The organism is Streptomyces sp. XY431 (genome assembly GCF_001279805.1).
GTDB lineage: Bacteria > Actinomycetota > Actinomycetes > Streptomycetales > Streptomycetaceae > Kitasatospora > Kitasatospora purpeofusca.
The window spans coordinates 1-54,395 of sequence record NZ_LGDO01000488.1; the positions used below are offsets into that span (position 1 = coordinate 1).

The following is a 54,395-nucleotide window of genomic DNA, read 5'->3' on the forward strand; positions in this document are numbered from 1 at the left end:
CGCCCACCCCGGCGCCCCCGGCACCCTCACCACGGCGCCCCGCTCCCCACCCCCCACCCGAAGGCCACCCTCCGATGCCCACCAGACGCGTCGGCCCCGCCCCCACCCCGGGCGGCCGTTGATGCTCCGTTATCTGACCAAGCGGTTCGCCTACTACGCCGTCCTGCTGGTCGCCGCCGTCTTCCTGGCGTACGCGCTGGCCGGCGCCGCGCTGCAGCCGCGCGTCTACTTCGAGGCGAAGGTGCCGCGCCCGGCCGCCGCCTCGGTCGAACGCCAGCTCACCGACCTCAATCTGAACGACCGCACCCCGGTCGTCGAACGGTTCGGGCACTGGGCGGGCGACCTGCTGCTGCACGGCGACCTCGGCCGCACCATCCACGACACCCCGGTGATGGACGACTTCCGCCGCCGGGTCTGGGTGTCGCTGCGGCTGCTGCTGATCGGCAGCCTGCTCGGCATGGTGCTCGGTGTCGCCGCCGGAGCGTGGAGCGCCGTGCGCCAGTACCGGATCTCCGACCGGCTGCTGACCGTGCTTTCCTTCGTCCTGCTCTCCACCCCGGTGTTCCTGGTCGCCCTCTTCCTCAAGAACGGCGCCATCGCCGCCAAGGACGCCGTCGGCCACGAGGTCGTCCCGTTCACCGGGTACGAGACCCCCGGCCTCAGCGGCGGCATCGGCGCCCACCTCGCCGACTGGGCGCTGCACCTGCTGCTGCCCACCCTCTCGCTGGCGCTCGGCGGCCTCGCCACCTACAGCCGCTACCAGCGCGGCACCATGCTCGACGTGCTCGGCTCCGACTACCTGCGCACCGCCGAGGCCAAGGGCCTCACCCGGGGCCGCGCCCTGGTCAAGCACGGGCTGCGGACGGCGGTGATCCCGATGTCGACGATGTTCGCGTACAGCTTCCTCGGCATCTTCACCGGCGCCGCGTTCACCGAGACCATCTTCGGCTGGCACGGCATGGGCGAATGGTTCATCCAGTCCGTCAACGAGCAGGACGTCAACGCGGTCGTCGCGGTCAACCTGTTCGCGGCGGTCGTGGTGCTCGCCTCCGGCTTCCTCGCCGACACCCTGCACGCCGCCCTCGATCCGCGCGTGCGGTCCTGAACCGAGGAGAGCCCCCTTGACCGCCGTCATCGCGGAGTCCGCCGGCCCCGCCGAGCCCACCGGACCCGGTTCCCCCGCCGCACCCCCAGCTCCCGGTCCGACCGGCCGGGGGCGGATCGTCCTCGCCCGGCTGCTCGCCGCCCGCTGGGCGGTGGTCGGCGTGGTCATCGTCCTGCTGCTGTTCCTGCTCGCCTTCGGCGGCGGGTTCCTCACGCCCTGGGACTACGCCACCCCCGACTACGGCGCGCTGCGCCAACCGCCCTCGGGCACCCACTGGTTCGGCACCAACGGGGTCGGCCAGGACGTCTTCGCGCAGACGATCCGCGGACTGCAGAAGTCGCTGGTCATCGGCCTGCTGGTGGCGCTCTTCTCGACCGTGCTGGCCTCCCTGGTGGGCGCCTGCGCCGGCTACTTCGGCGGCTGGACGGACCGGCTGCTGATGTTCCTGGTCGACCTCATGCTCGTCTTCCCGAGCTTCCTGGTCATCACGATCGTCTCGCCCCGGCTGAAGGGCGCCGGCTGGCTCGCCTTCGTGCTGCTGCTCGCCCTGTTCAACTGGATGATCACCGCCCGGGTGGTCCGCTCGATGACCATCTCGCTGCGGGAGCGGGAGTTCGTGCGCGCCGCGCAGTTCATGGGCGTCCGTCCGCTGCGGATCATCGCCCGGCACATCCTGCCGAACGTCGCCTCCTTCCTCATCATCGATGCCACGATCGCGGTCGGCGGCGCCGTGATGAGCGAGACCGCACTCTCCTACTTCGGCTTCGGCGTCAAGGCGCCGGACGTCTCGCTCGGGACCCTGCTCGCCGCCGGCACCAGCGAGGCCCCGGTCTTCCCCTGGCTGTTCTACTTCGCCGCCGGGCTGCTGGTGCTCTTCGTCCTGTCGGTCAACCTGATCGGCGACGGGCTGCGGGACGCGCTCGACCCCACCTCGGACGCCGCCCGGCGGCCCCGCCGGTCCCGCCGGTCCCGTGTCCGCGTCCGTGCCACGACGAAGAGGACCAGCGCGTGACCACCACCGCCACGACCACCACCACCGGGACCCCGCTGCTGCGCGTCCGCGACCTGCGGGTCGACTTCACCGGCCCGCGCGGCTCCGCCCCCGTCCCCGCCGTGCGCGGCGTCGACCTCACCCTGAACCGGGGCGAGACCCTCGGCATCGTCGGCGAGTCCGGCTCCGGAAAGTCCGTCACCGCGCTGGCCGTGCTCGGCCTGCTGCCCGGCACCGCCCGGGTCCGGGGCTCGGTCCGACTGGACGACCGCGAGCTGATCGGCCTGCCCGGACGCGAGCTGGCCGCCGTCCGCGGCCGCCGGATCGCCATGGTGTTCCAGGACCCGCTCTCCGCCTTCACCCCCGTCTACCGGATCGGCGACCAGCTCGTCGAGGCGCTGCGGATCCACCGGCCCGGCCTCGACCGCGCCGCCGCCCGCAAGCGGGCCGCCGAACTGCTCGACCTGGTCGGCATCCCGGCCCCCGACCGCGCCCTCGACAGCTTCCCGCACGAGTTCTCCGGCGGCATGCGGCAGCGCGCCATGATCGCCATGGCCGTCGCCAACGACCCCGACGTGCTGCTCGCCGACGAACCCACCACCGCCCTGGACGTCACCATCCAGGCCCAGGTGCTCGACGTGCTGCGCACCGCCCGCCGCGAGACCGGCGCCGCGCTCGTCCTGGTCAGCCACGACCTCGGGGTGATCGCCGGGATGGCCGACCGGGTCGCGGTGATGTACGCGGGCCGGGTGGTCGAGACCGCGGGCGTGGACGAGCTGTTCGCCGCGCCGCGCCACCCGTACACCCTGGGCCTGGTCGGGGCCGTCCCCCGGCTGGACGGGAGGCGCGGACCGCTGGTGCCGATACCCGGCACGCCCGCGCCGATGGCCGAGCTGCCGCCGGGCTGCCCGTTCGCCGCCCGCTGCCCGCTGGTCGAGGACCGCTGCCGCACGGCCGAACCGCCGCTGACCGGCGACGGGACGGCGGCCGCAGAAGCCGGTACGACCGCGGACGCCGACGGCCCGACCGGCCACCTGGCGGCCTGCGTCCGGGCCGGCGAGCTGGCCGCACGGCGGCCCGCGCCCACCGAGGTCTACCCCGTGCCCGAACTCCCCGCCGCGTCGGCCGCCGCACCCGTCCCCCGGGAGCAGCGCCCGCCGGTCCTGGAGGTCGAGGGGCTCACCAAGACCTTCCCGCTGCTCAAGGGCACCGTGTTCAAGCGCCGGATCGGCTCGGTCCACGCGGTGGACGGCGTCGAGCTGTCGATCCGGGAGGGCGAGACCCTCGGCCTGGTCGGCGAGTCCGGCTCCGGCAAGTCCACCACCCTGTTCGAGCTGCTGCGCCTGGCCGCCCCCGAGTCCGGACGGATCGAGCTGCTCGGCCGGGACACCGCCGCGCTCTCCCGCGCCGAGGCCCACCGGATGCGGTCCGATCTGCAGATCGTCTTCCAGGACCCGATGGCCAGCCTCGATCCCCGGATGCCGGTCGGCGACATCGTCGCCGAACCGCTGCGCGCCCAGCGGGCCGCGAAGGACGAGATCGCCCGCCGGGTGCCCGAGCTGCTCCGCCAGGTCGGCCTCGACCCGGCCCACGCCGTCCGCTACCCGCACCAGTTCTCCGGCGGGCAGCGGCAGCGGATCTCGATCGCCCGCGCGCTGGCGGTCCGGCCCCGGCTGCTGGTCCTGGACGAGCCGGTCTCCGCACTGGACGTCTCGATCCAGGCCGGGGTGCTCAACCTGCTCCAGTCCCTCAAGGCGGAGCTGGGCCTCTCCTATCTCTTCGTCTCGCACGACCTCTCGGTGATCCGGCACCTCGCCGACCGGGTGAGCGTGATGTACCTGGGGCGGACGGTCGAACAGGGCGAGGTGTCCGCCGTCTTCGACCGCCCGCGGCACCCCTACACCCGGGCGCTGCTCTCGGCCGTCCCGCTGCCGGACCCGGCCGCCGAACGGACCCGGACCCGGATCCTGCTGGCCGGCGACCCGCCCTCCCCCACCGTCCGGCACACCGGCTGCCCGTTCCGCGCCCGCTGCCCGGTGTACGCGGGACTCGACGCGGGGTCACGCGGCCGGTGCGAGACGGAGGCGCCGCCGCTCACCGACGCGGGCCCGCTGCCGGAGGCCGCGGGTACGCCGGCCCCCGACCACCGGGCCGCCTGCCACTTCCCGGAGGGGTGACGGGGCGTCCGCCGTTCACCTCCGAACGGCGGACGCCCGCCTGGCGGAGCCCCGGGAGCCGTGCGACAACTGCTGCTATGACCTGGTCCAACCTGACGATCCTGTTCGGCAGCCTCGCCGTCGTCGCCCTGGGCCTCCGTCTGCTCCCCCGTCACCCCCTCCACAAGGCGCGGCCGCCCAGCAACGAGGTGGCCGCCGCGATCTTCGCCATGGTCGGGGTGCTCTACGCGGTCCTGCTGGCCTTCGTGGTGATCGTGGTCTGGGAGGCCGCCGACGAGGCCCGCGCCACCACCTTCCGCGAGGCCGACCACCTGGCGGGCCTGTACTGGAACGCCCGCCAGTTCCCCAGCGCCGAGGGCGCCGAACTGACCGCCCTGACACTGCGGTACGCGCACAGCGTCATCGACGAGGAGTGGCCGATGATGAGGGACGGTCACGCGAGCGCCCTCCGGACCACCGAACTGGTCTACCGGATCCGCGACACCACCAACGCCCTCGCACCGGTGGGCCCGGGCCAGCAGGTCCAGTTCGAACACGCCGTCGCCCACGTCGAGGGGCTGGCCACCGAGCGGCGGGCCAGGCTCAACCGGATCGAGGACGCCGTCCCGCCGCTGCTCTGGGCCCCGCTGGTCCTCGGTGCGGTGCTGTCGATCTCCTTCACCTTCCTGTTCAGCGTCGCGAGCGTGCGGCTGCACACCACGATGACGCTGATCATGACCGCGATGATCTGTGTGGCCCTCATCGTGGTGAAGGAGCTGAACTACCCGTTCGACGGGCTGAGCGCCGTGTACCCCGATGCCTTCGAGATCTTCCTCGCCCGCCTGCCGGCCACCCACTGACGGCAGCCGGCCATCGACCGCGGCTGTTCACCGACCGCGGCCGTCGCCACGGTGGGTGACCGTCCTGTCGCGATTCGGCGGATCAGCCCGATTGCGTGTAATGTCTTCCAGGTCAGCAGGCGCCGCTAGCTCAGTTGGTTAGAGCAGCTGACTCTTAATCAGCGGGTCCGGGGTTCGAGTCCCTGGCGGCGCACCGACGGTCGAAGGCCCCGCACCGACGGTCGAAGGCCCCCTCGCAGCAGCGAGGGGGCCTTCGGCGTTCCCGCACCCTCCCGATCGTTCCTCCCCGTTCCCCGGAAGGCCCGGAAACGGCGGCGGTCGGCCGATAGCGTGGGTGTCCGTCCTCGCACCGGAGGTACTGTCGCCGTGGCTTCCCTCGGTCCACCCGATCCGCCCGCCGCCTTCGACCGCCCCCCGCTCGCGCTCGCGGAGGAACTGGTCCTGCTCTGCACCGACCCGGACAGTGGCGCCCTGCGGGTCTCCCGGAACGGCTTCCAGCGGGCGATCGCGGCCGCCGTGCTCACCGAGCTGCTGCTGACCGGCGGCATCACGGTCGAGGACCGGCGGATCACCGGGTTCCGTCCGGTCGGGGCGGGCGACGAGGTCACCGCCGAGGTGCTCGCCCGGCTGGAGCGGACCCCCAAGGGGCGCCGGCCCGGGCTGGACGCGGCCCTGCGCCGGGTGCCGCGGGCGCCGGCGGTGCGGGTCTTCCGGGAACGGCTGGTCGCGAGCGGGCACCTGACCCTCGAACGCCGCCGGATCCTGCTGGTGCCGTACCGCGCCTGGCTGCCGGTGCGCGCCACCGCCGGCGCCGAGATCGCCGAGCGGATCGCCGCCACCCTGCGGGGTGCTTCCGGTCCGCAGGGTGCCTCCCCCTCGGCCGAGCGGGACCTGCACCTGGCCGGGATGCTCTGGGCCGCGCAACTGGACCGGCGGCTCTTCCCCGGTCGGGAGCACTCCGGGCTGCGGAAGTCCTTCCGGACGGTCGCCCGGGAGCAGCCGATCGCCCAGGCCCTGCGCCGGGTGGTCGGGGCGGACAACGCCAGCGGCGGCTGAGCGGCCCGGCCCGGCGGGGTCAGCCCGGCCCGCGGGAGGTGTCCAGGACCGCCGAGGCCACCGCGTCCGGCCGGTCGAACATCAGCAGGTGCCCGGCCGGGGCGGTGCGCCGGTAGTCCGCGCCGAGGAGTTCGGCGAGACCCCGCTGGGCGGCCAGCCACTCCTCGGTCCGGGGGCCGCTCAGACCGTCGTCGGCGGCGAGCACGGTCACCGGCAGGCCCGCCGGCAGCGGCGCGGTACGGCGCAGCACGGCCAGTTCGGCGGCCATGTCCAGGTAGTGGGTGTTCTCCCGGAGCAGCGCCCGCAGCGACCGTCCGGTGCGGTAGCAGCGCCGGACCAGCGGCGCCGGGGCGAGGTCCTCGTGCCGCACCGTGGTGGCCCGGGCGACCGTCCGGCGCACGGCGGGCCCGAGCAGGTAGGGCACGGCGACGGCGGTGCCGGCGGCCGCCGTGGCGCGCGCCGCGAGGTCCCGCAGGCCGGGCGCCGGGCGCGGCCGGGGGTCCGGTTCGACGCTGCCGTCCAGCAGGACCAGCCCGGCCGTCCGCTCGGGGTACAGCCGCGCGAACGCCTCGACGTGGAAGCCGGCCAGCGAGTGCCCGGCCACCGTGCAGCGTCCGGGCAGGCCGAGCGCATCGAGGACGGCCCGGATCCGGTGCGCCTCCCCGGCGGCGGTCGGGGCCGGCCGGTCGGCCGGTTCGGAGGCGCTCAGGCCGTAGCCGGGCCGGTCGAAGCGGACGACGGTGCGGTACGGGGTGAGGAAGGGGACCACGAGGTCCCAGTCGAACCAGCTGCTGCCGAGCCCGCCGGTGAGCAGGCAGACCGGCCCCCGGCCCTCGACCCGGACGTGCAGCGGGGTGCCGTCGATCCGCACGAAGGCGGCCGGCACCGGGCCGGACCGGGAGGCGGGCGGGCCCGCGTGATCCTCGGTGCCGTCGGTGCCGTCGCGATCGTCCGGGCCGCCTGGGCCGTTCGGGTCGCCGGGGCCTCCGGCGCCGTTCGCGCTCGGGCCGCGGTCGCCGGTCATACCGGATCCCGCCGTTCGGTCCGGGACGGCGCGGCGGCGTCCCGGGCATTGCGCCCGACGCCCTCGGCGGCCGCCCCGGCGGAAGGGCCGGTCCGGCTCGGCAGGCCGACGCCCGCCGCGAGCAGCGCGAGCCAGAGGGCGACCAGCAGCACCTGGAGCCGCTGGCCGGCGCCCAGTGCCCAGGTGCCGTGGCCCGCCTCGAAGGCGGCGATCGCGCCCAGGCTCCAGCCGGTGGCGAGCACCTCGGCCCCCAGCAGCCACGGCCCGTACCGGCGCACCGGCGGCCACCGGTGGTAGCGCCGGGCGGCGACGGTGAGCGCGGTCAGCCCGCCGAGCGCGCCGAGCACGGCCAGGCTGCTGGTCACGGCGTGGGCGGTGTGGGTGGCGGGGACGAGGCCGGCGGTCTCCCGGGCGGCGCACATCTCGTCGCTGGTGGGCGCACAGCTCAGCGGCAGCCGGGAGTCGGCGGCGGTGGCCGCGCCGAACAGGGCGAGCGCGGCCCAGCCGCCCGCCGCCCAGGGCCGCCGGCCCGGGCTCGCCCCGGGCTCCCGGGGTACCGGGCGACGGAGGTGGAAGGCGGACAGGGCGAGCAGGGCGGCCGCCAGCACCGCGAGTCCGGCGACCAGGTCGGTGGCCCGGAAGAGGCCGCCCAGCGGCTGGTCCTCGGCGGCGAGCTCGCTGATGTAGGCCTGGACCGGGTCGAGCCCGGTGCTGAGCACCACCTCCAGGACCCACGCCGTGTACGCCACCGCGCTGAGCAGCAGCAGCGCGGCGACGGCCCTGGCGGCGGCCACCGGCCGGGCCGGGGCGGACGTCGGGGCGGACGTCGGGGCGGACATCGGGGCGGGCGTGCGCCGAGCGTTCCGGCGACCGGGGTGGGAGCTGGGCACAAATCCACCCTAGCCGTCGACAAACTCCACCCCAACCGGGCGGAAACGGACAGGCTGCTCCCGGTGACGCCCAGGTGGTTCGAGGCACCCTTCGGAAGCGTGTATTGTTTTCCCCGTCAGCAGGCGCCGCTAGCTCAGTTGGTTAGAGCAGCTGACTCTTAATCAGCGGGTCCGGGGTTCGAGTCCCTGGCGGCGCACAGACAACCGGGGAGCCTCTCGTTCACGCGAGGGGCTCTCCGGCTTTTCGCTGCCCATTGACGTCCGATTTGTGTGTGATGTCGGTCTCGCTTCCCGTTGCGGTGGAGCCAACCGGTACCTTCGGCGCGTTCTGGGCTGTACACCGGAAAAGGGGCAAAGGCCCCCGACCGCCGACGGTCCTGTCCGCGCGGGCCGGCCCGGCCGTACGTGCCGCCGCCCCGCCCGTGCACATCCTCCCCGTCGTTCGCCCGCAGGAAAGGCCGCCGCTTTGTCCCGTAACGCCCCGAGCGGCGCGCCGCGCACCCGGAAGACCAAGGTCCGACGGCCCCGGCGCACCGGCTGGCGCCGGCTGATACCGACCTGGCGGATGACCCTGGTGGGCCTGGTGGCCTCGGTACTGCTCGGGGTCGGCCTGTTCGCCCTCGGCATCGCCCTGGTGAAGGTGCCGGACGCGCACGCGGCCGCGACCACTCAGAGCAACACCTGGCTCTACCAGGACGGCTCGGTGCTCGCCCGGACCGGCCAGACCAACCGCCAGAACGTCCCGCTGGACAAGGTCTCCCCCGCCGCGCAGCACGCGACCCTGGCCGCCGAGGACCGCAACTTCTACCACGAGGGCGCCGTCAACGTGGCCGGCATGGTCCGCGCCGCCGTCAACACCGCCAAGGGCGAGGGCACCCAGGGCGGCTCCACCATCACCCAGCAGTACGTGAAGAACACCTACCTGAACCAGCAGCAGTCGGTCAGCCGCAAGGTGAAGGAACTCTTCATAGCGATCAAGGTGGACGCCACCGAGACCAAGGACGAGATCCTCTCCAGCTACCTCAACACCTCCTACTACGGGCGCGGCGCGTACGGCGTCCAGGCCGCCGCCCAGCAGTACTTCGGCGTCGACGCCGCCCAGCTCGACGCCGCCCAGGGCGCCTACCTGGCCACCCTGCTGAACGCCCCCAGCGCGTACGACGTCGCCACCGCCACCCCGGCGGGCAAGCAGAACGCCGTCAACCGCTGGAACTACGTGCTCGACGGCATGGTGAAGGAGGGCTGGCTGTCCGCCGAGGAGCGGGCCGCCACCGCCTTCCCCGAGGTCAAGGACCCGCAGGCGCAGCTCGGACTGTCCGGCCAGGCCGGCTACCTGGTCAACGCCGCGACCGAGTACCTCACCACCAACCAGGTCATCGGCGAGTCGGAGCTGGCCAAGGGCGGGTACACGATCAAGCTGACCGTCGACCCGACCCGCCAGCAGGCCCTGGAGGACTCCGTCCAGGCCCAGCTGCACGACACCCTCAACCCGGACAAGCGGAAGAAGGACGCCGCCGTCCAGGCCGGCGCCGCCTCCGTGGACCCGAAGACCGGGGCCGTGGTCGCCCTGTACGGCGGGGTCGACTACACCAAGCACTACATCGACAACGCGACCCGGCGGGACTACCAGTCGGGCTCGACCTTCAAGGCGATCGCACTGGCGGCGGCGCTGGAGAACAACGCCAAGACCCAGTCCGGCCAGACCGTCACCCCGCGCACCGTCTACGACGGCACCAGCGAGCGCAAGGTCCGCGGCGGGAAGGGCACCCCGTACGCGCCGCCGAACGAGGGCGACAAGAGCTACGGCCAGATCACCCTCCAGCAGGCCACCGACTGGTCGGTGAACTCGGCCTTCGCCCAGCTCGCCCAGGACACCGGGCTGGCGAAGGTGCGGGACACCGCGATCGCGCTCGGCCTGCCCAGCAACACCCCGTCCCTGGACGCGGTGGGCTCCATCCCGCTGGGCACCTCGACCCCCAGCGTGCTCGACATGGCCGGCGTGTACGCCACGCTGGACAACGGCGGCAAGCAGATCACCCCGTGGCTGGTGCAGTCGGTGGACCGCGAGGGCGAGCCGCTCGCGCTGCCCGCCCACAAGACCACCCAGGCGGTCGGCGAGCAGACCGCGCGCCAGGTCACCTCGATGCTCCAGGGCGTGGTGGCCGACCAGGGCGGCACCGGCTGGCGGGCCAAGGCACTGGGCCGGCCGGCGGCGGGCAAGACCGGCACCACGGACGAGCACAAGGCGGTCTGGTTCGTCGGGTACACCCCGGAGCTGGTCACCTCGGTCGCGCTGTTCGGCCAGGACCCGGGCACCGGTGCGCAGGTCAGCCTGAGCGGCACCGGCGGGCTGGACGGCGCGGCGGGCGGCCAGTACCCCGCGCAGATCTGGACCGCCTACATGAAGGCGGCGCTCAAGGGCCAGCCGGTCTCCGACTTCCCCGCGCCCGCGGGCGCCGACGACTCGGGGCGCGGCGGCTGGGGCTCCTCCGGGGCCGGCGCCTCGCCCAGCCCCTCGGGCGGCGCGAGCTCCGCGCCGGCCACCCCGGACGGGTCGGCGACGCCCTCCGGCGAGCCGTCGCCGCCGGCCGGCCAGGGCGGAACGGGCGGCTCCGGCGGGTCGGGCGGATCGGGCGCCGGTTCGGAGCCCACCACCACACCGTCGGGCGGACCGACCACGGCACCGCAGCCGACCGGGGGCACCGGCGGCTCCGGCACCGGCGGGGCGACCACCGCCCCGACCCAGCCGACGACGCCGCAGCCGACCAGCAGGCCGACCAGGACCCCGGCGCCGACGACCGCGCCGACCACCGGGCCCACCACGGCACCGCAGCCGACCGGGGGCACCGGCGGCTCGGGCACGGGGTCCGGCGGCGGCACCGGGACGGACGCGGGCACCGGGACCGGCTCCGGCCAGTAGTTGCCGGCCGGTGGCTCCGGCCGGTGGCTCCGGCTGGTGGCTCCGGCTGGTGGCGGGGGCTCACCCCCGGGTGATGTGCAGGACCGAATAGCAAAATGACCCCTTACCAAAATTGCGGTCCTACTGTCACAATTCGTCGGTGCACAGCTCGAAGCCCCCGCTCGGCCGTTCCTCCGGCCGGACCCTCGGTCTCACCCTCGCCCTCGTCTCCGCGGTCGCCTTCGGCGGCTCCGGCACCGCGGCCAAGCCACTGATCGAGGCCGGGCTGTCGCCCCTGCACGTGGTCTGGCTACGGGTGACCGGCGCCGCCGTCGTCCTGCTGCCGCTGGCCTACCGCCACCGCGAGGCCGTGCTGCGGCGGCCCGGCCTGCTGATCGGCTTCGGCCTGCTGGCCGTCGCGGGCGTGCAGGCCTGCTACTTCGCCGCCATCTCGCGGATCCCGGTCGGCGTCGCGCTCCTGATCGAGTACCTCGGCCCGCCGCTGCTCATCGGCTACGTCCGGTTCGTCCAGCGCCGGCCGATCAGCCGGGGTGCGGCGATCGGCGCCGGCGTCGCGGTCGCCGGACTCGCCTGCGTGGTCGAGGTGTGGAACGGGCTGAGCTTCGACCTGCTCGGCGTGCTGTTCGCCCTGGGCGCCGCCTGCTGCCAGGTCGGCTACTTCGTGCTCGCCGACGCCGGGAGCCGGGGCGACCGCCCCGTCGACCCGATCGCCGTCAGCGCGTACGGCCTGCTGATCGGCTCGGTCGTGCTCACCGCCTTCACCCGCCCCTGGCAGGCGGACTGGGGCAAGCTCGGCGGGGACGTGGTGATGAACGGGCACACCCTGCCCGCGCTGCTCCCGGCCGCCTGGATGGTCCTGGTCGCGACCGTGCTCGCCTATCTGACCGGCGTCGTCGCCGTCCGCCACCTGTCGCCGCCGGTCGCCGGTGTGGTGGCCAATCTGGAGGCGGTCGTGGCGACCGTGCTGGCCTGGGTCCTGCTCGGCGAGCACCTCGGCCTGCCGCAGGTGACCGGCGGTCTGCTGGTGCTGGCCGGCGCCTTCGCGGCCCAGGCGAGCAAGCCCGCCGCCGTGGAGGCGTCCGGGAAGGGCGGGGAGAGCGGGGAGGCCGGGCTGGACGCGGGCCTCGCAGCGGTTCCGGCGGGCGCGACCGCGCTCGGCGAACGGCTCGCGCGGGCCGCCGGGGCCGGTGACGCCCAGGAGAAGGAACGCGGCCGGGAACGGTAGCCCGCCGGCCGCCGACGCGGCGCCGCGACCGGTCGGATCAGCGGCCGACCCAGCCGAACCAGTCGAGGTGGCCGAGCGGCCACACCACGGCCGACACCGGACCGACCACGTTGTCCACCGGCACGGCGCCCCCGCCCGGGCCCCGCTGGTGGTACCGGGAGTCGGCGGAGTCACTGCGGTGGTCGCCCTCGACCCAGACGTGGCCCTGCGGCACCGTCACCGGGCCGAAGTCCAGACCGGCGCAGGAGTCGTCCCCGGGGTGGAGGTAGGGCTCGTCGACCTTGGCGCCGTCGACGGTCAGCGTGCTGCCCGAGCACTGCACGGTCTGCCCGCCCGTCGCGATCACCCGCTTGACCAGGTAATTGTCGTCCTTCGGCGGCACCAGGCCGACGAAGGAGAGCGCCGAGCCCAGCGCGTCGGTCAGCGGATTCCCGTCGGTCGCCTGCGGCGGCAGCCAGCCACCCGGGTCCTTGAACACCACCGGCTGGCCCGGCTCGGGCTTCCAGCCGGTCAGCGGGGCGAACTTGTTGACGCCGACCCGGTCGCCGATCCGCAGGGTGTTCTCCATCGAACCGGAGGGGATGGTGAACACCTGGAACAGACAGGTCTTGATCAGCAGCGCGACCACCAGGCCCACCGCCGCCATGGCCGGGATCTCGATCCACCACGGCCGCGGCCGGCGCCCCGGCCGCCCGTTCTTCGGCGACCTGCTCCGGCGCCCCTCGGCGGCCCGCCGCGCCCGCCGGGCCTCGGCCCGGCCCCCGACCGGGGCACCGGGGGCGGCGGTCCCGGCCCCGGCATCGCCGCCGTGCGTATCCGGCAGGTTCACCGCCATCGTCGCTGCTCCACTCTCCGGCTGCGGGGGAACCAGCACGCTACGCCAATCGGGGATCCAGGCGAAATCGGACGTTTACCCGTGCCCGACATCCCCCGGGCGTCCCCCGGGCCCGCGGCGACGGCGGCTCCGGCCCCCGACGCGGGCCGCGCGGGCCGTCAGCCCGCGTCGTTCCCGCCGGTCACGGCGTCGCTCGCGATGGCCTCGTGGTGGCGGATGACCTCGGCGATGATGAAGGTCAGGAACTTCTCCGCGAACACCGGGTCCAGGTGCGCGCCGGCCGCCAGCTCGCGCAGGCGCTTGATCTGGGCGCGCTCACGGGCCGGATCGGCCGGGGGGAGCCTGTGCTCGGCCTTGAGCCGGCCGACCCGCTGGGTCGCCTTGAAGCGCTCGGCCAGCATGTGGACCACCGCGGCGTCGATGTTGTCGATACTCTCGCGCAGGCTGGTCAGCTCGGCCCGCACGGCGTCGGCGACCCCCTCGGGCAGTCCGGCGTCGGGGGTCGTGGGGTGGTCCGTCATCGGGAAGGCTCCGCGGCTCTCTCGCGTCTTGCGCCCGACCGTCCGGCGGCCGGGCCCGGGCGCGCGCAAATCTAACAGGACGCCCGACGCGGGCCCGCACCATTTGGCCGATCGGTCCACGATATGGACGGCACACGGACCGACCGCCGGACGGTGCTCCGAGCTGCCCCGGCCCGCCCTCCGGGAGCCGCCTTCACCCGGACGGCCGAGGGATTTTCGGACTCGGCAGACCGATGCGCTACTTGTGGCTGGCCCCGGAGCTGCACGTAGGCTGGGGCGCGGCAGGACCGGACGTGACGAACCAGCAGTTCCTGATTCGATGGAGGTACCGATCGTGGCAACCACTCGCACCGCCCGCACCGCTTGGGAAGGCAACCTGGTCGACGGCAAGGGCCAGGTGGCGTTCGCGTCGTCCGGCATCGGCGAGTTCCCGGTGTCCTGGCCGGCCCGCGCCGAGGCGCCGAACGGGCTGACCAGCCCGGAGGAGCTCATCGCCGCCGCGCACTCCGCCTGCTTCTCGATGGCCCTCTCGCACGGTCTGACCGGCGCGGGCACCCCGCCCACCAAGCTCGACACCCAGGCCGACGTGACCTTCCAGCCGGGCACCGGCATCACCGGCATCCACCTCACCGTCACCGGTGAGGTGCCCGGCCTGGACGAGGCCGGTTTCGTGGCCGCCGCCGAGGACGCCAAGGCGAACTGCCCGGTGAGCCAGGCCCTGACCGGCACCACCATCACCCTCACGGCCTCGCTGGCCGGCTGACCGTCCGGTCCTCCCGCTCCTCCTGCTCCTCGGCCCCGGTGGGGCGCGTGTTCGGCGCTCCGCCGGGGCCCGAGGGCGCACTCCTGGAGCACGCGCCCTCGGTGCACATCATGTGATGTGTACCGGGGGCGTCCGCATGTATCGCCGCACTTGCTCCCAAAGCCGACGAATCACCCTGGCGGCGGTCACCGCGCGTTGCCGTCGCGTCCTATGATCGGCCGCAGCACCCTGTTCCTCACGGTTCCTCAGGCGGGCTTCGGCCCGGCCCGCTCCGTCCCGAGCGTTCCGCCACGCCGCCCGCCCGCAGGAGCCCCGGCAGGGTGCGGAGCCGGCCGCCGCAGTCGGGTGACCGGCCGGACCAGCGTCAAGCGTCAGCAGCGGACGGGAGCATGCCGTGCCGGGCCAGAACGAGGGGGCCGACGCTCACCACCCCGGCGTACGGCGCGAGGAGCCACGGGCGCACCACCACCTCCCGCCACCCGCCCCCCACCCCGTCGGCGGCACGAACGGCACCGGCCCCGGGGCCACCGTCGGCACCACCCAGGCCGTCCTGGACGGCGTGTCCGGCGGCGCCCTGCTCTGCCCGACCTGCTCGCGGCCGCTCTCCGACGAGGCCCACCGGGCGGTGGACGACAGCCCCGGCACCGGGACCCACGCGCCGGAACCGGCCGCCACCGAGGGCGGCGACCGGCTGCTGGCCGCCCTGCGGGTGAGCGAGGCCCGGCTGCGGGCCGCCTTCTGGGACGCCGGCATCGGCATGGCCCTGATCGACCCCGAGGACCGGATCATCGAGGTCAACCCCGCCTTCGCCACGCTCACCGGCCGCACCGTCGGCGAACTGGTGCAGACCCACATCTACGAGATCGTCGACCCCGAGGGCATGCCGCACCGGCTCTTCCCGGCCCTCGTCAACGGCGAGCGCGACCGGCTCCGGGTCGAGAAGCAGCTCAAGCACCGCGAGGGGCGGACGGTCTGGAGCAAGGTGACCGTCTCGCTGATCCGGGACGCCGCGGGCGGGCCGCTCTACACGCTCGCCCTGGTCGAGGACATCACCGAGCAGCGCCGGCTCGGCGACCGGCTGGAGTACCAGGCCCTGCACGACCCGCTGACCCGCCTGCCCAACCGGACGTACTTCTTCGAACGCCTCGACGCCGCCTGCCTCACCGCCGACCGGTCGACGGCGCCCCAGCCGGCGCCCGCGCCCCCGCGCCCGGCCACCGGGGCCGAGGACGACGGCCCCCGGGTCGGCGTCTGCTACCTGGACCTCGACGGGTTCGCCGCGATCAACGAGACGCTCGGCCACCACATCGGCGACCAACTGCTGATCGCCGTGGCCACCCGGCTCCGGCGCGGCTTCACCGCGCACGGCACCCAGCTGGTGGCGCGGATGGGCGGTGACGAGTTCGCCGTCCTGGTGACCGACAGCCGGGGCAGCGGGCAGCTGACCGATCTGGCCGCCCGGATCCTCGAAGCCCTGGAACGCCCCTTCGACGTGGCCGGCCACCGCCTGGTGGTCACCGCCAGCGTCGGCGTCGTCGAGCGCTCCGTGCAGGAGACCACCCCCACCGACCTGGTCAAGGACGCCGACGCCACCCTGTACTGGTCCAAGGCCGACGGCCGGGCCCGGTGGACCCTCTACGACCCCGACCGGGGCGCCCACCAGCTGACCCGCCAGCTGCTCGCGACCGCGCTGCGGCCGGCGCTGGAGCGCGGCGAGTTCACCATCGAGTACCAGCCGCTGGTCGGCCTCGCCGACGGCGCCGTGCACGGCGCCGAGGCCCTGGTCAGATGGCGCCACCCCCGCTACGGGACGCTCTCGCCGGACCGCTTCATCCCGCTCGCCGAGGAGTCCGGGGCGATCGTGCCGCTCGGCAAGTGGGTACTGGAGGAGTCCTGCCGTCAGGCACGGCGCTGGCTCACCGAGTTCCCCGAGACCGAGACCTTCGTCAGCGTCAATCTCGCCGCCCGGCAGATCTGGGACTCCGACGTGGTCGCCGATGTCGCCCAGGCCCTCGAACGCACCGGGCTGCCGGCCCGGCTTTTGCAGCTGGAGATCACCGAGAGCGCGCTGCTCGGCCCCGGCGGGCGCCCGCTCCAGGCGCTCCAGGCGCTCGCCGACATGGGCGTCCGGATCGCGATCGACGACTTCGGGACGGGCTACTCGAACCTCGCCTACCTCTCCCGGCTCCCGGTGCACGTACTGAAGCTGGACGGCACCTTCATCGAGGGCTTCCGCGACCCCTCCCCGAGCGGCTCCCGGGCGGAGCTCCCCGAGTTCGGCGCACGGCGGAGCGACGCGGACGAGCAGATCGTGGGCGCGATGGTGCAGCTCGCCCACACCCTCGGCCTGACCGTGACCGCCGAGGGCATCGAGAGCGCCGCCCAGGCCGAACGGCTGCGGCTCACCGGCTGCGACACGGCCCAGGGCTGGTACTTCGCCCGCCCCGGCGAGGCGGAACTGGTCGCGGCGATACTCCGCGACAACCGGGACAGCCGCGGCAACCGGGAGGTCCTGGAGAGCCGGGAGGGCCTGGAGAGCCGCGACGGCCGGGGCGGGCGCGAGGACCGGGGCTGACGCCGGTCAGCCGGCCGAGGCCCGGGCCCCGGTCAGGCCGTACGCCTCGGCGATCAGCCCGTAGGAACGCAGCCGCGCCTCGTGGCCGTGGATGTGCGAGGTCACCATCAGCTCCTCCACCCCGGTCCGCTTGCGCAGCGCCTCCAGCCCGTCGGCCACCTCGCCCGGCGAGCCCAGCACGACATTGCCCAGCCACTCGTCGATGAAGTCCGCCTCCGCCGGGCTGTACGGGTAGGACTCGGCCTCCTCGGGCGTGGGGATGGGGCCCGGGTTGCCGCGGCGCAGCCGGAGCATGCCGAGGGCCGCGGAGCGGGCCAGGCGGCGGGCGGCGTCCCGGTCGTCGGCCGCGACCGCGCCCACCCCGATCAGCGCGTACGGCTCGTCGAGGACGGCGGAGGGGCGGAACTCCGAGCGGTAGAGGTCGAGGGCCGGGAGGGTGTTGACGCTGCTGAAGTGGTGCGCGAAGGCGAACGGCAGCCCGAGGCGGCCGGCCAGCTGGGCGCTGAAGCCGGAGGAGCCGAGCAGCCAGACCGGCGGCCGCCCCTCGCCCTTCGGGACGGCGGTCAGCCGGGCGTAGGCGTGCTCGGCCGGGAAGCTGCCGTCGAGGAAGTGGGTCAGCTCCGCGAGCTGGCGGGGGAAGTCGTCGGCGCCCTCGCCGAGGCCCCGGCGCAGCGCCCGGGCGGTGGCGGCATCGGTGCCGGGGGCCCGTCCGAGGCCGAGGTCGATCCGGCCCGGGTGGAGGGCTTCGAGCAGGCCGAACTGCTCGGCGATCGCCAGCGGGGCGTGGTTGGGCAGCATCACGCCGCCCGAGCCGAGCCGCAGAGTGGTGGTGTGGGCACCGAGGTGGGCCAGCAGGACGGCCGGGGTGGAGCTGGCGACACCGGGCATGCCGTGGTGCTCGGCCACCCAGAAGCGGTGGTAGCCCCATTCCTCGGCGCTGCGGGCGAGGGTGGTGGTCGCGGCGAGTGCCTGCGCGGGTGTGTGGCCGACCCCGACGGTGGCCAGGTCGAGAATCGACAGCGGGGCGGGCGCCGTTCCCCGGGCCGTGCCCCGGATCGCGTCCGCGGCGGGTGCCGTGCTCCCGCCGTCCCGCTGCTGCGCCCGCCTGTCCTCGGTCGTCATACCGTCCGTCCTCCTGGCCGTGGTCGTTCCGTCCGCCGGTGCGGTGCACCGGTGCCGGCCACCGGGTCGGCCGGTGCCGCCGCCGGTGCCGACAGTGGTCAACCCCGGCCGCGGTCCCCCTTGTTCCCCGCCCCGGGCCCGGCCGCGCCCCGGCCGACCCGTTCGCGAACGCCCGTCCCGTCCGTCGCCGGAGGTCCCCGGGGACCCGGCTCCCGGTTGACGCAGAGCCAGCGGACGAACACCCGTGGCGACTTCACGCCAGCGCGGGAAGTCGCCAGCCGGAGGGCTCGCGGGCGGTGTCCGGCGTCCGGCAGGCTTGGTTCCCGGCGGATCACCCAACCGGATCCGCACTCACCAGCAAGATCGTCGGGCTGGACCAGCGCCGACCGATCCCCGCGAGCCCCTGGAGCGGCACCCCGCCCCGGGGGCTCGTGCCATTCCGGGCCCGCCCCGTCCCGGTCACGCACCGTTCCGGACCGGTGAGGCCCGGTGAGGCCCGGTGAGGCCCGGCACCTGTGAGCCGGCGCACAGCCGGGGTGCTTCATGGCATGAAAAGTCGAGGCGCTAGCGTTGTCCCTTGCAACCACTGCTCCTCCGGGCAGCCTGGAGGGAGGAAGCACATGGACATCGCGACACTGGCCGGATCCTCGTGGATCTGCGCCCTGGCACTCTGCGCCGTCCTCGGCGACGCCTTCCTCCCCTTCATCCCGAGCGGGACGATCGTCATACTCGCCGTGCTCAAGACGGCACAGATAGACGGCGCGCCCGTACTGCTCGGGCTGGGCGTGGCCACCGCCTCCTTCCTCGGCGATCTGCTGCTGCTCCAGCTGGCCCGTCGCGGCGCGCCCATGGTCAACCGGCGACTCGAACACCGCCCGAAACTCGCGGCGAGCGTGGCGCGGGTGCAGCAGGCGCTGGACGAACGCACCACGCGGGCGGCGGCCGCCATGGTCGTGGTCGCCCGTTTCGTCCCGGCCGGGCGGACCGTCCTCGATCTGGCCATCGGCCACTCCCCCGCGCACCCCCACCGCTTCCTGCGGTGGTCGGCACTGGCCGCGATGATCTGGGCGGCCTACATCGTGACCCTGGGCTGGCTCAACAGCCACTGGTTCGACACCGCCTGGCTGAGCCTCGCGGTCTCCTGCACCGCGGCCACCGCGGTGAGCACCGCCATCGCGCGGATCGTGCGCCGCAACCGCCGGCTCTCGCTCGGCTGACGCCTCGACGGCACGCCCCGAATCGGGCGAAGCGTCACAGGACGGCAACAGAAGACATTTCTTCGCATCCCGTACAGGCGTGCCGAGCGTGTTCATGGTCGGCGGCCCCCGGTTCCTTGGTGACCCGTGCGTCCGCATGCAATCCTAACGACGGATAATCACTCAATTGTCCGAATTGAGTGATGCGGGCAGGGCCACGGCCGTACCCGGTCCGGACGACCCCAGGGGAGACGATGGGCAGCATCTCGCGCAGGACCGTGCTCACAGCCACCGCCGCGACCGCGGCCCTCGGAGCGGTGACCGCCTGCTCCGGGGGCGGCTCGGGACCGGCCGCCGCCTCCGGCTCCAGCTCGGGCCCCGCCCCCGCCCCCACCACCGGCGGGCCGAGCACCGCAACCGGCGGCACCCCGAGCGGCACCCCGACCAAGGGCAAGCCGATCGGCGACGGCTCGACCTCCGACACCGGCCCCCAGCCGAACCAGCCCAAGCCGGAGAAGCTCAAGCCCGGCGAGCGCCCGCCGCAGTTCGTGGTGTTCTCCTGGGACGGCGCCGGAGCGACCGAGGACGGCCAGTTCCCCCGGTTCCTCAAGCTCGCCGAGGAGCACAAGGCCTCGATGACCTTCTTCCTCTCCGGTATATACGCCCTGCCCAAGGGCAGGTCCGAGCTGTACCACCCGCCGAAGCACTCGGTCGGCGCGTCCGACATTCCCTACCTGTCGGACGGCGCGGTCAAGAACACCATCAAGCTCGTCAGCCAGGCCTGGCTGGCCGGCCACGAGATAGGCACCCACTTCAACGGCCACTTCTGCTCGACCCGGCCGGACGGCAACGGCGTCAACAAGTGGACCCCCGAGGACTGGCAGAGCGAGATAGACCAGGCCGTCGGCTTCGTGACCCAGTGGCGGACCAACACCGGCTTCACCGACGTCGACCCGCTCCCCTTCGACTACAAGAAGGAGCTGATCGGCGGCCGCACCCCCTGCCTGGAGGGGCAGAAGGCCCTGCTGCCGACGGCCGCCGCCCTCGGCTGGAAGTACGACGCCAGCTCCTCGGGCGGCCAGCAGATCTGGCCCCAGAAGGTGCAGGACGGGAAGGTCTGGGACCTCCCGCTGCAGAGCATCCCGTTCCCCGGGCACACCTTCCAGGTGCTCTCCATGGACTACAACATCCTGGCCAACCAGTCGAAGGTCACCAACGGGGACCCGGCCAAGTTCAACGACTGGCGCACCCAGGCCAGGGACTCCTACCTGGCCGGCTTCGACCGCGCCTACAACGGCAACCGCGCGCCGCTCTTCATCGGCAACCACTTCGAGCAGTGGAACGGCGGCATCTACATGGACGCCGTCGAGGAGACCCTCAAGACGATCGCGGGCAAGCCCGAGGTCCGGCTGGTCTCGTTCAAGCAGCTCGTCGAGTGGCTGGAGGTGCAGGACCAGTCCACCCTCCGCAAGCTGCGCACCCTCAACGTGGGGCAGGCGCCGGCCGGCGGCTGGGAGTCCTTCCTCGGCACGGCCGGCTAGGGGCTACCGGCGGGGGCGGCCGTCGCCAGGCCCAGCGCGTACGGGAGCCAGAACTCCCCCGCCCGGGGCTCGCCCCGGCCGCACTCGCCGTCCGACTCGCCCGGGTTCTTGATCCAGAGGAAGGCGTCGACGCCGGGCTGCCCGGTCTCCGTCGTGGGCGGCGTGCCGAGCGCGCGGCCGGGCGGGTTGCACCACGCCTCCGCGCTCAGCGGGCCGTTGCCGTTGCGGCTGGTGTCGACGACGAAGTGCTTGCCGTCCAGCAGGGCGGACAGCTGGGCGCCGTACGCGGTCGTGCGGTCGGTGGCGTAGAAGTTGGAGACGTTCAGCGCGAAGCCGTCGGCCGCCGCGACCCCGGACTTGCGCAGGGCCTCGGCCAGTGCGGCCCGGTCCTGCACCCAGCCGGGGTTGCCCGCGTCCAGGTAGACCCGCACCTGCGGACGCTTCTTCAACTCCTGGACGGCGAAGGCCAGCAGGCCGTAGCGCTCGGCGGCGGCATCGCCCTTGACCCCGCAGGCGTCCAGCGTGTGCGCGACCGCGTCGGGCTCCAGCACCACCCAGGCCCGGCGGTCACCGAGCGCCTCCGCGAGCCCGGTGGCCCAGGCCCGGTACGCGGCCGCGTCGGTGGCGCCGCCGGCCGAGTAGAGGCCGCAGTCCCGGTGCGGGATGTTGTACGCGACGAAGACCGGCGTCCGGTCGGCCTCGGCGGCGCGCCGGCTCACCTGCTCGGCGGTGCCCCGGGCGGCCTGGTCGGTCAGCCACTGCGAGGAGGGCCGGGCGGCGATCCGCAGCAGGGTTTCGGCCTCCGCCGTCCGGCCCTGGCCGCGCAGGGCGGTCACCTGCTGGGCGGCGGCGGTCCGGTCGGAGACGTAGAAGGTCTGGCCGGGGAGCTGCGGCAGGGCGCCGGGCACCGGCACCCCGGGCGCGGGGGCCGCGGGTGTGGTGGCCCCGGGCGCGACCGCCGAGGGTGCAGTGGCCGCGGGTGTGGTGGCCGGCCCGACCGCTCCCGTCGGGCTCCCCCCGGCGCAGCCCGCGAGCCCCGCCACGAGCCCCAGCAACGCCGCCCCCACGGCCGGCCGGAACCCAGCCCCTCGCCCAACTCGGCGCACGTACCGCCCCTCCCAGATCCGGCCCGGCGACCCGGTCCGGCCCCAGCTTCGCACACCGGGCACCGCCCGCCGTCCACCGGAAGGTGAACGGCGGGCGGCCCGCACCGAGGAGACGGCCCGTCAGGGACGGGCCTGGTCGGAACGGCTCGACCCGGGGCGACCGGGCTCGGCTCAGCCCTGCTTGAGGTCCGGGATCCGCCAGTCGATCGGGTCGACCCCGAAGCCCTCCAGCGCGGTGTTGATCTGCGAGAACGGGCGGCTGCCGAAGAACAGCTTGGCGGACAGCGGCGACGGGTGCGCGCCCTGGACCACCACGTGCTTCTCGGTGTCGATCAGCGGGAGCTTCTTCTTCGCGTAGTTGCCCCAGAGCACGAAGACCACCGGCTCCTCGCGGGCGCTCACCGCCTTGATCACCGCGTCGGTGAACTTCTCCCAGCCCTTGGCCTTGTGCGAATTGGCCTCGTGCGCACGGACCGTGAGCACCGCGTTGAGCAGCAGCACGCCCTGCTCGGCCCAGTGCATCAGGTAGCCGTTGTCCGGCGCCGGAATGCCGAGGTCGGCGTCCAGCTCCTTGAAGATGTTGCGCAGCGAGGGCGGCGTCCTGGTGCCGGGCAGCACCGAGAAGCTCATGCCGTGGGCCTGGCCGTCGTCGTGGTACGGGTCCTGGCCGAGCACGAGCACCCGGACCTTCTCGTACGGCGTGGCCTCCAGCGCGGAGAACTCCTGCCCGCTCGGCGGGAAGACCTGGTGCTCCGCGCGCTGGGCCGCCACGAAGGCCGCCAGCTCGGCGAAGTACGGCTTCTCCGTCTCGGTGCCCAGCGCCTCCCGCCAGGACTCCGGCAGCTCCAGACCGGCTCCCGATTCCGCCCCGCCCACGTTGGCCTCGACCGTGTCCGTCACGACGACATCTACCTCCCACCGGACGGCCGCTCACCGCGGCACCGCCCCGACCTGCGGGCATATCGCGCCCCTCGCGCCGTACGCCCTCTTTCACCCCGAACGCTACACAGGCCCACCGACAACCGGGTCCCCGACCGCTTCGCCGGAGGGCTCGCCGACCGGTTCCGCACCCGGCTCCCGGGCCGGTTCCGCGACCGCCGCCACCGCCGCCGCGTTCACGCGCCGGTGCTCGACCACGTTCAGCACCACCAGCACCACCGCGAGCGTCACCAGCGCGGCGAGCGCCGGCCACCGCACCATGGCGGGCGCGAGCGCCAGTACCACCGCCGCCGCCACGATCCGGGTGGTGGCGACCGATCGGAACATCATCCAGCGCGTGTAGCCGAAGGTCAGCAGATACAGTCCGCACCCGCCGTACAGCAGCCCCACCGAGGCCGCGCCCAGCGCCCGGCGGGGATCGGCCACCGTCTCGCCGAAGCCCACCGCCACCGCGATCACCGCGGCCGCCAGCGCCAGGTGCCCGTACTGGAAGACCCGGCGGACCATGTCCCGGCGCGAGTCGGCGACGGTGACGGCGTGCCGCATGGCATCGGCGGCGAAGACGAAGTACTGCCACCAGAGCCCGGCCGAGATGGTGAACGCGGCCGTCACCGCGACGAGTTCGGCCGCGTCGAGACGGACCGCGGCCGCGCTGGCGCCGATCCCGACGATCGACTCGCCGAGCGCCACCAGCAGGAACAGGGCGAACCGCTCCGGCATGTGCGACGGGTGGTAGGCGACGGCGGCCAGCTTGCGGCGGAACACCACCGGCCCGGACAGGTCGCAGAGCGCCGCCAGCGCCCAGAGCCAGACCCTCGGCCCCTCCGGCAGCAGCCCGCCCGCCACCAGCAGCGGCCCGCTGACCAGCACACCCACCCCGTACGGTCCGCGCCAGACCCCCGGGATGCGCACCAGCAGGAGCAGCAGCACCACCCGGGCCGCCCAGTACCCGGCGCCGAGCAGCACGCCCCGGTTCCCGTACGCGCCGGGCACGGCCAGCGCCATGACCAGGCCGGTGAACCCGACGGCCAGGATGCCCAGCCGGTCGCGCGCGGTGTCCACGTCGCGGATGTTGGCCTGCACGGTGGTGCCGACCCAGCACCAGTAGACCGGGACGAACACCACCAGCGCCTGCACGATCCCCAGCGGGTCGTGGCGGTGGTGCAGCAGGCCGGAGACCTGGGTGATCGCGAAGACGAAGATCAGATCGAAGTACAGCTCCGCCCAGGTGACCCGCTTCTCCGGCGCCTCCCCGGCCGTGCCCTCACCGGGCCGTTTCCCTTCCGACCGTCCGCCCTCCGGCCGTCTCCGCTCCGACCGTTCCCCCGTCCGGACCGCCGATTCCTCGGCACCCACCGGAAGCTCCCCCGTTGTGCTCATCCGCCCCTCCTCGGCGCACACAGCGAACGGGCCCGCCCGGGACATCGGCCGGGGCGGGGCCCGCAACAGCAGTGCCGAGGCTAGACCAGCCCGCCCCGGCCCACCGCCCCGGCACCGCCCCTGTCCACCGGTCGGCAGCCCCTACGAGCGGCGGCCCGGGACGACTAGGCTGATCGTCGTTGGGGCAGCCATTGGCGCCCGGCCGGCCGCTGGTGTCCGGTCCGGTGCGATTTTCGAACCATCGCAAGACCTAGGAGACACCACCGTGGCAGACCGCAAGCCCATCGACACCTGGCTGACCGACATGGACGGGGTCCTCATCCACGAGGGCGTGCCGATCCCCGGCGCCGATGCCTTCATCAAGCGGCTGCGTGAGTCCGGCAAGCCGTTCCTGGTGCTCACCAACAACTCCATCTACACCCAGCGCGACCTGCACGCCCGGCTCTCCCGGATGGGCCTGGACGTCCCCGCCGAGCACATCTGGACCTCCGCGCTGGCCACCGCGAAGTTCCTCTCCGACCAGCGCCCGAACGGCACCGCGTACGTGATCGGCGAGGCCGGACTGACCACCGCGATGCACGACGTCGGCTACGTGCTCACCGACACCGACCCCGACTTCGTCGTCCTCGGCGAGACCCGGACCTACTCGTTCGAGGCCATGACCAAGGCCGTCCGCCTGATCAACGACGGCGCCCGGTTCATCGCCACCAACCCGGACGAGACCGGCCCGTCGGCCGAGGGCGCGCTCCCCGCCACCGGCTCGGTCGCCGCCCTCATCACCAAGGCCACCGGCGTGGAGCCCTACTTCGTCGGGAAGCCCAACCCCCTGATGATGCGCGCCGGTCTGAACGCCATCGGCGCCCACTCCGAGCGGAGCGCGATGATCGGCGACCGGATGGACACCGACATCGTCTCGGGCATGGAGGCCGGTATGTCGACCTTCCTGGTCCTCACCGGCCTCACCCTGGCCAGCGAGGTGGAGCGCTTCCCGTACCGGCCGACCCAGGTGGTCGACTCGATCGCGGACCTGGTCGACCTGATCTGAGACGCGCTCACCGACCCTGGTCCCACGGCACCTCGAAGGCCCTCCCGCTTCCGCGCGGGAGGGCCTTCGCCGTGGCGGCCGCCGCCCGGAGCGGTCCGGCCGCCCCTCAAGGACTCCTTAAGCCGCCCCTAACCGCACCGATGACCCCTCAGCGGCGCGGCCGGGCGCGGTTAGCGTGAGCGCCACGCCGGGTCCCCCGCACCGGCCCCGGCGGCCACCACCGTCGGTCTCCACCCGGGTCTGCCGCCGCCGCGCCCCCCACCGCGGCGGCACCACCTGACCGACCGGCACTGTCGGCACCGGTCCGGAAGCCCCGGGTCCGGCGCCGGGTCCGAAAGCCCCGGGTCCGACGCCGAAACCGGGGCCAACCGGGCACACCGTGGTTGAGTAGGGCGCATGACCACCTCCGCGCGCCCCGCCGCCCCCGGAGCTCCCGGCTCCCGCCCGCCCTTCCGCATCGGTCTGATCGGCTACGGCCTGGCCGGCTCCGCCTTCCACGCGCCCCTGATCGCCACCACCCCCGGACTCCGGCTCGCCGCGGTGGTCACCGCCAACCCCGACCGCCGGGCCCAGCTGCGGCAGGAGCACCCCGACGCCCGCGCCCTCGACACCCCCGAGCAGCTGCTCGCCGACCCCGACGCGCTCGACCTGGTCGTCATCGCCTCCCCCAACCGCACCCACGCCCCGCTCGCCCGCGCCGCCCTGCGGGCCGGGCTGGCCACCGTGGTCGACAAGCCGCTCGCCGCCACCGCCGCCGAGGCGCGCGAACTCTGCGCGCTCGCCGGATCGACCGGCACCCTGCTCACCGTCTTCCAGAACCGCCGCTGGGACGGCGACTTCCTCACCGCCGCCCGCCTGGTCCGCGAGGGCGCGCTCGGCCGGGTGCACCGCTTCGAGTCCCGCTTCGAGCGGTTCCGGCCCAAGCCCAAGCCCGGCTGGCGCGAGCTCGCCGACCCGGCCGAGGTCGGCGGCACCCTCTACGACCTCGGCAGCCACCTCGTCGACCAGGCGCTCACCCTCTTCGGGCCGGTCGACACGGTGTACGCGGAGATCGACGTACGGCGCGACGGCGCGGTGGTCGACGACGACGCCTTCCTCGCCCTCACCCACGCCAACGGCACCCGCTCCCACCTGTGGACCAGCGCGATCGCCCCGCTCGTCGGCCCCCGGCTGCGGGTCCTCGGCGACGCCGCCGGATACGTCAAGCCCGGCATGGACCCCCAGGAGGCGGCCCTGCGGACCGGCCTGCGCCCGGACGGCACCATGCCCTGGGGCGCCGACGACCCCGCCCGGTACGGCACCCTCGGCAGCGACGGGTCCACCACCCCGCTGCCCACCGACCCCGGCGACTACCCCGCGTTCTACGCGGGCGTGGCCGCCGCCCTGGCCACCCCCGGCACCCCGCCCCCGGTCGACCCGCGCGACGCCGTCGCCACCCTGACCGTCCTGGAGGCCGCCCGCGCCTCGGCCGCCACCGGCACCGCCGTCCGGCTCGAGGACGCTTCCGCCTGACCCCGCCCCGTCGGCCGCCCGCGCCCCGTTGTGGGCGCGGGCGGCGGGCAGGGGCGGCGGGTGGCGGCGCGGGGGTGCTCAGATTCCGATGACCTCGACCGCCGAGCCCAGCCCCTTGAAGTCCGAGATGTTGCGCGTGTACAGCGGCAGCCCGTGCGCGGAAGCGATCGCGGCGATCATCAGATCGATCCGCCGCGGCCGCGGCTGCCGGCCGGCCGCGATCGTCAGCGTCACCAGGGTCCCGTAGCGGGCCGCGGCGGCCCCGTCGAAGGGCAGCGGGTCGAAGTCCGCCATCGCCGCGCCCAGCACCTCCAGCCGGGCCGCCCGGCTGACCGGGTCACGGGCCATCGACACGCCCTGCTGCAGCTCCGCGAAAGTGATCGCGGTCAGCTCCGGCACCGCCGGCAGATCGGCCGGGCTCAGCAGCGCCAGGTCGATGTAGACGCACGTGTCCAGCACCCCGGCGGGCCGCCGGCGGGCGGCCCGCCGCCGCTCAGCCACGCCGCCGCTCGAACGGGTCGCCGTCCTCGTCCCCGACCAGCTCCTCCGGCCCGAAGTACTCCTCGGACTCCTTGCGCATCTGCTGGTAGTCCACCCGCGGCAGCTTCACGTGCCGCGCCACCAGTTCCTCGGCCGTGAGCCGCCGGCGCCCCGCCACCGGCCGCAGCTCCGCGACCTCGACCCCGTTCCTGGTGATGTGGAAGATCTCCCCCGCCTCCACCGCGTCCATCACCGCGGCGGAGTTGTTCCGGAACTCCCGCTGGGTAATCGTCTTCATGCTTTCCAAGGTAGCCCCGTGTAGCACCCGCGGCTACGCCTCGCGCACCGATCCGCCGGAAATACACCACCCCCGGACCCGGCGCCGCGTTACCGTACGACATCGACCGATCACGCTGGGGGGCTCCGACCGTGGCCGACACGACCACCGAAGCACAGCAGAATCCGTGGCTCCACGGCCAGGACGGCCCACCGCCCGGCATCCCGCGCCCCGCCGCCGGACCGGGCCCCTGGGCGAACGGCCCCTCGGCCGGCGCACCCGTCCACGTCGAACCGGCCGCACTCCGGCTCGCCGCCACGGCCTCCCGGCGCCTCCAGGCCGAACTCCGGCAGGCCGTCGGCCGCGCCGAACCGGACACCGGCGCCACCGCCCTCGCCCTGACCGCCGACGGCTTCGCCACCGGTGCCGCGCTCACCCAGGTCCTCGGCTGGTGGAAGACCCGCTGGACCAGCCTCGACCAGCGCCTCGGCCTCGCCGCCGACCGACTGGAGGCCACCGCCACCGCCTACCGGTCGGCCGACACCGCCGCCGCCTCCGCATTCCGGGCCCCCTGAGCCGTGGTGACCTTCGACCGGCTCCGGCACGCCGCCCTCGGCCCGCTCGACCGGACCGGGGACACCTGGAACGGCCTCGCCGGACACGCCGAACAGATCGCCGGCCAGGTCCGCTCCGGCGTCCTCCGGCCGCTCACCGGCGCGGCACCGAGCCCTCTCGCGGCGGCCGGCGCCCGCGCCTGGAGCGGCCTCGCGGCCGACGAGGCCACCCGGGAGATCGGCCTGCTCGCCGACGAGCTGACCGCCTTCCACTACGAGGCCCTCGCCGTCACCGCCGCCCTCCGCCGGGCCGCGTCCGCGTTCACCCGGGCCCAGCAGGACCTGCTGCGCGCCATCGGCGACGCCGAGGCCCTCGGCGCCACCGTCGGCGGTGACGGCACCGTCACCCTGCCCCCGCTCCCGCCCGAGGACCGCAACGACCCGGACGCGATCGCGTACCGGCGGCGGCAGTGGGAGGAACTCCAGCAGCACGTCGAGGCGATGCGGAAGGCGGTCACGGCCGCCACCGAGGCCGATGCCACTGCGGCGGCCGCCCTCCGCACCCTCGACCCCGCCGAGGTCGACCCGGCGACGCGACCGGGGGCGGTGGCGGAGGCCCGTGGCGACCTCGTCCGGGCCGCGGGGATGCCGACCGACCCGAAGGCCCTGCGGCTCTGGTGGGGCGCGCTGGACCCGAGCGTCCGCGCCGGGCTGCTGGCGGCGGACGGGGAGAGGCTGGTCGCGGCGGGTGTGCTGGGCCCGGTCGACTACGAGTGGCACGCGCCGGACGCGGGTGCGGGGGACTTCGCCCAGCGGCCACCGGGCCCGGGGGACTACGCGATCGGAGTGGCGGCGCAGACGCTGCTCGTGGGCGGTGGAACGTTCGTCGGATACACCGACGCCGCGCGCCACATGGAACACTTCCTGGCCGCGAGCGGAGAACCACTCACCGTGGACGTGGACCGCATGCTCGGTGACGATCAGAAACTCAGCGGTCTGGTGGAGCGGCAGATCACCGCCAACCGGGCAGCGTGGCGGCAGACGGCCCTGGATGCCTTCGCGCAGTCGGGCGGTGCTCCGGTGGCGGTCCCGATCGAGGCCGCCCAACAACGAACCGCGGACACCCGGAACTGGTACCTGGCCATCGGCAGCCACGCATTCGCCACCTCCGGCGTGGTCACCGCCCGGCCCGGACCGGACGGAAAGCCACAGGTCTCGATCCACTACCAGGTCCACATCTGGGACCGCTACAACTGGGACCCCGGCAAGAGCACGCCGATCGCTGGGACCAACATCAAGGACAGCGACATGGCCGCACTCCACCAGACCGGCCTGGCCAGGGAGTACGACCTGATCGGGCGGAGCACCCCGAGGACCGTCGCCCTGCCCGAGTCCTCGGCGGACCTGCCCGGAGTGCCCGACCGGCCGAGCGGCACCCGGGACGGCACCCGGAGCGATCCGGGCCGGGAGGACCGATGAATCGGCAGCCCGACCGACAGTTCATTCGCCGACGACGGCTGGTGGTCGCGCTGCTCACCGGTGCCGTGCTGCTGCCGGTGGCCCTCCTGTACTGGGCGTACGAGACGGACCGGAGAGTGGCCGACGACAGCGGCCGGCCGGGTTCGTGGATGTCGGCGACGGCGGAGCAGGTCGCCGATCTGACACGGGTGCCGGTGCCCACCCTGGCGGTCGACGTGCGGTGGGGGCACCAGAACGGATTCCAGTACGACCTCGGCGTCCAGTCGTTCCGGCTGCCGAGTGAGCAGACCGGCACGTTCAGGGACGGTCTCGCCGTGGCCGAGTGGCGCGCGGGCAAGCCCCTCGATCCGGGTACCGACGACGGTCTCGTCCACATCGGGGCGCCCGATCCTCGCACCGAGTCCTCGATGACCTGTGGCCTCTTCGAATCCCGTCCACCCGGACACGTGACCGCGACTTCCGTCTGCCTCGCCCCTCGGCCCGACGGGACCAGCCAGATCTGGGTGAGTGCCGTGCGCACCCCCTGAGACGGGGATCCGGTCGGCCGCCCCGTCTGGCATCATCGTTGGCAGTACTGGTCCGGAGCGCAGAGGAGGCAGGGACGTGACCGTGGTCGCGATGCTGCTCGGGCTGCTCCGGGTGCTGAGTGGGGAGTGGCTCGCCGAGGGTGGCGGGTCGCTGACGTCGGTGGCGGCTGCGGCCGCCGTGGTGCTGGTGACCGGGGCGGTCGCGGGGGCGCTGGTCGTCGCGCGGCTGCTGGGGGCGCGGGCGCCGGCGAGTGTGCGGGCCGGGGTGCTGCGCAGGCGCGCGGCCCGGACGGCCTTCCTCCCGCAGCGTGATCCGGATGCCCGGGGCCGTCAGCGCCCGAGGGCCCCGGGAGCGGTCCCGGCGGCCGCGTAGCACCGGGGATTCCTTCACCACCGGCCCGTCGCGGCCGTCCTCCGTCGATCACTCGTACCCCGAGACCCCCGGAGGGCTCGCTCCACCATGTCCGTTTTCGCAATCCTCGACCCGGCCGTCGGCCTGGCCCACGATGTCGTCGCCGCGTTCGCGCAGGTCGTCCCGACCGCGCTCGCGATCGTCCTGTTCACCGTCTGCGTCCGGCTGGCGCTGCACCCGCTGGCGCGGGCTGCGGCGCGCGGCGAGAAGGCGCGGACCCGGCTGGCGCCGCGGATCGCCGAGTTGAACCGCAAGCACAAGGGCCGCCCGGAGAAGCTCCAGGCGGCGCTCGCCGAGCTGTACCGGGAGGAGAAGGCCTCGCCGTTCGCGGGCTGCCTGCCGATGCTGGTGCAGATCCCGTTCTTCTCGGTGATGTACCGGCTGTTCACCACCCCGAACGACCTGCTCGGCCACACCCTGTTCGGCGCCCCGCTGGGGTTGCACGTGGGCTCGGCGCACGGTGCGGGCGAGTGGGCGGTGTTCGCGGTGCTGTACGCGGGGCTGGCGGCGCTGGGGTACGTCAACTTCCGGAAGGCCCGCCGGGCCCAGGCCGAGCAGGCGGCTCAGGCGGCACAGTCGGCGCAGGACGCACCGGCGCAGCCCGGGCTCGCGTTCCTGCCGTACCTGTCCTTCGGCACCGTGCTGTTCGCCGCCCTCGTCCCGCTGGCGGCCGCGGTGTACCTGCTGACCACCAGCACCTGGACGGCGGCCGAGCGGGCCTGGCTCCACCGGGACGGGACGCCGGAGCCCGCGGTTCCGGCGCTGGTCTGAGGCCGGATCGGCCGGACCGCCCGGCCTGCTCTAGCCTGTGTGATCGTTTGGGCCGGTCGGCCGGACGATCACGCAGGTGGGCTCAGGTGAAGGGAAGGGTGGCGTCATGGCGGTCGCTGCGCCGGCGTTGGCGGAGTTGCGGGAGGTCTGTCAGCCGCGGGCGAAGCTGGCGAGCCGCAACGGGGAGCACTGGGCGGGCCGGCTCTGCATGCGCGCCGTGTCGTTGCGGGTCACCCGGCAGCTGGTGCGGACCTCGGTGTCGCCGAACACCCTGACCTGGCTGATGGTGGTCTGCGGGGTCGGCGCGGGGGCGGCGCTGCTGGTCCCCGGGCCGGTGGGCGCGGTGCTGGCGGCGGTGCTGTTCCAGGGCTTCCTGCTGTTCGACTGCGTCGACGGCGAGGTGGCCCGCTGGAAGCGGCGGTTCAGCACGGCCGGGGTGTACGTGGACCGGCTCGGCGCGTATCTGGCGGACGCCGCGCTGATGGCCGGCGCGGGTGTCCGGGCGGCCCGGGGCGGGTCGGAGCTGTGGGTGTCGGTGGGCCTGGCGGCGGCGCTCGGTGTGGTGCTGCTGAAGGCGTCGACCGATCTGGTGGACGTGGCGCGGGCGCGCAGCGGGCTGGCTCCGGCGGACGAGGAGTCGACGCAGCCGCGTTCGCAGGGCATCGCGACCGCGCGCCGGCTGGCGTCGGTGTTCAAGATCCACCGGGTGACCAACGGCATCGAGGCTTCGCTGGTGCTGCTGGCGGCAGCGGTGGCGGACGTGGCGGTCGGCGGCATCGGCCCGACCAGGGCGGTGGTGGCCGGTATCGCGGCGATCACCTGGGGCATGGTGGTGGCTCACCTGGCCTCGATCCTGTCCTCCTCGCGACTGCGGTAGCCCGCCGCGCGGTCGGGCGCCGCCGGGGCGAACTCACCGCTGGGGGCGCCGCGTTGACATGCACCGAAGCCGCCCGCTGTCAAGCCCGGTGATGCCGAGCGGCCGCCGCCCGACCCCCGCCGTTCGACCGGGGCACCCGCTCCCCCCGTCGGACGGCCGGGGGCGGCCGAGGCCGGTCCGCAGGATGACGCGGGCCGGCCGGGGCGGCTGCCAGCCTGGACCCGGAGGGCCCGAGGTCCGGGCCGGAGGGGTTCATGATGACGTTCAGTCAAAATAGTTATCCGGAAGGCAAGTTGCGTGGGCGCGGCCGACTGGGCAGGAGGCTGGCCGCCGTCGCCCTGGCGGGTGCCGCCGTCGGCACACTCGCCCCGGCCGCGATGGCGGCGCCCGCCCCGGCCGATGCCCGCCGGGGTGGGGTCGACGCGCGGGCGGAGCTGCGGGCGTTCGTCGCGGACGGCTCCTCGACGGCCGCGTTCGCCGAGGTCCGGGAGGACGGCCGGCGGATCTGGCGCGACGCGGTGGGCACGTCCGACCTGGCCACCGGGCAGCCGGTCAGGCCGGACGGCCGGTTCCGGATCGGCAGTGTCACCAAGGCGTTCGTGTCGACCGTCGTGCTGCAGCTGGTCGGGGAGGGCCGGCTGCGGCTGGACGACCCGGTCGAGCGCCACCTGCCGGGCCTCGTCCCCAACGGCGGCGCGATCAGCGTCCGCCAGCTGCTCAACCACAGCAGCGGCCTGTACGACTACACCGAGGACCCGCGGTTCTTCTACCAGGACGAGGCGAGCCTGCGCGACTACGCCCTCGGGGACCGCCGTTGGCAGGACTACCGGCCGGAGCAGCTGGTCGCGATCGGCGTCGCGCACCCGCCGTACTTCGCCCCGGGCCAGGGCTGGAAGTACTCGAACACCAACTACATCCTGGCCGGCCTGCTGATCGACAAGCTCACCGGCCACAGCTGGCAGAGCGAGGTGACGCGGCGGATCGTCCGGCCGCTGCACCTGGACGACACCGTGTTCCCCGGTTCGGAGACCGGGCTGCGCGGCCCGCACGTCCGCGCCTACGCCAAGCTGCCGGAGGGGCCGGCGGACATCACCAGGCTCAACCCGACCGTCGGCGACGCGGCCGGCAACGGCATCTCCACCACCGCCGACCTCGACCGCTTCCACGCCGCCCTGTTCGGCGGCAGGTTGCTGCGGCCGGCCGAGCAGGCCGCGCTCACCACGACCGTGCCGACCGGGTCGGGCCACAGCTCCTACGGGCTCGGCGTGGCCCAGGCGGACTTCGGCTGCGGCCCGCTGTGGGGCCACGACGGGGGCCTGCCCGGCTGGGGGACGCTGCTGTTCGGCACGGCGGACGGGAAGCGGCAGGTGGCGCTGTCGTACAACCCGTACGAGGGCACCGACCAGTCCGGGGTGGAAACGGCGGTCGTCGCGCTCGCGGTGAAGACGCTCTGCGGCACAACAGCACCGGCGGGTACGGCGGTGGACGCGCTCGCGGCCCTGCGGGGCCCCGGCCGCTGAGGCCCGGCGGCGGGCAGCCGAAAAACACTTGCCCCGCCGGGCGGCACGACGGTCGGATAGTGCCCCATGAACAGCGACACCATGGATCTGCACCCCGGCCAGCACCCGATCGACGAGGACCTCGTCCGGCGCCTGGTCGCCGACCGGTTCCCGCAGTGGGCCGGACTGCCGGTGACCCGCTTCCCCTCCGGCGGCACCGTCAACGCCATGTACCGGCTGGGCGAGGAGATGGTGGTCCGGCTGCCGCTGGTGGACTGGGGGGCACCCGACCTGGTGATGGAGCAGGAGTGGCTGCCGAGGCTGGCGCCGCTCCTGCCCGTCGCCGTCCCGGAGGTGCTCGGCGCGGGCGGGCCCGCCGAGGGGTACCCGTGGCCGTGGTCGGTGTACCGCTGGCAGGAGGGCGTCCATCCCCGGCCGGGAGCGCTGCGCGAGCCGGTACGGCTGGCCGAGGACCTCGCCGGCTTCGTGACCGCGATCCGGTCGCTCACCCTGCCGGACGCCCCGCCCGCCTACCGGGGCGGGCCGATCGAACTGCTCGACGAGGAGACCAGGACGGCGATCGGGGAACTGCGGGCACTGCCCGCGGAGGGCGTCGACTGCGCGGCCGTGACCGCCCTCTGGGAGGACGCGCTCGCCGCGCCGGCCTGGGACGGGCGGACGGTGTGGCTGCACTCCGACCTGCTGCCGGGCAATCTGCTGGTGGACGGCGACGGACGGCTGATCGCGGTGATCGACTTCGGCTGCACGGGCGTCGGCGACCCCTCCTGCGACCTGATGCCGGCCTGGAACCTGCTGCCGCCCGACGCCCGCGCGGTCTACCGCGCGGCGCTGGACGTGGACGACGCCACCTGGCGGCGCGGGCGCGGCCGGGCCCTGGCCCTGGCGCTGAACGCCCTGCCGTACTACCGGCACACCAACCCGGCGATGGCGGAGAACGCGCGCCATGTGATCCGGGAGATCCTCGCCGAGTCCTGAGCCGTCGTCAGGGCCGGACCAGGGTCCACCAGGTGCGGTGGTCCGGGCGCGGGCCCATGGCGAGCCGATGCCCCTCGCGCAGTTCACCGGTCGTCCGGGTGCGCTCGGAGGAGGAGATGCGCCCCGCCGATCGGCAGATGGACTGGGCTCCTGGCTGCGGGGACGATGAGGTGCGCCCCGACCTGGCCGACCGGGCAGCCGGTCAGGCCGGGCGCGCGGGGTTACTCCTCGTGGTGACGGCCGTGGAGGAAGTCCGACCGGAGCCGGCAGACGGCGCCGACGATGGCTGCCGCGATGATGAGGATCAGCAGCCCGAGCACGGTCACGCGGCCTGGTCGAGCTCGAACCACACCAGCTTGCCGCGTTTCTGGGGTTCGGCGCCCCAGCGGTGGGTGAGGCCCTGAACGAGCTGGAGGCCCCGACCGGATTCGGCGAGGTCGGCGAGGGCGCGGTGCTCGGGGAGGTCGGAGGAGTCGTCGCCGACGGAGACGCGGAGCGTCCGACCGAGGATGAGAACGAGGACCACGGGCGCGGGCGTACGGCCGTGGCGCCAGGCGTTGGCGATCAGCTCGACGAGGGCGAGTTCGGCGTCGGCGATGACGTCGGGGCGGAAGCCCGCGACGGCCATGGCGGAGCGGAGGGCCTCGCGGGCGACGGTCAGGGAGGGGGTGTTGCGGTTACACATGGGGACTCCCAGCGGTGCAGGCGGGGGCGCACCGGGCAAAGGCATGAGGGCTCCCACCCATGGAGATGCTTGTCGCATGCCACCACGCGCCACCCCAACGGTCAGGCAGGAGCGGCTGGGTATCGAGCTGCGCGAGATGCGAGATTGCGCCGGCCGCACGACGACTCAAGCCCTCTTGGGATCTCGAGTGGAGAACCGCCTGCGCCGCTCGGAGATCCTCATGGAGCAGGGATCCCACCCCTACACGGCCGTGGTCCACGAGGCGGCTCTCCGGATGCGCTTCGGCGGGGCCGACGTGGCCCGAAGGCAGTTGGAGAGAGTTCTGGAGCTCGCCCAGCTGCCGCACGTGACCGTCCACGTTGTCACCTTCGAGGCAGACGGCTTCAAAGGCGCGGGGCAGGCAATCGTCCATGCCAGGGGACCGGTCCAACGGCTGGACGCCGTCCAACTCGATGCGGTCGGCGGCCCGGTGTTCCTCCATGAACGCAACCAGGTGGAGAACTACCGGCAGATCATAGATCGAATGGTTGAGCGATCACTCTCCCCGAAGCAGTCGTGCGATCTGATCAATCGCAGCAAGAAGGGAATCTGAGCCATGGAACCGCTGAACTGGACCCGGCCCTCGGCCTGCGCCGACGCCACCAACTGCCCGGAGGTAGCCGTCACCGACGCCGCCGTCTATCTTCGAAGCAGCCTCCGGCCCGCCGAGGTGACCCAGTTGACCCCTACGGAGTGGCGCGACCTCCTCGCCGGAATCCGCAACGGGGAGTTCGACATCTGAGTCGCCGGTGCTCCGCCTCGGGGCACCGGCATCCTGAGCTTCTGTGAGGAACCAGTGGAAGAACTCCCCTGGCGGAGGCCAAGCCTCTGCGGTGACGGCAACAACTGTCCCGAGGTAGCCATCACCGGCGACACGGTCTACATCCGGAGCAGCCTCCTCCCCTCCTCCACCGCCCAACTGACGCTCTCCGAGTGGCGCGACCTCATCACCGGGGTCCGCAACGGCGAGCTCGACGCCTGAACCGTCGCCTCCGGGCCGGCGCCCCGACCACCCGGGGCGCCGGCCTTCTCAGCTTCCCCAAGAATCTGTCGTGTGATTTCATCTCCGGCATCCTGAAGGATCTGTGAGGGACCAGTGGAAGAACTCGCCTGGCAGCGGCCGAGCCGCTGCGCCGACTCCAGCAACTGCCCCGAGGTGGCCGTCACCGGCGACACCGTCCACCTCCGAAGCAGCCTCCGGCCCACCGAGGTGACCCAGCTGACCCTCACCGAGTGGCGCGACCTCCTCGCCGGAATCCGCAACGGCGAGTTCGACGCCTGAACCGTCGCCTCCGGGCCGGCGCCCCGACCCCTCGGGGTGCCGGCCTTCTCAACTTCCTCAAGATTCCCTGGAACCCTCTCCGCCCTGCGGACACCAGATCTGCGTGGAGTCCTCCTTGTCCAGTAAGCAGACGCAGGCCGGCGAGCGCCAGATCTTCGCCGAGCTCTACGATCAGCACGCTCGCACGGTCTTCGCGCACGCGTACAGATCGACCGGGGACCGCGACCTCGCGGACGACATCGTCTCGCTGACCTTCCTCGAAGCCTGGCGGCTCCGGAAGAAGCTCCGCGACGAGGTGCTGCACCCCCGGGCATGGCTGCTGGCCATCGCCACCAATGTGCTCCGCAACACCGCCCGGACGGCGCGTCGGCACCGTGACGCGATGTCCCGCCTCCCCCGCCGTGATCCGATCCCCGACTTCGCCGACGAGGTGGTCGGCCGGATCACCGACGCCAATACGGCCGCGGCCGCCGTCCGCGCGCTCGACCAGCTCGGCGGTCCCGAGCGTGAGGTCTTCACGCTCGTCGTCTGGTCGGGGCTCGGCTACGCGGAGGCCGCCCAGGCGCTGGGCATACCCGTCGGCACCGTCCGCTCCCGGCTCTCCCGGGTCCGGGACAAACTCCGCCGGATCGTCGACGCCGAGGATCCCCCCGCTCCACGGGTCCCCTCCGCCTCGTCGACGCCCGCCGGTCTCGCCATCAGTCATCAGTCCGTGGGCCACCACCAGGAAAGGCGGCCATGACCAACCCACGCACCGACCACACCGAGTGGGACGAGCACTGCGAACGCCGTGAACTCGCCCGGTTGCTCCCCCCGCCGCCCCACTTGGAACCCTCGCTCTCCCAGCTGGCCGACCGCCGTGACTTCCTGCTCACCGAGTTCGCCCGCCCCCGCCCGTTCTCCGGTCTCAGCACCCGGTGGCGCGGCCTGGTCCTGGTGACCGCCGTCGCCACCGCCGCGGCCATCACGGCGATGACCCTCGCCCCCGATTCCTCGTCCACGGAGGAGGCGCCGCCCGCCACCGCCGCGTCCGTGGAACTCCTCGACCGGATCGCCAGGGTCGCCTACACCCAGCCGCAGCCCTCGGCCCAGGACAGCCAGTACACCTACGTCAGGACCGTCGGCCACACCACCGCGCTGGCGGAGTCCACGGACGGTTCGATGCAGCGCAGCACCACCACGACGAACACCGAGCTGTGGACGGCGGTGAACGGCGCCCGGCCGGGCCTCCAGCGCCGGGACGGCGGTGACCAGCAGCTTCCCGCGCCGGACCCGGTCTCCCTCAACGCGCCCACCTACCGGATGCTGGCCGGTCTGCCGAGCGACCCCGAGGCCCTGAGCAAGCTCATCTACGCCGACGCCGGGTACAACCACGGCGCCGGGTCCGCTTCGACCACCGGTTCCGACCAGGAGGCCTTCGTCACCATCGGCGACCTGCTGTGCAACGCGGTCGCGCCGCCCGCGGTATCCGCCGCCCTGTACCGGGCGGCGGGCCGGATCCCGGGTGTGACGACCGTCGACGACGCGGTCGACGCGGTCGGGCGCCACGGGGTGGCCGTCGCCCGGGTGCACAACGGCACCCGGTTCGAGTGGATCTTCGACCAGCGGACGATGCGGCTGCTGGGCAAGCGCGCCGTGCTCGTGAAGGACGGTCCGTGGGGCCGGGCCGGGGACGAGGTGAACTCCGTCGCGCTGGTCGCGCAGGGCATCGTGGGCGCTCCGGGAGAGGGGGTCGCGATCCCGACCGCAGAATCAAGCCAATGACCGAATTCGGTCAGCCATTGTCCGGTCCTCGTCGGAACTATTGTGCGAACGGCGGATCCGGCGTTGGGTCGTGGCAGCACTGTCCTGCCACGACTCACCAAGGGAGAAGCTGACCGTGCGTTCCTTCCGCACGCTCGCCGTCGTCACCGCTGCCGCCGGCGCGCTCGCGCTCGCGGCCCCGGCGGCCATGGCGACGCCCGCGCCGTCCGTTCCGACGGCCCCGTCCGCCGACGCCCCGCAGTCCGCCGGCCCGGCGAAGGCAACGCCGTCCACGCCGGTGATCGCCACCTACCGCGGCAAGAAGATCGACCTGGCCAACGGCTGGGCCGGCGCCAGCGTCTGCACCGAGGTGAAGGGCGGTGCGGTGTACTGCCACGACAGTGTCGCCGAGGCCGACCAGGCGCTCACCACTCTCGACCCGGCGGCGGCCCTCGCCGTCAAGGCCGCCAAGGCCGCCGGCGCCGCGGCCCCCGCCACCGGCGGCCAGGTGGCGCAGTCCACCGCTGACTGCCCGTCCGGCTGGGCCTGCCTCTGGGAGGACGTCAACTTCTCCGGTCTGCTGCTGCGCTGGTCGGAGCCCGGGACCAAGTACCTCTCCGACTGGTCGTTCCGCGACCGGGCCAGCTCCGCCTGCGTGTTCCGCAACGGCGGGGACCTCACGCTCTACGACGACCGCACCCTGCAGCCGGACCCGTCGGTCTACCTGTGGAACGGCAACTGCTACAACCTCACCGGTCTCGGCTACCCCTACGGCGGCAGCTGGAACGACAAGACCGACTACATCGTGCTCTGACCTCTCGCACCGGAGCACACTGGAGCGCGCTGAGATCGCGCCGGGATCGTGCTCCGAGCGTGCCGAGGTACGCCGAAGGCCGGCCCCCCGTGACGGGGTGCCGGCCTTTCGCGTGCCTCGTGTTCGTCAGACCGCCAGCTCGGCCATGTCCTCCTCGGCCGCTCCGGGAGCCTCGGCGGGGGCGCCCGGCTTGCGGTTCCGCAGCACCAGCGCCGCCACCAGGGCCGCCGCCAGGACGCCCGCCGCGCTCACCATGAGGGTGGTCGACATCGCCGAGGTGAACGCCTCCCGGGCGGCGTGCACCGCGGCGGGGTCGCCCTTGGCCTCGGCCAGCGCGCCGACGATCGACTGCTTGGCCTGCTCGGAGGAACCGGCCGGCATCTTGTCGGCGTAGCCGCTGGCCAGCAGGGACCCGAGGATCGCGATGCCGAGCGCGGTGCCCGCCTGCTGGATGGTGTCGTTGAGCGCGGAGCCGACGCCCGCCTTCTCGGCCGGGATCTCGCTCATCAGCGCGCCGACCGCGGCCGGCATCGCGAGACCGGCGCCCAGGCCGAGCAGGCCCAGTGCCACCGCCGGGACGGTGAAGCCGGTGTCCGCGTCGACCGTGCTGAGCAGGACGAACGAGCCGGCCATCAGGCCCATGCCGACCAGGACCAGCGGCCGGTGGCCGGTCTTGGCGCTCAGCCCGGCGCCGGCGCCGTTGCCGATCAGCGCGGCGACCGCCATCGGCACGAAGGCCGTGCCCGCCTTGACCGGCGAGTAGTCCAGCACGAACTGCAGGTACTGGGTGAGGACCAGCAGCAGGCCGCCGTTGCCGATCTGCACCAGGGTCAGCGAGAGCGAACCGCCGCTGAAGTTGCGCTTCTTGAAGAGCGCCAGCGGCACCATCGGCTCCGCGACCTTGTTCTCCCAGACCACGAAACCGCCGAGGGCCGCGACCGCGACCAGCAGGGTGACCAGCGAGCTGCCGCCGAACGCGCCGTGCTTCGGGATCTCGATGATCCACCAGATCAGCGCCGTCATGCCGACCGCCGAGAGGACCGCGCCCAGCGGGTCCGGCTTCTGCCAGGGCCCCTTGGACTCGGGCATCAGGAGCAGCGCGGCCGTGATCGCCACGACCACCACCGGCACGTTGATGAAGAAGATCGAGTGCCAGGAGAAGTGGTCGATCAGCACGCCGCCCAGCACCGGGCTGCCGACCAGGCCGAGCATCGAGACCGAGCCCCAGGCCGCCATGGCCTTGCCCCGCTCGTCCTCGTCGAAGACGGTGATGAGGATCGACAGCGTCGAGGGCATGATCAGCGCGCCGCCCACGCCCATCGCCACCCGGCTCGCGATGACCTCACCGGGGTTGCTGCAGAGCGTCGCCGCCAGCGAGGCCGCGCCGAACAGCAGCAGACCGGCGATCATCACCTTGCGGCGGCCGAACCGGTCGCCGAGGCTTCCCGAGGTCAGCAGCAGGCCGGCGAAGACCAGGATGTACGAGTCGAGGATCCACTGCGTGTCCTGCGCGGTGGCCTTGAGGTCCTCGGTCATCGACGGCACCGCCACGGTGAGCGCCATGCTGTCGACCACCAGGACGAGCGTGCTGAGGCACAGCACGAGCAGGATCCACCAACGCCGTGGGTTACGGCCTTCCATGTCTTTTCCCCTCCGAAGTACGCCCGATGCGTACGATGTACCGTCGATGCGAACACTGTACGCACTGCGGAACAGTGTGCGCAACCCTGATTCCTGTACGCTTGATGCGAACGGTGTACGCAGGGATTTCCGTTACCGATTCCAAGGAGGACCAGCGGTGGCTGCCAAGGCGACGAACCCGATCCCGTCCGTATGGGCCCGGCAGCAGCGGGAGCCCGAACAGCCCGTGCTCAGCCGGGACACGATCGTCCGCGAGGCGATCGCGATGCTCGACGCCGACGGGGTCGAGGCGCTCTCCATGCGCAAGCTCGGCGCCCGGCTCAACGCCGGCGCGACCTCGCTCTACCGGCACGTCGCCACCAAGGACGAGCTGATCGAGCTCGCGGTGGACGAGGTGTTCGGCGAGATCCCCGTCCCGGACCCGGACGCCACCGAATGGCGCTCCCATGTCACCCTGACCTGCGAGTCCTTCCGGGCCACCACGCTGCGCCACCGCTGGCTGGGCTCGGTCATCGGCCAGGCCGGCCTGGTCTACCTGGGCCCCAACCTGGTGACGGTGTCCGAGCGGATGGCCGCGCTCTTCGCGACCGCCGGCTTCCCCGAGCCGTCGCGGGCCATCGACACCGTGCTCTCCTACGTGCTGGGGATGAGCACCACCGAGGCCGCCTTCCTCACCACGGTGGCCAGGAGCGGCGACACCGAGGCCGAGTTCATCGCCCGGTTGATGCCCTCCGCCGCGGAGGCGGTGGCCGGGCACGACTTCCTCGCCGACGCCTTCGCCGACGCCGCGGCCAACGCCGTGGTGAACCCCGAGGCCCTGCGCGACCAGAAGTTCAACTACGGCCTGGAGGTCATCCTCGACGGCCTGGCGCTCCGCCTGCCGCGCTGACCCCCGCCGGCGCCGGGTCTCCCGCTCCCGGGAGCCCGCGGCCGCCCCCCGTCCGGGCGGCCGCGGGCGGTCCGAAGGACGCGCCCGGGGTTGGATCAGGCGCGCCGGATCACGATGTCACCGAGCTGCGTGCGGGCCGTGAGCTGGACGGTCTCCCCGCCCCCGCCGGGCGCGCCCGAGGCGTCCAGCGCGTTCCGGACCGAGCCGACCTGGGTGTGCACGTCGAGCCAGGCGGCGGTGCCCTCGGCGATGCCGACCTCGACGGTGCCGATGGCGGTCTCCAGCGCGGCGCGGCCCCGGACGAGTTCGCCGATCCGCAGGCTGCCGTTGGCGGACCGGAGGTCGACCCCGGCCAGCGCGGTGCCGACGGTGACGGCGCCGTTGGCCGCCTCGGCCCGCAGCTCGCCGCCGACCTCCCCGACGACGGTCTCGCCGTTGAGGTTCTTGACCTTCAGCGTGCCCCCGACGGTGCCGATCTCTATCCGGCCGGAGGACGCCACCTCGGCGTCCCCGTCGGCCCGCCCCAGCCGGACGTCCCCGAGCTCGTTCCGCAGGTCGACGGCCGCCGCCTCGTCGATCCGGATCCGGCCGACCGAGGTCTTGATCCAGCAGTCGCCGAAGACGCCCTCCAGCAGGAAGTCGCCCATCGGCGCGTCGGCGTCCACCGAGGACCCGGCCGGGACCTCGACGGTGATGTCGACCGATCCGGTCTTCCCGAAGATCCCGCGCTTCTTCGGGACCTTGACGACCAGGGCGCCGTCGGCGCAGGAGACCGTGGCCTGCTCGGCGAGCCGGACGTCCAGCGCGGCGCCGGGGTCGGTCGGGCGGACCTCGACCAGGGTGTCGGTGCGCTTGGCGGCCGTGATCCGGACCGAGCCGATGTCGAACCGCAGGGTGGCGCGGATCGGGCCCGGGGTGTCGAAAGAAGGCATGGCTGTTCCGTCCTAGTGGCTCTGTGCTGCGTTTCCGCAGGTGAAAGGGGTGACTGACGGATGATTGGGGGGCCGGGCCGGTGGTTAGCGGACCCAGCCCGTGAAGCCCTGGCCGACCCCGCGGCTGCTCCTCGGCCCGGGCCTGGCGGGTGCGGCCGGCTCCAGCGCGGCGGCGACGGCCCGGACCAGCCAGGCGTTGACGGAGAGGCCCTCCTGCCCGGCGGCCTCCTCGACCCGGGCCTTGAGGTGGCCGGGGAGCCGGAAGTTGATCCGGGCGGTGGTGCCGTCCTCGCCCTCACCGGCCGCACCGGAGGGCGCCACCGGTGGCGCCACCGACGGTGCCACCGACCCCGACCCGGCCGGCCCCGCCTCGTGGAACGGCCCCGGTCCGTGGAACGAGTCGGCGCCCGGCGGCACGGTGACCACGAACTCCGGGTCGAGCCCGCGCAGCCGGACGTCCACCGATCCGGGGGCCAGCTCCCTGGTCACCTCCCCCATCGCGGCGGAGAGTGCGTTCAGCAGCGTGAGCCGGGCGGCCGACTCCAGCGGAAGGGTCAGGCGCTCGGCCAGAGCGCGCGCTTCGTCCCCGCCCGCACCCGCGGCCACCGCGAGCTCGTGCCGGAGATTGTCGACGTACGGCGTGAGGTCCATGCCCAGAAGAATGGCACACGCATGGCGCCATGTCGAGCGAATTGGCGCCACTTATTGGCGCCACTCGAACGAGTGAATGGTGCCACCCCCGGCGAACGGCCCCGCCCGGCCGCACCGGAAGCCCCACCGGCCGCACCGAAGGCCCCGCCCGCCCGCACCGGAAGCCCCGCCCGGGAACGCCGAAGGCCCCGCCGGCACCTGCCGACGGGGCCCCGGAGCCGCGGGAAGCCGCCGCTCAGACCTGGCGCCACCGGGTCAGGTGGGCGTCGATCTCCCCGGCCAGCCGGGCCTTGCCGGTGGCATCGAGGAAGGACGCCTCCACCGCGTTCTTCGCCAGCGCGGCCACCCCGGCCTCGTCCAGGCCGAGCAGCCGCGCCGCCACCGTGTACTCGGTGTTGAGGTCGGTGCCGAACATCGGCGGGTCGTCGCTGTTGACGGTCACCAGCAGCCCGGCCTCGACCATCCGCTTGATCGGGTGGTCCTCGATCCGCTCCACCGCCCGGGTGGCGATGTTCGAGGTCGGGCAGACCTCCAGCGGAATCCGGTGCTCGCCCAGGTGGTCGAGCAGCGCCCGGTCCTTCACCGCCTGGGTGCCGTGGCCGATCCGCTCGGCACCGAGCACCCGCAGCGCGTCCCAGACCGTCTCCGGCCCGGTGGTCTCCCCCGCGTGCGGGACACTGCGCAGGCCGGCCGCCCGCGCCCGGTCGAAGTAGGGCTTGAACTGCGGGCGCGGGACACCGATCTCCGGGCCGCCGAGGCCGAAGCTGACCAGACCCTCGGGCGCCAGGTCGACGGCGAGCCGGGCGGTCTCCTCCGCGGCCGCGAGACCGGCCTCGCCGGGGATGTCGAAGCACCAGCGGAGCACCACCCCGAGCTCCTTCTCGGCGCGGTGGCGGGCGTCCTCGATGGCCTCCATGAAGGCGACGTCGGGGATGCCCCGGCTCACCGAGGAGTACGGGGTGACGGTCAGCTCGGCGTAGCGGATGTTCTGCCGGGCCATGTCCTCGGCCACGCCGTAGGTGAGGGCGCGGACGTCCTCGGCGTCCCGGACCAGGTCCACGACGCTCAGGTAGACCTCGATGAAGTGCGCGAAGTCGGTGAAGGTGAAGTACTCGGCGAGGGCCGCCGGGTCGAGGGGCACCCTGGTCCGGCCCTCGTGCCGGGCGGCCAGTTCGGCGACCACCCGGGGCGAGGCCGATCCGACGTGGTGGACGTGCAGTTCCGCCTTCGGCATCGCGGCGATGAACGCCTCGATGGAGCGGTCCGCGGACTCCGCGGGGGTGCTGCTGGGGGTTCCGATCCGACTTCCGTCCGGCTGGACCACGGTGGTGCCCTTTCTTCCTCTGCCTCGACGAGCCGCCGCGCCGCGCGTACTTCTACGCGCGTACAAGGTGGTGCTGGCAAGGATAGAGGCGGGCGGTGCGGTGGGGACGGCGGGCACACCCCCGTGCCGCCCGCTGTCCCCGCCGTCCCGCCCGCCACCGCGTCGTCGACCTGCGGGCGGATCTGCGGCCCGGTCGATCACCGTGCCGCGGAACCTGCTGGGACCACTCTGGCGCACGCCGCCGGGGCCGCCGGACCGTTTTCGGCCGTCCCACCACGTCCCCGACCCCCGACGGGGACGTTTTCGCAGGTCAGAGCCATGTTGCGGGTGGTGTCTCAAGCTTCGGTTGGAGACACCGCCGCTGTCTCAGCCGCCGAACGCGACCGCCAGCGAGTGGATCAGGAGCCCGGCCAGCGCGCCGACCACCGTGCCGTTGATCCGGATGAACTGGAGGTCCCGGCCGACGTTGGCCTCGATCTTGCGCGAGGCGTCGTCGGCGTCCCAGCCCGCCACCGTCTCGGAGATCAGCGAGGTGATCTCGGTGCGGTAGGTCTCGACCAGGTACTGGGCGGCGTCCTGCAGCCAGCCGTCCGCCTTGGCCTGGAGCTTGGGGTCGGTGGCCAGGCGCGCGCCGAAGGTCCGCACGCCCTCGCGGATGCGCCGGCGAAGCTCGCTGTCCTCGTCCTCGGCGGCGTTCAGCACCAGCGAGCGGACGGCCGCCCAGGTGGAGGCGATGAGCTCCTGCACCTCGGGCCTGGCGATCAGCTCGCCCTTGGCCCGCTCGACCCGGGCGATGGTCTCCGGGTCGGTCTGCAGCTCGGTGGCGAAGTCGGCGAGGAAGTTGTCGATCGCGCCGCGCGCCGGGTGCTCCTGGTCGTCCCTGATGTCGGTGACGAACCGCATCAGCTCCTTGTAGACCCGTTCGCCGACCTGGTGGTCGAGGAACTTCGGGGTCCAGCCGGGGGTCTTCTGGGTGACCCGCTGGACCACCTCGGCGTGGTTCTCGGCCAGCCAGTCGTGCGCCCGGACGGCGACCAGGTCGACCACCCCGTGGTGGCCGCCGTCCGCGACCACCTTGCCGAGCATCCGGCCGGCCGGCTCGGCGACCGAGGTGGCGGCGGCCCGCCGGGTCACCGCCTCGGCGACGACCGCCTGCACGTCGTCGTCGCGGAGCACCGCCAGCACGCCGCGCAGCGCCGCCGAGGCCTCCTTGGTGACCCGTTCGGCGCTGCCGGGCGCGGCCAGCCACTCGCCCAGCCGGCGGGCGATGCCGAGCGCGGCGAGCCGTTCGCGCACCACCTGGCCGGAGAGGAAGTTCTCCCCGACGAAGTCGCCCAGCGACCGGCCGAAGGAGTCCTTCTTGGTCGGGATGATCGCGGTGTGCGGGATGGGCAGGCCGAAGGGGCGCCGGAACAGCGCGGTCACCGCGAACCAGTCGGCCAGCGCACCGACCATGCCGGCCTCGGCGGCGGCCGCCAGATAGCCGGCCCAGGCACCGGCGCCGGCCGCCTTCGCCCAGGTGGCCAGGGCGAAGACCAGGGTCGCGAAGGCCAGCAGGCCGGTCGCGATGGTCTTCATCCGGCGGACGCCGCGTCTCTTCTCCTCGTCGGCCGCGGTGAACCGCATCCCGGGGCCGGTCCCGCTCAAGGCTTCGTCGCTCCCCCCGCCAGTCTGCCCGTTGCCCGGCGCGAACGGACGGCGCGTCCGGTGGTCGCGCGCCGGTCGACCACCGCGCCCGCCCCGCGCCCGGCCCAGGCCCGCCCCGCGCCCGCCCCTCCGGGCAGGCGGCCACCCGACCTCAGGCGCCCCCGAGCACGATCCGGCGCACCCCCGCCACGCCCGCCCAGCGGTCGGGATCGGTGCACCGCCGGCCGTCCAGCAGCACCCTGACGCCCGGCAGGTCGCCCGGGGCCAGCTCCCGGTACTCCGGGTGGTCCGCCTGCAGCACCGCCGCCGCCACCGGCTCGCCCCCGTACGCGGGCAGGCCCAGCGCCGTCAGTTCCCCCGCCGGGTACAGCGGGTCGGCCACGTACGGCCGGGCGCCCGCCGCCCGCAGCGCCTCCACCAGCGGGAACACCCCCGAGTAGGCGGTCTCCTTGACCCCGCCCCGGTACGCGGCACCGAGCACCAGCACGCCCTGCCCGGCGATCCCGCCCTCCAGGGCACCGTCCAGCACCCCGACCGCATAGGCCGGCATCTCCAGGTTGGCCGCCCGGGCCGCGCGGACCACCGTCGCCGAGGGGTCGTTCCACAGGTAGAGCCGCGGGTAGACCGGGATGCAGTGCCCGCCGACCGCGATGCCCGGCCGGTGCAGATGGCTGAACGGCTGCGAGTTGCAGGCGTCGGCGACGGCGGCGAAGTCCACCCCGATCCGGTCCGCGTACCGGGCGAACTGGTTGGCCAGCGCGATGTTGACGTCCCGGTAGGTGGTCTCGGCGAGCTTGGCGAACTCCGCCGCCTCGGCGGACTCCAGCTCCCACACCCCGTTCGGCCGGCCCTGCGCCGCCAGTTCGGGCCGCGGGTCGAAGTCCAGCACCGCGCGGTAGAACTCGGCGCCGCGCCGGGTGGCGGCCGGGTCGGTCCCGCCCACCAGCTTGGGGTAGCGGCGCAGGTCGGCGAAGACCCGGCCGGTGCGGACCCGCTCCGGGCTGAAGACCAGCGCGAAGTCCCGGCCCGGGGTCAGCCCGGAGCCGGCCGCCAGGCGCGGCGCCCACCGGCCCCGGGTGACGCCCACCGGCAGGGTGGTCTCGTAGCTGACCAGCGTGCCCCGGCGCAGCCCGGCCGCGACCGCGTCGGTGGCGGCGTCGAGCAGGGTGAAGTCGGGCGTGCCGTCGGCGGCGGTGACCAGCGGGACGACCAGGACGACCGCCTCGGCCCCGGCGACGGCGGCCGAGGTGTCGGTGGTGGCGCGCAGCCGGCCCTCGGCGACCACCTGTTTGAGCGCCTCGTCCAGTCCGGCCTCCCGGGGGAACGGCGGCCGGCCCTGGTTGACCGCCTCGACCACCGGCGGGGCGACGTCGGCGCCGGTCACCCGGTGCCCCTTGGCGGCGAACTGGACGGCGAGCGGCAGGCCGAGCTTGCCCAGGCCCACCACACAGATGTCGAGCGGGCTCATCGCCGTCCCCCGTTCCGGCCGTCGGCGGCCACCGCGTCGGCGAGCCGGCGCCACACCGGGTAGCCGCGCAGCCGGCGGCGCACCTGGGCGGGCACCGCGCCGCGCCAGAGCTGCTGCACCAGCGTGGGCGGCGGCGGCCCGGTCTCCCCGCCCGCCCCCGGGTCCGCCGGCGCCTCCGCCCGCTCCTCCCCGAGCAGGAACAGCTCGTCCGCGAGCCCGACCGCGCCGTCCCGGAACACCGGGTAGGCCGCGTACCGCCGCCGGACCCCGTCCGCCCCGGTCTCCGACACCTCCGGCGGTGCGCCGTGCTCCGCCTCGTACCCGATCAGTTCGCGCAGCTCCTCGTACCGCCCGGTGGCGGCCAGCTCCAGCCGGACCCGGTCGGGCACCGCGAGCCGGTGGTACACCTCGCGGGCGCCGAACTGCCGGACGAGTTCGCCGACCCCGTCGCAGACCTGGTCCCGCAGCCCGGCGTCGAGGGCGAGCAGGCCCTGCTGGAGCAGCTGCGGCACCTCCCAGCCGAAGTGCCGCGCCCTGATGGCGTCCAGCTGCCCGCCGGGCGCGGCCAGTTCGGCGGCCACCCACTGCACGGCCGCGACCCCGCGGACCCGGTCCAGCGCGCCGGCCCGCTGGGTGACGTTGCCCCGGTCCTCGCGCAGCACCAGGAAGTAGTGGTCGTAGTCGGCAAGGACCGAGATCCGGCGGGCCCGCAGGCAGGCGGCGAGGGTGAAGGGCTGGTCGGAGTAGACCTTCAGCTCCTCCTTGCGCGCCAGGTTGTGCCGCCGGAGCAGGTCGAGCCGGAACAGCTTGGTGTCGGCGAGCGCCCAGGCCAGTGCGGAGTCCTCGAAGCCGACCGAGGCGGCGGTGGCGTCGAAGATGCCCTGCGGCACCAGCCGCCCGTTCACCCCGACCTGCTTGGGGATCAGGACGTCCGACCCCCAGTCGTCGGCGGAGGCGACCATCCGCGCCAGGGCCTCGTCGCCGAGCCAGTCGTCGGCGCCGAGGAAGAGCACGTAGCGGCCTCGGGCGAGCGCCAGCCCCCGGTTGGTCGGCGCGGCCGGGCCGCCGGAGTTGGCCTGGTGGACGACCTGGAACAGCCCGGGGTGCCGGGCCGCGTAGGTGTCGAGCAGTTCGCCGCCGCCGTCCGTGGAACCGTCGTCGACCGCGACCACCTCCATGCGCGCGTGCCCGATGGTCTGCCGGACCAGCGAGTCCAGACAGGCGGTCAGGTACGGCATGGTGTTGTAGACCGCGATCACCACGGTCACGTCGGGTTCGGTCATCGGGCGCTGCCCTCCGGTGCGCGGGTCGCCGAAGGTCAACTCGGCGGCACGCCGTGGGGTCACGTCCACCACCCGCACGAGCGAGGCGGACCGAACACCCGGCCGAGTACGGAACACCCGGCCCCGGGTCAGCGAGCCCCGACCGCCCGGCGAAGGCTCAGCCGATCGCGACCTCGGCGTACATCCGGGCGATCACGTCCTCGATCGCCGGCTCCCGCACCGAGAGGTCGACCAGCGGGTACCGGGCGGCGACGGCCGCCACCACCGGGGCCGCGCTCTCCTGCGCCGGGAAGGCCAGCCACTGGCGCGGGCCCTCCACCCGGACCACCCGGGCGCCGGGCACCTCGATCGGCGGGTGGCTCCCGGCCAGGTCGACGACCAGGGTCCGCTCGCTGTCCCCGGCCGCGTGCAGGGCCTCAAGACCGCCGTCGTGGACCACCCGGCCGTGGTCGATCACCATGACCCGGTCGCACAGCTGCTCGATGTCGGTGAGGTCGTGGGTGGTGAGCAGCACCGTGGTGCCGAGGTCGCGGTTGACCTCGCGCAGGAAGTCCCGCACCTTGGCCTTGCTGACCACGTCCAGGCCGATGGTCGGCTCGTCGAGGTACAGCACCCGCGGGTCGTGCAGCAGGGCGGCGGCGAGGTCGCCGCGCATCCGCTGGCCGAGCGAGAGCTGGCGGACGGGCGTGTCGAGCAGCGCGCCGAGGTCGAGCAGGTCGACGCAGCGGTCCAGGTTGGCGCGATATCGGTGGTCGGGGATCCGGTAGAGCCGGCGGGCGAGTTCGTAGGAGTCGCGCAGCGGGAGGTCCCACCAGAGCGTGGTGCGCTGTCCGAAGACGACGCCGATCCGGCGGGCCAGGGCGACCCGTTCCCGGGCCGGGTCGACGCCGGCGACGCGCAGCCGTCCGGCGGTGGGGACGAGGATGCCGGTCAGCATCTTGATGGTGGTGGACTTGCCGGCGCCGTTCGGGCCGATGTAGCCGACGCACTCGCCGGCCTCGACGGTGAAGGTCAGCCCGTCGACGGCGCGCACCTCGCGCTTCTCCCGCCGCAGCCGGCCGGTCTTGGCGCGGACGGTGAAGGTGCGGCGGACGTCGTCGAGTTCGATCAGTGCCATGGTGCTTCCTCAGGTGTCGGGGAGTGGGGGTCAGCCGCCGGCGCCGCGGTAGGCGCGCAGCCCGGCCCGCCAGGCCAGGCCGGCGGCGGTCAGGGCGAACGCGGCCGCGAGCGGCGAGGCGTACTGGAAGGCGGTGGGCAGGCCCAGCGGGTCGGGCCGGTCGAGGATCCGCAGCGCCGGCAGCCAGTTGACGAAGGCCAGCGGGACGCCGAACACGGTGCCGGCGACGAGTTCCTTGGCGAAGACGGTCGGCGGGTACTGCAGCACGGTGGCGCCGCCGTAGGTGAAGGAGTTCTGGAGCTCCTTGGCCTCGCCCCACCAGAACTGGAGGCTGGCGAAGCCGATGAAGACCGCGGCGAAGATCAGCGTGCCGCAGACCACCAGGACCGGCAGCAGCAGCACCCGGTCCCAGGTCCAGTGGACGTCGAGCGCGGTCAGCGACCAGAGCAGCACGGCGGCCGCCTGGGCGGGCCGGCCGAGCCGGCGCAGCGAGAACCGCTCGGCGCACAGCTGGGCGAGTGCGGGCGCGGGCCGGACCAGCATGATGTCCAGCGTGCCGGTGCGGATCCGCTCGCCCAGGGCGTCGATCGAGCCGACGAAGAGGTTCGCCAGGCCGAGGGCCAGCGCCGAGGTGCCGTAGAGGAAGCCGAGTTCGGGCAGGGTCCAGCCGCCGAGGGTGTCGGTGTGGCGGAACATCAGGACGATCACGGCGAAGTCGAGGAAGGTCACCACGACGTTGGCGCAGAGCATCATCACGAACGACGCCCGGTAGGACATGATCGCCCTGGTCCACATGGCGGCGGCGAGCCACCAGGAGCGCGCCGCCCACGCCACCCGGGCGGCCGGCGACTCGCGGGTGACGGCGGGGAGGGGCGCCCGGGTCACGACGGCCTGGTCAGCCACCCTGGACCACCACCTTGCGGGTCGCCAGCAGCTGGACCAGCCGGCCGGCCGCGAGCAGGACGACGGCCCAGCCGAGCTGGAAGCCGAGCGCGCCGAGCAGGCCGGAGCCGGTGACGCGCTCCAGGAAGACGTCGGTGGGCACCTTCACCAGCGCCGCCCAGGGCAGCAGCGGGGCGAGGTCGCCGAGCAGGCCGGGGAAGAGCGCGAGCGGCAGCAGCATCCCGGAGAAGAACATCGACACCACCAGGGTCACCGAGCGCACGCCCTCGGAGTCCTGCAGCCAGAAGCCGGTGAGCGAGACGAGGAAGCGCACCCCGAAGCTGACCACCACCGCGAGCAGGGTGGCGAGCAGGAAGAACACCCAGGTCAGCGGGTGTTCGGGCAGCCGGACGCGGAAGGCCAGGGAGCCGACCAGCATCGGCGGCACGCCCCGGGCGAGCAGGTGGAAGGCGGCCCGGCCGAGGTCGGTGGCCAGCCACCAGCCCTGGAAGTCCACCGGGCGGTAGAGGTCGACGGCGATGTCCCCGCTGCGGAAGCGCTCCTGGACGTCGTCCTGGAAGCCGCCGCCCATGACGGCGACGGTGACCAGCAGCCCCTGGCTGACCCAGATGTAGGTGACCGCGGTGACCTCGTCGTAGCCGCCGAGTCCGGGGCGGGCGTGCCAGAGGGCGAGGAAGGTGGAGGCGAGGATGAAGCCGAAGACGGTGTTGGTGAAGGCCCCGGCGAGGCTGGCGGCCCGGTAGGTGGAGAAGCGCCGGAACGCGCCCCGGGCGACGGCCGCGTAGAGGCGCAGGGCCGCATGGAGGTCCGGGGCGAAGCCGCCCGGGACGGCGGCGGCCGGACCCGGCGGGCGCGGGGGCGCGGGGGTGTCGCCGACGGGATCAGGAGGATGGAGCCCAGCATTCTGCATATTGTCTCCTTGTCGACAAAGAGCGGCGCAGGGAGACCCCTGGCCGCGGGAGCGCATGCCGGACCGGCCCCGGCCACCGCACCCGGGGGGTACCGGACTGGCGGGCGGAGCTGAACCGGGCCGAGGCCCGAACCGGCTGCGCTATGTCGTTAGCACCTTTCACCGTAGCGCCGGACAACCCGGTGCGCACCCGGTTTTCCCCCGACCGCCCGGCGCCGCCCCGCCACCTGATTCACGGTCAAATAGCACATAATCTCGGCATGACCTTGAGCACCGCCCGCCGTGCCAGACGGGCCGCCCGCCGCGAGGCGCGCCGCGCCCTGCCGCTCCGGCGGCGGCTGCTGCCCACCTGGCGGATCTGCCTCGGCACCGTGTTCGGCGCCCTGCTGCTCGCCGTCGGCGCCTTCGCCGTGCTCTACGTCATCGTCCCGCTGCCCGACCCCAACGCCCAGGCCGTCGCCCAGAGCAACATCTACCTCTACGCCGACGGCGTCACCGAGATCGCCCGCACCGGAGCCGTCAACCGCACCGATGTCGGCATCGAGCGGATCCCCGTCAACACCCGGCAGGCCGTCGTCTCCGCCGAGGACCGCACCTTCTACCAGAACCGCGGCATCGACCTGAAGGGCATGGTCAGGGCCGGCTGGAACACCCTGACCGGCCAGGGCATGCAGGGCGGCTCCACCATCACCCAGCAGTACGTCAAGAACTACTACCTCACCCAGAGCCGGACCATCGAACGCAAGGGCCGCGAACTCCTGATCGCCCTCAAGGTCGACCAGCAGCGCGACAAGAACGAGATCCTCGCCGGCTACCTCAACACCAGCTACTTCGGCCGCGGCGCCTACGGCATCCAGAGCGCCGCCCGCGCCTACTACGGCATCGACGTCTCCGAACTCACCCTCCCGCAGAGCGCCTACCTCGCCGCCCTGCTCCAGGCCCCCAGCGCCTACGACGTGAAGACCGCGACCCCCGCCAACCGCGAACGCGCCCTCGCCCGCTGGCAGTACACCCTCGACGGCATGGTCCAGCTCGGCTTCATCAGCGCCACCGAACGCGCCGACACCGCCTTCCCCGACCCCCTCGACCCGCAGCCCGCCACCGGCCTGGCCGGCCAGGCCGGCTACCTGGTCGGCGTCGCCGACGACTACCTGGTCACCAACCGCATCCTCGACTCCGCCACCCTCAAGGCCGGCGGCTGGCGCATCACCACCACCTTCGACCAGGACAAGCAGGACGCCTTCGCACGCGCCGTCCACGAGGAACTCACCGACGAACTCGACCCCGCCGCCCGGCCCGCCACCGACACCGACGTCCGGGTCGCCGGCGCCTCCGTCGAACCCGCCACCGGCCGCGTCGTCGCCGTCTACGGCGGCCCCGACTACGCCAAACAGCCCTACAACGACGCACTGCGCCAGGACAACCAGATCGGCTCCACCTTCAAACCGATCGACCTCGCCGCCGGCCTCAGCTCCCACCGCGGCAGCAGCTCCGACGGCCTCCCGATCAGCACCGAGACCCGCTACGACGGCACCAGCGAACGCCCCGTCACCGACGGCCCCAGCCCGTACGCGCCGCCCAACGAGGACGACATCGACTACGGCTCCATCACCCTGCGCCAGGCCATGGTCAAATCCGTCAACTCGGTGTACGCACAGGAAGGGGTGGACGCCGGCCTCGCCCACGTCCGGGAGACCGCCGTCCGGCTCGGCATCCCGGCCGACGTGCCCGGCATGGACCCGGCCAACACCTCGATGACCCTCGGCACGGCCACCCCCAGTGCCCTCGACCTGGCCGGCGTCTACGCCGCCCTGGCCAACCACGGCGAGGCGCACCAGCCCTGGTCGGTCGCCGGGCTGGAGCGGGTCAACCCCGGCCCGGGACAGCTCGACGTACCGGACCTGCCCGACCACCCCGGCTCCACCGCCCTCGACCGAGGCACCGCCGACGCCGTCACCGACGTCCTGCGCGACGTCATCGGCCCGCACGGCACCGGCGCCGCCGCCCTCGACCTCGGACGCCCCGCCGCCGGCAAGACCGGCACCACCGACGCCAACCTCTCCGCCTGGTTCGCCGGCTACACCCCCGAACTCGCCACCACCGTCGGCCTCTTCCGGGAGAACCCGAAAACCCACGCCAAGGAACCGCTGGCCGGCACCGCCGGCTACGCCCGGATCAATGGCGGCGCCTTCCCCACCCGGATCTGGACCAGCTACATGGGCGACGTCCTGGACGGCACCGTCGTCCGCTCCTTCGACCTCCAGCCCACCGAGGGCAACCGCCGGCCCTTCACCGCCGGCCCGAGCACCACCCCGACCACCACCGCGCCGGCCTCGGCCTCCCCGTCGGCCACCACCGCCCCGTCACCCCCGGCGGGCGGCACCGGAGGCACGGGCGGCACCGGAGGCGCGCCGATCCCCGCCGCCCCGGCCC

The 54,395-nt window shown here is 73.8% G+C and carries 51 protein-coding genes and 2 tRNA genes; 32 read left to right on the top strand and 21 right to left on the bottom strand.

Annotated elements, in window-relative coordinates; genetic code table 11:
- The first annotated feature begins 121 nt into the window (after nt 1–121).
- From ADK60_RS33115 to ADK60_RS33140, 6 genes are all read left to right on the top strand, one after another.
- A complete protein-coding gene (locus ADK60_RS33115) occupies nt 122–1,105 on the top strand; it encodes an ABC transporter permease (protein ID WP_045940650.1) in 984 nt (327 codons plus the stop codon).
- Nucleotides 1,106–1,220: 115 nt separating this feature from the next.
- A complete protein-coding gene (locus ADK60_RS33120; RefSeq protein WP_234371421.1) occupies nt 1,221–2,117 on the top strand; it encodes an ABC transporter permease in 897 nt (298 codons plus the stop codon).
- Entirely contained in the window at nt 2,114–4,273 is a 2,160-nt protein-coding gene (locus ADK60_RS33125) for a dipeptide ABC transporter ATP-binding protein (protein WP_053650652.1), read from the top strand. The genes ADK60_RS33120 and ADK60_RS33125 overlap by 4 nt, the downstream gene beginning before the upstream one ends.
- A 77-nt stretch (nt 4,274–4,350) precedes the next feature.
- Nucleotides 4,351–5,112 (top strand): bestrophin-like domain, encoded by a 762-nt coding sequence (locus ADK60_RS33130; protein WP_053650653.1) that lies wholly within the window; start codon nt 4,351–4,353, stop codon nt 5,110–5,112.
- Between the two features lie 119 nt (nt 5,113–5,231).
- A tRNA-Lys gene (locus tag ADK60_RS33135) sits at nt 5,232–5,305 on the top strand.
- 173 nt (nt 5,306–5,478) lie between these two features.
- Nucleotides 5,479–6,168, top strand: coding sequence for a GOLPH3/VPS74 family protein (locus tag ADK60_RS33140; RefSeq protein WP_053650654.1), 690 nt, complete (start codon nt 5,479–5,481; stop codon nt 6,166–6,168).
- 19 nt (nt 6,169–6,187) lie between these two features.
- Here the strand turns inward: ADK60_RS33140 and ADK60_RS33145 are convergent, their stop codons facing one another.
- Complete coding sequence (locus ADK60_RS33145; RefSeq protein ID WP_079008893.1) at nt 6,188–7,192, bottom strand: alpha/beta fold hydrolase; 1,005 nt, start codon at nt 7,190–7,192, stop codon at nt 6,188–6,190.
- Nucleotides 7,189–8,031 (bottom strand): DUF998 domain-containing protein, encoded by an 843-nt coding sequence (locus ADK60_RS33150; RefSeq protein WP_053650655.1) that lies wholly within the window; start codon nt 8,029–8,031, stop codon nt 7,189–7,191. Before ADK60_RS33150 ends, ADK60_RS33145 begins: the two co-directional genes overlap by 4 nt.
- A 174-nt stretch (nt 8,032–8,205) precedes the next feature.
- Between ADK60_RS33150 and ADK60_RS33155 the strand changes: the two genes are divergently transcribed.
- The 3 genes from ADK60_RS33155 to ADK60_RS33165 all read left to right on the top strand — a co-directional run bounded on the left by ADK60_RS33155 (nt 8,206) and on the right by ADK60_RS33165 (nt 12,227).
- A tRNA-Lys gene (locus ADK60_RS33155) sits at nt 8,206–8,279 on the top strand.
- A gap of 269 nt (nt 8,280–8,548) precedes the next feature.
- The gene (locus ADK60_RS33160; RefSeq protein ID WP_053650656.1) at nt 8,549–11,002 is read left to right on the top strand and encodes a transglycosylase domain-containing protein; all 2,454 of its coding nucleotides are present in this window, start codon (nt 8,549–8,551) and stop codon (nt 11,000–11,002) included.
- A 139-nt stretch (nt 11,003–11,141) separates the two neighbouring features.
- Complete coding sequence (locus tag ADK60_RS33165) at nt 11,142–12,227, top strand: EamA family transporter (RefSeq protein WP_079008894.1); 1,086 nt, start codon at nt 11,142–11,144, stop codon at nt 12,225–12,227.
- 37 nt (nt 12,228–12,264) lie between these two features.
- Here the strand turns inward: ADK60_RS33165 and lepB are convergent, their stop codons facing one another.
- Both lepB and ADK60_RS33175 read right to left on the bottom strand, forming a co-directional pair.
- Nucleotides 12,265–13,062, bottom strand: a complete 798-nt coding sequence (lepB, locus tag ADK60_RS33170) for a signal peptidase I (protein ID WP_079008895.1) — start codon at nt 13,060–13,062, stop codon at nt 12,265–12,267.
- A gap of 158 nt (nt 13,063–13,220) precedes the next feature.
- Complete coding sequence (locus tag ADK60_RS33175; RefSeq protein WP_053650657.1) at nt 13,221–13,583, bottom strand: chorismate mutase; 363 nt, start codon at nt 13,581–13,583, stop codon at nt 13,221–13,223.
- A gap of 334 nt (nt 13,584–13,917) precedes the next feature.
- Between ADK60_RS33175 and ADK60_RS33180 the strand changes: the two genes are divergently transcribed.
- Both ADK60_RS33180 and ADK60_RS33185 read left to right on the top strand, forming a co-directional pair.
- Nucleotides 13,918–14,346: an OsmC family protein gene (locus ADK60_RS33180; RefSeq protein WP_045940640.1), complete on the top strand. Its 429-nt coding sequence runs from the start codon at nt 13,918–13,920 to the stop codon at nt 14,344–14,346.
- A 394-nt stretch (nt 14,347–14,740) separates the two neighbouring features.
- A complete protein-coding gene (locus ADK60_RS33185) occupies nt 14,741–16,921 on the top strand; it encodes a putative bifunctional diguanylate cyclase/phosphodiesterase (RefSeq protein ID WP_079008896.1) in 2,181 nt (726 codons plus the stop codon).
- Between the two features lie 6 nt (nt 16,922–16,927).
- Here the strand turns inward: ADK60_RS33185 and ADK60_RS33190 are convergent, their stop codons facing one another.
- On the bottom strand, nt 16,928–18,043 hold the full coding sequence (locus ADK60_RS33190) for an LLM class flavin-dependent oxidoreductase (RefSeq protein WP_053650658.1): 1,116 nt from the start codon (nt 18,041–18,043) through the stop codon (nt 16,928–16,930).
- Nucleotides 18,044–18,663: 620 nt separating this feature from the next.
- On the opposite strand from ADK60_RS33190, the gene ADK60_RS33195 reads away from it, so the two are divergent.
- A complete protein-coding gene (locus tag ADK60_RS33195; RefSeq protein ID WP_053650659.1) occupies nt 18,664–19,260 on the top strand; it encodes a DedA family protein in 597 nt (198 codons plus the stop codon).
- Between the two features lie 233 nt (nt 19,261–19,493).
- A complete protein-coding gene (locus tag ADK60_RS33200; protein WP_045940628.1) occupies nt 19,494–20,780 on the top strand; it encodes a polysaccharide deacetylase family protein in 1,287 nt (428 codons plus the stop codon).
- Here the strand turns inward: ADK60_RS33200 and ADK60_RS33205 are convergent.
- From ADK60_RS33205 to ADK60_RS33215, 3 genes are all read right to left on the bottom strand, one after another.
- Entirely contained in the window at nt 20,777–21,688 is a 912-nt protein-coding gene (locus ADK60_RS33205; protein ID WP_234371415.1) for a glycoside hydrolase family 6 protein, read from the bottom strand. The two genes, ADK60_RS33200 and ADK60_RS33205, sit on opposite strands and share 4 nt — an antisense overlap.
- Nucleotides 21,689–22,057: 369 nt before the next feature.
- The gene (locus tag ADK60_RS33210) at nt 22,058–22,786 is read right to left on the bottom strand and encodes a uracil-DNA glycosylase (protein WP_234371417.1); all 729 of its coding nucleotides are present in this window, start codon (nt 22,784–22,786) and stop codon (nt 22,058–22,060) included.
- Nucleotides 22,787–22,888: 102 nt separating this feature from the next.
- Nucleotides 22,889–24,205 (bottom strand): low temperature requirement protein A, encoded by a 1,317-nt coding sequence (locus ADK60_RS33215; protein ID WP_079008898.1) that lies wholly within the window; start codon nt 24,203–24,205, stop codon nt 22,889–22,891.
- A 265-nt stretch (nt 24,206–24,470) separates the two neighbouring features.
- Here ADK60_RS33215 and ADK60_RS33220 point away from each other — a divergent pair, with 265 nt between their 5' ends.
- Both ADK60_RS33220 and ADK60_RS33225 read left to right on the top strand, forming a co-directional pair.
- The gene (locus ADK60_RS33220) at nt 24,471–25,250 is read left to right on the top strand and encodes an HAD-IIA family hydrolase (RefSeq protein WP_045940627.1); all 780 of its coding nucleotides are present in this window, start codon (nt 24,471–24,473) and stop codon (nt 25,248–25,250) included.
- Nucleotides 25,251–25,646: 396 nt separating this feature from the next.
- Nucleotides 25,647–26,762, top strand: a complete 1,116-nt coding sequence (locus ADK60_RS33225) for a Gfo/Idh/MocA family protein (RefSeq protein ID WP_053650661.1) — start codon at nt 25,647–25,649, stop codon at nt 26,760–26,762.
- 78 nt (nt 26,763–26,840) lie between these two features.
- On the opposite strand, the gene ADK60_RS33230 is transcribed toward ADK60_RS33225, so the two are convergent.
- Complete coding sequence (locus ADK60_RS33230; RefSeq protein WP_234326004.1) at nt 26,841–27,263, bottom strand: type II toxin-antitoxin system VapC family toxin; 423 nt, start codon at nt 27,261–27,263, stop codon at nt 26,841–26,843.
- Nucleotides 27,256–27,540 carry a type II toxin-antitoxin system Phd/YefM family antitoxin gene (locus ADK60_RS33235; RefSeq protein WP_053650662.1) on the bottom strand — a complete coding sequence of 95 codons (285 nt, stop codon included), beginning with the start codon at nt 27,538–27,540 and terminating at the stop codon, nt 27,256–27,258. Before ADK60_RS33235 ends, ADK60_RS33230 begins: the two co-directional genes overlap by 8 nt.
- Nucleotides 27,541–27,671: 131 nt before the next feature.
- Between ADK60_RS33235 and ADK60_RS33240 the strand changes: the two genes are divergently transcribed.
- The 8 genes from ADK60_RS33240 (at nt 27,672) to ADK60_RS33275 (ending at nt 34,634) form a co-directional block, all read left to right on the top strand.
- Nucleotides 27,672–28,094 carry a hypothetical protein gene (locus tag ADK60_RS33240; RefSeq protein WP_053650663.1) on the top strand — a complete coding sequence of 141 codons (423 nt, stop codon included), beginning with the start codon at nt 27,672–27,674 and terminating at the stop codon, nt 28,092–28,094.
- 6 nt (nt 28,095–28,100) lie between these two features.
- A complete protein-coding gene (locus tag ADK60_RS33245) occupies nt 28,101–29,552 on the top strand; it encodes a hypothetical protein (RefSeq protein WP_053650664.1) in 1,452 nt (483 codons plus the stop codon).
- A complete protein-coding gene (locus tag ADK60_RS33250) occupies nt 29,549–30,079 on the top strand; it encodes a hypothetical protein (RefSeq protein ID WP_159400694.1) in 531 nt (176 codons plus the stop codon). The genes ADK60_RS33245 and ADK60_RS33250 overlap by 4 nt, the downstream gene beginning before the upstream one ends.
- A gap of 76 nt (nt 30,080–30,155) precedes the next feature.
- Nucleotides 30,156–30,452: a DUF6412 domain-containing protein gene (locus ADK60_RS33255; protein WP_353651784.1), complete on the top strand. Its 297-nt coding sequence runs from the start codon at nt 30,156–30,158 to the stop codon at nt 30,450–30,452.
- 87 nt (nt 30,453–30,539) lie between these two features.
- Complete coding sequence (locus tag ADK60_RS33260; protein ID WP_045940623.1) at nt 30,540–31,262, top strand: YidC/Oxa1 family membrane protein insertase; 723 nt, start codon at nt 30,540–30,542, stop codon at nt 31,260–31,262.
- Between the two features lie 106 nt (nt 31,263–31,368).
- A complete protein-coding gene (locus ADK60_RS33265) occupies nt 31,369–32,139 on the top strand; it encodes a CDP-alcohol phosphatidyltransferase family protein (protein WP_053650666.1) in 771 nt (256 codons plus the stop codon).
- Nucleotides 32,140–32,393: 254 nt separating this feature from the next.
- Nucleotides 32,394–33,659: a serine hydrolase domain-containing protein gene (locus ADK60_RS33270; RefSeq protein WP_079008899.1), complete on the top strand. Its 1,266-nt coding sequence runs from the start codon at nt 32,394–32,396 to the stop codon at nt 33,657–33,659.
- Between the two features lie 66 nt (nt 33,660–33,725).
- Complete coding sequence (locus ADK60_RS33275) at nt 33,726–34,634, top strand: aminoglycoside phosphotransferase family protein (protein WP_199839812.1); 909 nt, start codon at nt 33,726–33,728, stop codon at nt 34,632–34,634.
- A gap of 322 nt (nt 34,635–34,956) precedes the next feature.
- On the opposite strand, the gene ADK60_RS33280 is transcribed toward ADK60_RS33275, so the two are convergent.
- On the bottom strand, nt 34,957–35,319 hold the full coding sequence (locus ADK60_RS33280) for an ATP-binding protein (RefSeq protein ID WP_053650668.1): 363 nt from the start codon (nt 35,317–35,319) through the stop codon (nt 34,957–34,959).
- Between the two features lie 76 nt (nt 35,320–35,395).
- On the opposite strand from ADK60_RS33280, the gene ADK60_RS33285 reads away from it, so the two are divergent.
- The 7 genes from ADK60_RS33285 to ADK60_RS33315 all read left to right on the top strand — a co-directional run bounded on the left by ADK60_RS33285 (nt 35,396) and on the right by ADK60_RS33315 (nt 39,197).
- Nucleotides 35,396–35,911: a DUF5753 domain-containing protein gene (locus ADK60_RS33285; protein ID WP_053650669.1), complete on the top strand. Its 516-nt coding sequence runs from the start codon at nt 35,396–35,398 to the stop codon at nt 35,909–35,911.
- Between the two features lie 3 nt (nt 35,912–35,914).
- The gene (locus tag ADK60_RS33290) at nt 35,915–36,100 is read left to right on the top strand and encodes a DUF397 domain-containing protein (RefSeq protein ID WP_053650670.1); all 186 of its coding nucleotides are present in this window, start codon (nt 35,915–35,917) and stop codon (nt 36,098–36,100) included.
- A 54-nt stretch (nt 36,101–36,154) separates the two neighbouring features.
- Entirely contained in the window at nt 36,155–36,340 is a 186-nt protein-coding gene (locus ADK60_RS33295; protein ID WP_053650671.1) for a DUF397 domain-containing protein, read from the top strand.
- A 114-nt stretch (nt 36,341–36,454) separates the two neighbouring features.
- Nucleotides 36,455–36,640, top strand: coding sequence for a DUF397 domain-containing protein (locus tag ADK60_RS33300; RefSeq protein WP_053650672.1), 186 nt, complete (start codon nt 36,455–36,457; stop codon nt 36,638–36,640).
- 115 nt (nt 36,641–36,755) lie between these two features.
- Nucleotides 36,756–37,382: an RNA polymerase sigma factor gene (locus tag ADK60_RS33305; RefSeq protein WP_234326002.1), complete on the top strand. Its 627-nt coding sequence runs from the start codon at nt 36,756–36,758 to the stop codon at nt 37,380–37,382.
- Entirely contained in the window at nt 37,379–38,404 is a 1,026-nt protein-coding gene (locus ADK60_RS33310) for a CU044_5270 family protein (protein ID WP_053650673.1), read from the top strand. Before ADK60_RS33305 ends, ADK60_RS33310 begins: the two co-directional genes overlap by 4 nt.
- Before the next feature lie 115 nt (nt 38,405–38,519).
- Nucleotides 38,520–39,197 carry a peptidase inhibitor family I36 protein gene (locus ADK60_RS33315; protein WP_053650674.1) on the top strand — a complete coding sequence of 226 codons (678 nt, stop codon included), beginning with the start codon at nt 38,520–38,522 and terminating at the stop codon, nt 39,195–39,197.
- A 126-nt stretch (nt 39,198–39,323) separates the two neighbouring features.
- Here ADK60_RS33315 and ADK60_RS33320 read toward each other — a convergent pair whose 3' ends face one another.
- Nucleotides 39,324–40,838 (bottom strand): MFS transporter, encoded by a 1,515-nt coding sequence (locus ADK60_RS33320; RefSeq protein ID WP_053650675.1) that lies wholly within the window; start codon nt 40,836–40,838, stop codon nt 39,324–39,326.
- A gap of 157 nt (nt 40,839–40,995) precedes the next feature.
- Between ADK60_RS33320 and ADK60_RS33325 the strand changes: the two genes are divergently transcribed.
- Nucleotides 40,996–41,727: a TetR/AcrR family transcriptional regulator gene (locus ADK60_RS33325; protein WP_045940611.1), complete on the top strand. Its 732-nt coding sequence runs from the start codon at nt 40,996–40,998 to the stop codon at nt 41,725–41,727.
- A 95-nt stretch (nt 41,728–41,822) separates the two neighbouring features.
- Here ADK60_RS33325 and ADK60_RS33330 read toward each other — a convergent pair whose 3' ends face one another.
- The 9 genes from ADK60_RS33330 to ADK60_RS33370 all read right to left on the bottom strand — a co-directional run bounded on the left by ADK60_RS33330 (nt 41,823) and on the right by ADK60_RS33370 (nt 51,845).
- Nucleotides 41,823–42,659 carry a DUF4097 family beta strand repeat-containing protein gene (locus ADK60_RS33330; protein WP_053650676.1) on the bottom strand — a complete coding sequence of 279 codons (837 nt, stop codon included), beginning with the start codon at nt 42,657–42,659 and terminating at the stop codon, nt 41,823–41,825.
- 84 nt (nt 42,660–42,743) lie between these two features.
- A complete protein-coding gene (locus ADK60_RS33335; RefSeq protein WP_053650677.1) occupies nt 42,744–43,310 on the bottom strand; it encodes a toxin-antitoxin system HicB family antitoxin in 567 nt (188 codons plus the stop codon).
- Nucleotides 43,311–43,545: 235 nt separating this feature from the next.
- Nucleotides 43,546–44,610: an adenosine deaminase gene (locus tag ADK60_RS33340; protein WP_286185319.1), complete on the bottom strand. Its 1,065-nt coding sequence runs from the start codon at nt 44,608–44,610 to the stop codon at nt 43,546–43,548.
- 390 nt (nt 44,611–45,000) lie between these two features.
- On the bottom strand, nt 45,001–46,281 hold the full coding sequence (locus ADK60_RS33345; protein ID WP_234371419.1) for a DUF445 domain-containing protein: 1,281 nt from the start codon (nt 46,279–46,281) through the stop codon (nt 45,001–45,003).
- Nucleotides 46,282–46,432: 151 nt separating this feature from the next.
- The gene (locus tag ADK60_RS33350) at nt 46,433–47,749 is read right to left on the bottom strand and encodes a nucleotide sugar dehydrogenase (protein WP_053650679.1); all 1,317 of its coding nucleotides are present in this window, start codon (nt 47,747–47,749) and stop codon (nt 46,433–46,435) included.
- Nucleotides 47,746–49,095: a glycosyltransferase family 2 protein gene (locus tag ADK60_RS33355; protein WP_159400695.1), complete on the bottom strand. Its 1,350-nt coding sequence runs from the start codon at nt 49,093–49,095 to the stop codon at nt 47,746–47,748. Before ADK60_RS33355 ends, ADK60_RS33350 begins: the two co-directional genes overlap by 4 nt.
- A gap of 94 nt (nt 49,096–49,189) precedes the next feature.
- Nucleotides 49,190–50,149 carry an ABC transporter ATP-binding protein gene (locus tag ADK60_RS33360; RefSeq protein WP_053650681.1) on the bottom strand — a complete coding sequence of 320 codons (960 nt, stop codon included), beginning with the start codon at nt 50,147–50,149 and terminating at the stop codon, nt 49,190–49,192.
- Nucleotides 50,150–50,179: 30 nt separating this feature from the next.
- Nucleotides 50,180–50,944: an ABC transporter permease gene (locus ADK60_RS33365; RefSeq protein WP_079008905.1), complete on the bottom strand. Its 765-nt coding sequence runs from the start codon at nt 50,942–50,944 to the stop codon at nt 50,180–50,182.
- 100 nt (nt 50,945–51,044) lie between these two features.
- Nucleotides 51,045–51,845: an ABC transporter permease gene (locus tag ADK60_RS33370; protein WP_053650688.1), complete on the bottom strand. Its 801-nt coding sequence runs from the start codon at nt 51,843–51,845 to the stop codon at nt 51,045–51,047.
- 377 nt (nt 51,846–52,222) lie between these two features.
- Here ADK60_RS33370 and ADK60_RS33375 point away from each other — a divergent pair.
- Nucleotides 52,223–54,395 (top strand): transglycosylase domain-containing protein (locus ADK60_RS33375; protein WP_053650682.1); only part of this gene is annotated, 2,173 nt, incomplete at its 3' end.

Bases quoted from the DNA above. Each gene is read 5' to 3' on its own strand.
- ADK60_RS33275 (WP_199839812.1), top strand. From the start codon at position 33,726: ATGAACAGCGACACCATGGATCTGCACCCCGGCCAGCACCCGATCGAC.
- ADK60_RS33190 (WP_053650658.1), bottom strand. From the start codon at position 18,043: ATGACGACCGAGGACAGGCGGGCGCAGCAGCGGGACGGCGGGAGCACG.
- ADK60_RS33360 (WP_053650681.1), bottom strand. From the start codon at position 50,149: ATGGCACTGATCGAACTCGACGACGTCCGCCGCACCTTCACCGTCCGC.
- ADK60_RS33175 (WP_053650657.1), bottom strand. From the start codon at position 13,583: ATGACGGACCACCCCACGACCCCCGACGCCGGACTGCCCGAGGGGGTC.
- ADK60_RS33335 (WP_053650677.1), bottom strand. From the start codon at position 43,310: ATGGACCTCACGCCGTACGTCGACAATCTCCGGCACGAGCTCGCGGTG.
- ADK60_RS33265 (WP_053650666.1), top strand. From the start codon at position 31,369: ATGGCGGTCGCTGCGCCGGCGTTGGCGGAGTTGCGGGAGGTCTGTCAG.
- ADK60_RS33290 (WP_053650670.1), top strand. From the start codon at position 35,915: ATGGAACCGCTGAACTGGACCCGGCCCTCGGCCTGCGCCGACGCCACC.
- ADK60_RS33270 (WP_079008899.1), top strand. From the start codon at position 32,394: ATGATGACGTTCAGTCAAAATAGTTATCCGGAAGGCAAGTTGCGTGGG.
- ADK60_RS33280 (WP_053650668.1), bottom strand. From the start codon at position 35,319: ATGTGTAACCGCAACACCCCCTCCCTGACCGTCGCCCGCGAGGCCCTC.
- ADK60_RS33235 (WP_053650662.1), bottom strand. From the start codon at position 27,540: ATGAAGACGATTACCCAGCGGGAGTTCCGGAACAACTCCGCCGCGGTG.
- ADK60_RS33115 (WP_045940650.1), top strand. From the start codon at position 122: ATGCTCCGTTATCTGACCAAGCGGTTCGCCTACTACGCCGTCCTGCTG.
- ADK60_RS33200 (WP_045940628.1), top strand. From the start codon at position 19,494: ATGGGCAGCATCTCGCGCAGGACCGTGCTCACAGCCACCGCCGCGACC.
- ADK60_RS33195 (WP_053650659.1), top strand. From the start codon at position 18,664: ATGGACATCGCGACACTGGCCGGATCCTCGTGGATCTGCGCCCTGGCA.
- ADK60_RS33260 (WP_045940623.1), top strand. From the start codon at position 30,540: ATGTCCGTTTTCGCAATCCTCGACCCGGCCGTCGGCCTGGCCCACGAT.
- ADK60_RS33365 (WP_079008905.1), bottom strand. From the start codon at position 50,944: ATGTGGACCAGGGCGATCATGTCCTACCGGGCGTCGTTCGTGATGATG.
- ADK60_RS33285 (WP_053650669.1), top strand. From the start codon at position 35,396: ATGCCACCACGCGCCACCCCAACGGTCAGGCAGGAGCGGCTGGGTATC.
- ADK60_RS33130 (WP_053650653.1), top strand. From the start codon at position 4,351: ATGACCTGGTCCAACCTGACGATCCTGTTCGGCAGCCTCGCCGTCGTC.
- ADK60_RS33225 (WP_053650661.1), top strand. From the start codon at position 25,647: ATGACCACCTCCGCGCGCCCCGCCGCCCCCGGAGCTCCCGGCTCCCGC.
- ADK60_RS33150 (WP_053650655.1), bottom strand. From the start codon at position 8,031: ATGTCCGCCCCGACGTCCGCCCCGACGTCCGCCCCGGCCCGGCCGGTG.
- ADK60_RS33350 (WP_053650679.1), bottom strand. From the start codon at position 47,749: ATGAGCCCGCTCGACATCTGTGTGGTGGGCCTGGGCAAGCTCGGCCTG.
- ADK60_RS33145 (WP_079008893.1), bottom strand. From the start codon at position 7,192: ATGACCGGCGACCGCGGCCCGAGCGCGAACGGCGCCGGAGGCCCCGGC.
- ADK60_RS33250 (WP_159400694.1), top strand. From the start codon at position 29,549: ATGAATCGGCAGCCCGACCGACAGTTCATTCGCCGACGACGGCTGGTG.
- ADK60_RS33310 (WP_053650673.1), top strand. From the start codon at position 37,379: ATGACCAACCCACGCACCGACCACACCGAGTGGGACGAGCACTGCGAA.
- ADK60_RS33320 (WP_053650675.1), bottom strand. From the start codon at position 40,838: ATGGAAGGCCGTAACCCACGGCGTTGGTGGATCCTGCTCGTGCTGTGC.
- lepB (WP_079008895.1), bottom strand. From the start codon at position 13,062: ATGGCGGTGAACCTGCCGGATACGCACGGCGGCGATGCCGGGGCCGGG.
- ADK60_RS33215 (WP_079008898.1), bottom strand. From the start codon at position 24,205: ATGAGCACAACGGGGGAGCTTCCGGTGGGTGCCGAGGAATCGGCGGTC.
- ADK60_RS33330 (WP_053650676.1), bottom strand. From the start codon at position 42,659: ATGCCTTCTTTCGACACCCCGGGCCCGATCCGCGCCACCCTGCGGTTC.